Source organism: Brevundimonas variabilis (assembly GCF_014199945.1).
GTDB classification, from domain to species: domain Bacteria; phylum Pseudomonadota; class Alphaproteobacteria; order Caulobacterales; family Caulobacteraceae; genus Brevundimonas; species Brevundimonas variabilis.
On record NZ_JACHOR010000004.1, the window covers coordinates 223,880 to 278,287 of the forward strand.

General features: G+C 66.5%; 58 protein-coding genes, 1 other RNA gene and 2 riboswitches (2 of these 61 only partly in view). Of the genes, 29 read left to right on the top strand and 30 right to left on the bottom strand.

Going from position 1 to position 54,408, the window contains the following annotated elements:
• From fba to gap, 3 genes are all read right to left on the bottom strand, one after another.
• Positions 1-111, bottom strand: partial view of a class II fructose-bisphosphate aldolase gene (gene fba, locus GGR13_RS12425; protein WP_183213865.1) — the beginning only. Its footprint begins 975 nt before the window's first position; 111 of the gene's 1,086 nt are visible here — the first part of the coding sequence; it begins with the start codon at positions 109-111; its stop codon lies off the left edge, out of view.
• Positions 112-213: 102 nt separating this feature from the next.
• Positions 214-1,410, bottom strand: a complete 1,197-nt coding sequence (locus GGR13_RS12430; protein WP_183213866.1) for a phosphoglycerate kinase — start codon at positions 1,408-1,410, stop codon at positions 214-216.
• Positions 1,411-1,579: 169 nt separating this feature from the next.
• Positions 1,580-2,587 carry a type I glyceraldehyde-3-phosphate dehydrogenase gene (gene gap / locus GGR13_RS12435; RefSeq protein WP_183213867.1) on the bottom strand — a complete coding sequence of 336 codons (1,008 nt, stop codon included), beginning with the start codon at positions 2,585-2,587 and terminating at the stop codon, positions 1,580-1,582.
• Between the two features lie 157 nt (positions 2,588-2,744).
• Between gap and GGR13_RS12440 the strand changes: the two genes are divergently transcribed.
• Positions 2,745-4,031, top strand: coding sequence for a S41 family peptidase (locus tag GGR13_RS12440; RefSeq protein WP_183213868.1), 1,287 nt, complete (start codon positions 2,745-2,747; stop codon positions 4,029-4,031).
• On the opposite strand, the gene GGR13_RS12445 is transcribed toward GGR13_RS12440, so the two are convergent.
• From GGR13_RS12445 to tkt, 4 genes are read right to left on the bottom strand one after another with little or no spacing between them, the layout of a single operon-like run.
• Positions 4,028-4,690 (bottom strand): DsbA family oxidoreductase, encoded by a 663-nt coding sequence (locus tag GGR13_RS12445; protein ID WP_183213869.1) that lies wholly within the window; start codon positions 4,688-4,690, stop codon positions 4,028-4,030. The genes GGR13_RS12440 and GGR13_RS12445 overlap by 4 nt on opposite strands.
• Positions 4,691-4,742: 52 nt before the next feature.
• Positions 4,743-5,126: a VOC family protein gene (locus GGR13_RS12450; RefSeq protein ID WP_183213870.1), complete on the bottom strand. Its 384-nt coding sequence runs from the start codon at positions 5,124-5,126 to the stop codon at positions 4,743-4,745.
• Complete coding sequence (locus GGR13_RS12455) at positions 5,123-5,983, bottom strand: alpha/beta hydrolase (protein WP_183213871.1); 861 nt, start codon at positions 5,981-5,983, stop codon at positions 5,123-5,125. Before GGR13_RS12455 ends, GGR13_RS12450 begins: the two co-directional genes overlap by 4 nt.
• The gene (tkt, locus tag GGR13_RS12460) at positions 5,983-7,935 is read right to left on the bottom strand and encodes a transketolase (protein ID WP_221230708.1); all 1,953 of its coding nucleotides are present in this window, start codon (positions 7,933-7,935) and stop codon (positions 5,983-5,985) included. Before tkt ends, GGR13_RS12455 begins: the two co-directional genes overlap by 1 nt.
• 141 nt (positions 7,936-8,076) lie before the next feature.
• Between tkt and GGR13_RS12465 the strand changes: the two genes are divergently transcribed.
• From GGR13_RS12465 to GGR13_RS12490, 7 genes are all read left to right on the top strand, one after another.
• Entirely contained in the window at positions 8,077-8,331 is a 255-nt protein-coding gene (locus tag GGR13_RS12465) for a hypothetical protein (RefSeq protein ID WP_183213873.1), read from the top strand.
• Positions 8,331-8,645, top strand: a complete 315-nt coding sequence (locus GGR13_RS12470; RefSeq protein WP_183213874.1) for a cell division protein ZapA — start codon at positions 8,331-8,333, stop codon at positions 8,643-8,645. Before GGR13_RS12465 ends, GGR13_RS12470 begins: the two co-directional genes overlap by 1 nt.
• A 51-nt stretch (positions 8,646-8,696) precedes the next feature.
• A non-coding RNA gene (gene ssrS, locus GGR13_RS16935) (6S RNA) lies at positions 8,697-8,859 on the top strand.
• A 47-nt stretch (positions 8,860-8,906) separates the two neighbouring features.
• Positions 8,907-9,461 carry a 5-formyltetrahydrofolate cyclo-ligase gene (locus GGR13_RS12475; protein WP_183213875.1) on the top strand — a complete coding sequence of 185 codons (555 nt, stop codon included), beginning with the start codon at positions 8,907-8,909 and terminating at the stop codon, positions 9,459-9,461.
• 3 nt (positions 9,462-9,464) lie between these two features.
• Positions 9,465-10,289 (top strand): TIGR00282 family metallophosphoesterase, encoded by an 825-nt coding sequence (locus GGR13_RS12480; RefSeq protein WP_183213876.1) that lies wholly within the window; start codon positions 9,465-9,467, stop codon positions 10,287-10,289.
• Positions 10,290-10,358: 69 nt separating this feature from the next.
• Positions 10,359-10,817: a hypothetical protein gene (locus tag GGR13_RS12485; RefSeq protein ID WP_183213877.1), complete on the top strand. Its 459-nt coding sequence runs from the start codon at positions 10,359-10,361 to the stop codon at positions 10,815-10,817.
• 8 nt (positions 10,818-10,825) lie between these two features.
• Positions 10,826-11,158 (top strand): BlaI/MecI/CopY family transcriptional regulator, encoded by a 333-nt coding sequence (locus tag GGR13_RS12490; RefSeq protein ID WP_183213878.1) that lies wholly within the window; start codon positions 10,826-10,828, stop codon positions 11,156-11,158.
• Positions 11,159-11,168: 10 nt separating this feature from the next.
• Here GGR13_RS12490 and GGR13_RS12495 read toward each other — a convergent pair whose 3' ends face one another.
• From GGR13_RS12495 to GGR13_RS12520, 6 genes are all read right to left on the bottom strand, one after another.
• Positions 11,169-13,343, bottom strand: a complete 2,175-nt coding sequence (locus GGR13_RS12495) for a prolyl oligopeptidase family serine peptidase (RefSeq protein WP_183213879.1) — start codon at positions 13,341-13,343, stop codon at positions 11,169-11,171.
• A gap of 80 nt (positions 13,344-13,423) precedes the next feature.
• Positions 13,424-14,992 carry an alkaline phosphatase D family protein gene (locus tag GGR13_RS12500; RefSeq protein ID WP_183213880.1) on the bottom strand — a complete coding sequence of 523 codons (1,569 nt, stop codon included), beginning with the start codon at positions 14,990-14,992 and terminating at the stop codon, positions 13,424-13,426.
• A 55-nt stretch (positions 14,993-15,047) separates the two neighbouring features.
• Positions 15,048-16,460 (bottom strand): cytochrome P450, encoded by a 1,413-nt coding sequence (locus tag GGR13_RS12505; protein ID WP_183213881.1) that lies wholly within the window; start codon positions 16,458-16,460, stop codon positions 15,048-15,050.
• Between the two features lie 15 nt (positions 16,461-16,475).
• Complete coding sequence (locus GGR13_RS12510; RefSeq protein ID WP_183213882.1) at positions 16,476-16,916, bottom strand: DUF305 domain-containing protein; 441 nt, start codon at positions 16,914-16,916, stop codon at positions 16,476-16,478.
• A 14-nt stretch (positions 16,917-16,930) separates the two neighbouring features.
• Positions 16,931-19,129, bottom strand: coding sequence for a phosphoribosylformylglycinamidine synthase subunit PurL (gene purL / locus GGR13_RS12515; RefSeq protein WP_183213883.1), 2,199 nt, complete (start codon positions 19,127-19,129; stop codon positions 16,931-16,933).
• Between the two features lie 55 nt (positions 19,130-19,184).
• Positions 19,185-19,985, bottom strand: a complete 801-nt coding sequence (locus tag GGR13_RS12520; protein ID WP_183213884.1) for a hypothetical protein — start codon at positions 19,983-19,985, stop codon at positions 19,185-19,187.
• 156 nt (positions 19,986-20,141) lie between these two features.
• Between GGR13_RS12520 and GGR13_RS12525 the strand changes: the two genes are divergently transcribed.
• Entirely contained in the window at positions 20,142-20,336 is a 195-nt protein-coding gene (locus GGR13_RS12525) for a hypothetical protein (protein WP_183213885.1), read from the top strand.
• Between the two features lie 43 nt (positions 20,337-20,379).
• Positions 20,380-21,357: an aspartyl/asparaginyl beta-hydroxylase domain-containing protein gene (locus GGR13_RS12530; RefSeq protein ID WP_183213886.1), complete on the top strand. Its 978-nt coding sequence runs from the start codon at positions 20,380-20,382 to the stop codon at positions 21,355-21,357.
• On the opposite strand, the gene purQ is transcribed toward GGR13_RS12530, so the two are convergent.
• Genes purQ through purC form a run of 3 tightly spaced genes read right to left on the bottom strand, consistent with a single transcriptional unit; the run spans position 21,354 to position 23,062 of the window.
• A complete protein-coding gene (gene purQ / locus GGR13_RS12535) occupies positions 21,354-22,016 on the bottom strand; it encodes a phosphoribosylformylglycinamidine synthase subunit PurQ (RefSeq protein WP_183213887.1) in 663 nt (220 codons plus the stop codon). The genes GGR13_RS12530 and purQ overlap by 4 nt on opposite strands.
• A gap of 51 nt (positions 22,017-22,067) precedes the next feature.
• On the bottom strand, positions 22,068-22,304 hold the full coding sequence (gene purS / locus GGR13_RS12540) for a phosphoribosylformylglycinamidine synthase subunit PurS (protein WP_183213888.1): 237 nt from the start codon (positions 22,302-22,304) through the stop codon (positions 22,068-22,070).
• Positions 22,304-23,062: a phosphoribosylaminoimidazolesuccinocarboxamide synthase gene (purC, locus tag GGR13_RS12545; RefSeq protein WP_183213889.1), complete on the bottom strand. Its 759-nt coding sequence runs from the start codon at positions 23,060-23,062 to the stop codon at positions 22,304-22,306. The genes purS and purC overlap by 1 nt, the downstream gene beginning before the upstream one ends.
• Positions 23,063-23,333: 271 nt before the next feature.
• Here purC and GGR13_RS12550 point away from each other — a divergent pair, with 271 nt between their 5' ends.
• Positions 23,334-23,657 carry a DUF1476 domain-containing protein gene (locus GGR13_RS12550; protein WP_183213890.1) on the top strand — a complete coding sequence of 108 codons (324 nt, stop codon included), beginning with the start codon at positions 23,334-23,336 and terminating at the stop codon, positions 23,655-23,657.
• A gap of 55 nt (positions 23,658-23,712) precedes the next feature.
• On the opposite strand, the gene GGR13_RS12555 is transcribed toward GGR13_RS12550, so the two are convergent.
• The 6 genes from GGR13_RS12555 to GGR13_RS12580 form a co-directional block, all read right to left on the bottom strand.
• On the bottom strand, positions 23,713-24,291 hold the full coding sequence (locus tag GGR13_RS12555) for a fasciclin domain-containing protein (RefSeq protein ID WP_183213891.1): 579 nt from the start codon (positions 24,289-24,291) through the stop codon (positions 23,713-23,715).
• A gap of 134 nt (positions 24,292-24,425) precedes the next feature.
• A complete protein-coding gene (locus GGR13_RS12560) occupies positions 24,426-25,508 on the bottom strand; it encodes a glycerophosphodiester phosphodiesterase (RefSeq protein WP_183213892.1) in 1,083 nt (360 codons plus the stop codon).
• Positions 25,509-25,554: 46 nt separating this feature from the next.
• Positions 25,555-26,475 carry an alpha/beta hydrolase gene (locus GGR13_RS12565; protein WP_183213893.1) on the bottom strand — a complete coding sequence of 307 codons (921 nt, stop codon included), beginning with the start codon at positions 26,473-26,475 and terminating at the stop codon, positions 25,555-25,557.
• Between the two features lie 34 nt (positions 26,476-26,509).
• Positions 26,510-27,196 (bottom strand): SdpI family protein, encoded by a 687-nt coding sequence (locus tag GGR13_RS12570; protein ID WP_183213894.1) that lies wholly within the window; start codon positions 27,194-27,196, stop codon positions 26,510-26,512.
• Entirely contained in the window at positions 27,193-27,495 is a 303-nt protein-coding gene (locus GGR13_RS12575) for a metalloregulator ArsR/SmtB family transcription factor (RefSeq protein WP_183213895.1), read from the bottom strand. The genes GGR13_RS12570 and GGR13_RS12575 overlap by 4 nt, the downstream gene beginning before the upstream one ends.
• Before the next feature lie 108 nt (positions 27,496-27,603).
• Positions 27,604-27,921 carry a HesB/IscA family protein gene (locus tag GGR13_RS12580; RefSeq protein ID WP_425486098.1) on the bottom strand — a complete coding sequence of 106 codons (318 nt, stop codon included), beginning with the start codon at positions 27,919-27,921 and terminating at the stop codon, positions 27,604-27,606.
• Positions 27,922-28,042: 121 nt separating this feature from the next.
• Between GGR13_RS12580 and GGR13_RS12585 the strand changes: the two genes are divergently transcribed.
• From GGR13_RS12585 to GGR13_RS12610, 6 genes are all read left to right on the top strand, one after another.
• The gene (locus GGR13_RS12585) at positions 28,043-29,236 is read left to right on the top strand and encodes a deoxyguanosinetriphosphate triphosphohydrolase (protein ID WP_246347836.1); all 1,194 of its coding nucleotides are present in this window, start codon (positions 28,043-28,045) and stop codon (positions 29,234-29,236) included.
• Positions 29,237-29,313: 77 nt separating this feature from the next.
• Positions 29,314-30,066, top strand: coding sequence for an SPOR domain-containing protein (locus GGR13_RS12590; RefSeq protein ID WP_183213897.1), 753 nt, complete (start codon positions 29,314-29,316; stop codon positions 30,064-30,066).
• Between the two features lie 3 nt (positions 30,067-30,069).
• Positions 30,070-31,134, top strand: coding sequence for a beta-N-acetylhexosaminidase (gene nagZ, locus GGR13_RS12595; RefSeq protein ID WP_183213898.1), 1,065 nt, complete (start codon positions 30,070-30,072; stop codon positions 31,132-31,134).
• On the top strand, positions 31,131-31,949 hold the full coding sequence (locus GGR13_RS12600) for a segregation and condensation protein A (protein ID WP_183213899.1): 819 nt from the start codon (positions 31,131-31,133) through the stop codon (positions 31,947-31,949). Before nagZ ends, GGR13_RS12600 begins: the two co-directional genes overlap by 4 nt.
• The gene (gene scpB, locus GGR13_RS12605; protein ID WP_183213900.1) at positions 31,946-32,602 is read left to right on the top strand and encodes an SMC-Scp complex subunit ScpB; all 657 of its coding nucleotides are present in this window, start codon (positions 31,946-31,948) and stop codon (positions 32,600-32,602) included. Before GGR13_RS12600 ends, scpB begins: the two co-directional genes overlap by 4 nt.
• A gap of 68 nt (positions 32,603-32,670) precedes the next feature.
• Positions 32,671-32,949 (top strand): hypothetical protein, encoded by a 279-nt coding sequence (locus GGR13_RS12610; protein ID WP_183213901.1) that lies wholly within the window; start codon positions 32,671-32,673, stop codon positions 32,947-32,949.
• A 4-nt stretch (positions 32,950-32,953) separates the two neighbouring features.
• On the opposite strand, the gene ispH is transcribed toward GGR13_RS12610, so the two are convergent.
• Complete coding sequence (ispH, locus tag GGR13_RS12615; RefSeq protein WP_183213902.1) at positions 32,954-33,913, bottom strand: 4-hydroxy-3-methylbut-2-enyl diphosphate reductase; 960 nt, start codon at positions 33,911-33,913, stop codon at positions 32,954-32,956.
• A 155-nt stretch (positions 33,914-34,068) separates the two neighbouring features.
• On the opposite strand from ispH, the gene GGR13_RS12620 reads away from it, so the two are divergent.
• The 3 genes from GGR13_RS12620 to GGR13_RS12630 are packed head-to-tail and all read left to right on the top strand — an operon-like array spanning position 34,069 to position 37,550.
• Positions 34,069-34,734, top strand: a complete 666-nt coding sequence (locus GGR13_RS12620; protein ID WP_183213903.1) for a Tat pathway signal sequence domain protein — start codon at positions 34,069-34,071, stop codon at positions 34,732-34,734.
• Positions 34,731-36,533, top strand: coding sequence for an arginine--tRNA ligase (argS, locus tag GGR13_RS12625; protein ID WP_183213904.1), 1,803 nt, complete (start codon positions 34,731-34,733; stop codon positions 36,531-36,533). Before GGR13_RS12620 ends, argS begins: the two co-directional genes overlap by 4 nt.
• Positions 36,534-36,536: 3 nt before the next feature.
• Positions 36,537-37,550, top strand: coding sequence for an adenosine deaminase (locus GGR13_RS12630; RefSeq protein ID WP_183213905.1), 1,014 nt, complete (start codon positions 36,537-36,539; stop codon positions 37,548-37,550).
• Between the two features lie 53 nt (positions 37,551-37,603).
• Here the strand turns inward: GGR13_RS12630 and GGR13_RS12635 are convergent, their stop codons facing one another.
• Positions 37,604-38,638, bottom strand: coding sequence for an alpha/beta hydrolase (locus GGR13_RS12635; protein ID WP_183213906.1), 1,035 nt, complete (start codon positions 38,636-38,638; stop codon positions 37,604-37,606).
• 121 nt (positions 38,639-38,759) lie between these two features.
• Positions 38,760-38,870: riboswitch (glycine riboswitch) on the top strand.
• A gap of 4 nt (positions 38,871-38,874) precedes the next feature.
• Positions 38,875-38,973: riboswitch (glycine riboswitch) on the top strand.
• Positions 38,974-39,033: 60 nt separating this feature from the next.
• On the opposite strand from GGR13_RS12635, the gene gcvT reads away from it, so the two are divergent.
• The 7 genes from gcvT to GGR13_RS12670 all read left to right on the top strand — a co-directional run bounded on the left by gcvT (position 39,034) and on the right by GGR13_RS12670 (position 45,764).
• Positions 39,034-40,149, top strand: coding sequence for a glycine cleavage system aminomethyltransferase GcvT (gene gcvT / locus GGR13_RS12640; protein ID WP_183213907.1), 1,116 nt, complete (start codon positions 39,034-39,036; stop codon positions 40,147-40,149).
• Positions 40,150-40,158: 9 nt separating this feature from the next.
• Entirely contained in the window at positions 40,159-40,524 is a 366-nt protein-coding gene (gene gcvH / locus GGR13_RS12645) for a glycine cleavage system protein GcvH (protein WP_183213908.1), read from the top strand.
• Positions 40,525-40,635: 111 nt separating this feature from the next.
• A complete protein-coding gene (gcvPA, locus tag GGR13_RS12650) occupies positions 40,636-41,982 on the top strand; it encodes an aminomethyl-transferring glycine dehydrogenase subunit GcvPA (protein ID WP_183213909.1) in 1,347 nt (448 codons plus the stop codon).
• Positions 41,983-41,993: 11 nt separating this feature from the next.
• The gene (gene gcvPB, locus GGR13_RS12655) at positions 41,994-43,577 is read left to right on the top strand and encodes an aminomethyl-transferring glycine dehydrogenase subunit GcvPB (protein ID WP_183213910.1); all 1,584 of its coding nucleotides are present in this window, start codon (positions 41,994-41,996) and stop codon (positions 43,575-43,577) included.
• Positions 43,578-43,596: 19 nt separating this feature from the next.
• Positions 43,597-44,529: an SDR family oxidoreductase gene (locus GGR13_RS12660; RefSeq protein ID WP_221230660.1), complete on the top strand. Its 933-nt coding sequence runs from the start codon at positions 43,597-43,599 to the stop codon at positions 44,527-44,529.
• Between the two features lie 173 nt (positions 44,530-44,702).
• The gene (locus tag GGR13_RS12665) at positions 44,703-45,158 is read left to right on the top strand and encodes a PGPGW domain-containing protein (RefSeq protein WP_343060391.1); all 456 of its coding nucleotides are present in this window, start codon (positions 44,703-44,705) and stop codon (positions 45,156-45,158) included.
• 135 nt (positions 45,159-45,293) lie between these two features.
• Positions 45,294-45,764 carry a DUF6789 family protein gene (locus GGR13_RS12670; RefSeq protein ID WP_343060392.1) on the top strand — a complete coding sequence of 157 codons (471 nt, stop codon included), beginning with the start codon at positions 45,294-45,296 and terminating at the stop codon, positions 45,762-45,764.
• Positions 45,765-45,963: 199 nt separating this feature from the next.
• On the opposite strand, the gene GGR13_RS12675 is transcribed toward GGR13_RS12670, so the two are convergent.
• From GGR13_RS12675 to GGR13_RS12690, 4 genes are all read right to left on the bottom strand, one after another.
• Positions 45,964-46,560 (bottom strand): fasciclin domain-containing protein, encoded by a 597-nt coding sequence (locus tag GGR13_RS12675; RefSeq protein WP_183213913.1) that lies wholly within the window; start codon positions 46,558-46,560, stop codon positions 45,964-45,966.
• Between the two features lie 119 nt (positions 46,561-46,679).
• Complete coding sequence (locus GGR13_RS12680) at positions 46,680-47,174, bottom strand: DNA-deoxyinosine glycosylase (protein WP_183213914.1); 495 nt, start codon at positions 47,172-47,174, stop codon at positions 46,680-46,682.
• Positions 47,171-48,469: an adenylosuccinate lyase gene (gene purB, locus GGR13_RS12685; protein ID WP_183213915.1), complete on the bottom strand. Its 1,299-nt coding sequence runs from the start codon at positions 48,467-48,469 to the stop codon at positions 47,171-47,173. The genes GGR13_RS12680 and purB overlap by 4 nt, the downstream gene beginning before the upstream one ends.
• A 52-nt stretch (positions 48,470-48,521) precedes the next feature.
• Positions 48,522-49,898, bottom strand: a complete 1,377-nt coding sequence (locus GGR13_RS12690; protein ID WP_183213916.1) for a M28 family metallopeptidase — start codon at positions 49,896-49,898, stop codon at positions 48,522-48,524.
• Positions 49,899-50,089: 191 nt separating this feature from the next.
• On the opposite strand from GGR13_RS12690, the gene GGR13_RS12695 reads away from it, so the two are divergent.
• Positions 50,090-50,752, top strand: coding sequence for a glutathione S-transferase family protein (locus GGR13_RS12695; protein ID WP_183213917.1), 663 nt, complete (start codon positions 50,090-50,092; stop codon positions 50,750-50,752).
• An 8-nt stretch (positions 50,753-50,760) separates the two neighbouring features.
• Here GGR13_RS12695 and GGR13_RS12700 read toward each other — a convergent pair whose 3' ends face one another.
• Positions 50,761-51,288 (bottom strand): PAS domain-containing protein, encoded by a 528-nt coding sequence (locus GGR13_RS12700; RefSeq protein WP_183213918.1) that lies wholly within the window; start codon positions 51,286-51,288, stop codon positions 50,761-50,763.
• Between the two features lie 144 nt (positions 51,289-51,432).
• On the opposite strand from GGR13_RS12700, the gene GGR13_RS12705 reads away from it, so the two are divergent.
• A complete protein-coding gene (locus GGR13_RS12705; RefSeq protein ID WP_183213919.1) occupies positions 51,433-52,359 on the top strand; it encodes a hypothetical protein in 927 nt (308 codons plus the stop codon).
• A 200-nt stretch (positions 52,360-52,559) separates the two neighbouring features.
• Here GGR13_RS12705 and GGR13_RS12710 read toward each other — a convergent pair whose 3' ends face one another.
• A protein-coding gene (locus GGR13_RS12710; protein WP_183213920.1) for a M16 family metallopeptidase crosses the window boundary here: on the bottom strand, positions 52,560-54,408 show its 3' portion. It continues 1,037 nt past the right edge of the window; 1,849 of the gene's 2,886 nt are visible here — the last part of the coding sequence; the start codon falls outside the window, past its right edge — the gene reads right to left on this strand; the stop codon is at positions 52,560-52,562.

A 54,408-nucleotide genomic window follows, 5' to 3' on the forward strand; every position in this document is an offset into this window, starting at 1 on the left:
GGCCTCCATGATGGCCAGGCCCTGTTCCATATTATTGATGTTGTAGGCGGGCAGGCCGTAGCCTTCCTCGGCGGCGTGATCGAGCAGTTGGCGGAGTGTGATCCGGGCCATGCGTTGTATTCCTGAGCCAGTTTTATTTTGGCCGAGCTTTAGCCGTGTGCGCGTGCGAAGTCACGCAATGTAACAGCGCAAAAGCAATGGGCCCGGGCGCGCTCAGACGTTCAGGGCGACGACTCCCGGAAGCGGCTTGCCTTCCATCCACTCGAGGAAGGCCCCGCCGGCCGTCGAGACGAAGGTCATGTCGTCGGCGACTCCGGCATGGTTGAGCGCCGAGACGGTGTCGCCGCCGCCACCCACGGCCACGAGAACGCCGGCCTGCGCCAGCGCCGCCGCGTGGTGGGCCACGGCGACCGTGGCGGTGTCGAAGGGCGGGACCTCGAACACGCCGAGAGGGCCGTTCCAGATCAAGGTCTTCGACGCGGTCAGGGCCTCGACCAGGCGGGCGACAGTGGCGGGGCCGGCGTCGAGGATCTTGTCGTCGGCGGACAGGGGCTGGCCGGCCATGACAACGCGGCTGGCAGCACCGGGTTTGACCTCGGTGGCGACGACGAAGTCGACAGGGAGCAGGAGCTCGCAGCCTTTCGCCTTGGCCTCTCCGATGATTTCGAGCGCCGTGTCGGCCATGTCGCGCTCGGCCAGCGAGCCGCCGATGTCGATACCCTGGGCAAACAGGAAGGTGTTGGCCATGCCGCCGCCGATGGCGAGCCGGTCCAGCTGGCCGACCAGGTTCTTCAGCAGGTCCAGCTTGGTCGAGACCTTGGCCCCGCCGACGATGCCGATCACCGGCTTGCGCGGATTGCCGAGCGCGGCATCCAGGGCGTCGAGCTCGCGGCGCATCGATTCTCCGGCATAGGCCGGCAGGAGACGGGCCAGGCCCTCGGTCGAGGCGTGGGCGCGGTGCGCGGCGGAAAAGGCGTCGTTGACGTAGAGGTCGCCCAGATCGGCCAGTTGCCGGGCGAAGGCGGGGTCGTTGGCCTCCTCGCCGGCGTGGAAGCGGACGTTCTCGAGCAGGATGACACCGCCGGCGTCGATATCGCCGATCGCCGCCTTCGCCGCGTCGCCCACGCAGTCATCCGCGAACCGGACAGGGGCTCCCAGCAGGGTTTCCAGATCGTCCACGACCGGCTTCAGGCTCATGGAAGGCACGACCTTGCCCTTGGGCCTGTCGAAATGGGCCAGCAGGGCGACCCTGGCACCCGCGTCGCGGAGCGTCTGGATCGTCGGCAGGGCGACGCGCAGTCGGGTGTCGTCGGTGACCTTGCCGTCCTCCATGGGGACGTTGAAATCCACGCGGACGAGGGCGGTCTTGCCGACCAGTGAACCGGTGTCGTCGAGGGTGCGGAAGGTCATCAGTGGTTCCTGTCTCCTCCCTGTCGGCGCAGCCGATGGGGAGGTGGCGCGGCGCCTCTTCGCGCCGTGACGGAGGGGTTGTGTCCCCGGATCAGTGCGGCGGAAAGAGCCCCTCCACCGCTTCGCGGTCCCCCTCCCCATCGCCAAGCGGCGATGGGGAGGAGATCGGTTACATCAGCTTGCTCATCGCCAGGGCCGTGTCGGCCATGCGGGTCGCGAAGCCCCATTCGTTGTCGTACCAGGTCAGGACGCGGGCCAGTTTGCCGTCGACGACCTGGGTCTGGGGCAGGGCGGCCGTCGAGGAGGCGGCGATGTGGTTGAGGTCGGTGGAGACCAGCGGCTCGTCGGTCGTGGCCAGGACGCCCTTCATCGGACCGTCGGCGGCAGCCTGCAGCGCGGCATTGATTTCCTCGACCGTGACCTCGCGACCGGCGACGACCTTGAGGTCCACGACGGAGACGTTCGGTGTGGGCACGCGGATCGACGAGCCGTCCAGCTTGCCTTTCAGTTCCGGGAGCACGAGACCCAGGGCCTTGGCGGCGCCGGTCGAGGTCGGGATCATCGACAGGGCCGCCGCACGGCCGCGGTAGAGGTCCTTGTGCATCGTATCCAGCGTCGGCTGGTCACCGGTGTAGGAGTGGATGGTTGTCATGTAGCCGCGCTCGATGCCGAACAGGTCGTGCAGGACCTTCGCGACAGGGGCCAGGGCGTTGGTGGTGCACGAGCCGTTCGAGACGATGACGTCCTCGGCGGTCAGGCTGTCGTGGTTAACCTTGTAGACGATGGTCTTGTCCGCACCGTCGCAGGGGGCCGAGACCAGGACGCGTTTGGCACCCGCGGTCAGGTGGGCCGAGGCCTTTTCCTTGGTCGTGAAGATGCCGGTGCATTCAAAAGCGATGTCCACGTTCAGGTCCCGGTGGGGCAGGTTGGCCGGGTCGCGCTCGGCCGTGACCTTGATCTTGCCCAGACCCACGTCGATCCAGTCGTCGCCCGAGGTGATCGTGGCGGGGAAGCGGCCGTGGACGCTGTCGTACTTCAGCAGATGGGCATTGGTGGCCACCGGCCCCAGATCGTTGATCGCCACGACCTCGATGTCGCGACGGCCGTGTTCGACGATGGAACGCAGGACGAGGCGGCCGATGCGGCCAAAGCCATTGATGGCGACGCGGACGGTCATGGGGCAGGCTCCTGAAGGGGTTTGTTTTTGGTTGGCGCTTCAATGGAACCGTGACGCCTCGGGATCAACCCCAAGGCTGTCACAAGCCGTGATCGAAGGTAACGATCCGACGGGGGTCGCTTGAGTGCCGTGCCGCCAGTGGCTTAGGGTAGGGGGGATGTCCCGCCCCTTCTTTCGTTCGTTCGCGACCCGGTGTCTGAGCGCAGCGGCAGCCAGCCTTGTGCTGCTGCTGTCGGTCGCGCCCGCGCAGGCGGCCGGCCTTTCAGAGACGACGGCCGCAGAGACGACGGCCGGGACGGACAGGCTTGCGCTGAACCGGCGGGTGTTCGACGCCGTGTGGCGCGAGGTCCAGCGCAGCTACTATGACCCGAAACTGCATGGCGTCGACTGGCGCGCGGCCCGCGAGACCTGGCGCCCCGTGGCCCTGGCGGCCCCGGATGACCGGCAGCTGTACCGGGCGATGAACGCCATGCTCGACCTGCTGGATGACGACCATGCGGCGGCTTTGCCGGCGGCATCGGTGCGGCGTCGGGACAGTCAGCGTCAGCGACGACCCGTCATGGGCATGACCCTGTTTGACCAGCCGGATGGTTCCCAGCGGATCGAACGCATTCGGGATGGCTCGCCGGCCCAGGAGGCCGGGATTGCACCGGGCTGGCGTCTGGACGCAATCAATGGCGAGCGCTGGGGGCCTGAGCTCGAATTGCCCGAGGGTACGGCGGTGGCCCTCCAGCTGGTCGATCAGGCGGGTGTGACGCACCGGATGTCCCTGACGCCGCGTCTGATGGACCCCGTCCCCGCCTTCAGTGTCGACCGGTCGCGACCCGGGCTGCTGGTGCTGCGGATCGATGCCTTCGAGGCCGGACTCGGGCGCTGGCTTGGCGCGCAGCTGGCCGAGCTGGCGCCGGACACCGATGTCATTCTGGACCTTCGTGCCAATCCCGGCGGGTTGCTGATGGAGGCCGACGCGGCGCTGTCATGCTTCCTGCCCGATCGTCAGGTCTGGGCGACGCGCACGGCGCGCTCCGGACGCTCGACCACGCTGAGGGTGCGTCAGGGGTGTGGGGATCTGAATGCCCCCGTCAGCAATGACCTCGCGGTCCTGGTGGACGGAAGCAGCCGCAGCGCCGCCGAGCTGACACCCGCCGCCTTGCAGGAAGCCGGTCGTGCCATTGTTGTCGGAGAGCATACGGCGGGGGCTGTGCTGATTTCGCAGGACACGACCCTGCCCGATGGGGGACGCCTGACCCTTAGCCGGGCCGATTTCCGGACGTCGGGCGGCGTTCGGCTGGAGAAGCGCGGCGTCTCGCCGGACGTTGTGGTGGAGTCGTCTGCCGACGACCTTGGCGTCGGTCGTGATCCAATTCTGGACGTTGCGATCGCGGCACTGGGTGCGGACAGGCTGCAGGTCCGGGCGGGGGCAGTTGCCAGCATGCCGTTCTAGGCGGGCGGGGCGTCCGCCTCGGCAGCGATGGTGCGCAGGGCCTGTTCAAAGACGTCGGCGGGCTGGCCGCCGGAGATCAGGTAGCGGTCGTTGATGATGACGGCGGGTACGCTCGTGATGCCGCGCGCCTGCCAGGCCTGTTCCTCGGCCCGGACCTCGGTGGCGTAGCGACCGGAGGCCAGGACGTCGGCGGCAGCGTCGCGATCCAGCCCCGCCTTATGGGCTGTATCCGCCAGGACGGCGGGGTCGGACATGTTGAGGCCATCGGTGAAATGGGCGTCGAACATGGCGTGCTTCAGGGCGTGCTGGCGACCTTCAACTCCAGCCCAGAACAGCAGACGGTGGGCGTCGAAAGTGTTCCAGATGCGGCTGTCGGGGCCGGTGCGCATGTCGAACCCGACCTCGGCTGCGCGGGCGTGGATCATGAAGCGGTTGCTGGCCGACTGTTCGGGCGTCGCGCCGTATTTCTGGCCGATGTGTTCGACGATGTTCTGGCCTTCCGGCGGCATGGCCGGGTTAAGCTCGAACGGCTGGAACCGGATCTCGGCCTCGACCACGCCGTCGAGCCGCCGGAGCGCCTCTTCCAGCCCGCCCAGTCCGACGATGCACCAAGGGCACATGACGTCGGAGACGAAGTCGATCTTCAGCGTTCGGGCCATGGCAGCAACTCCGGATCGTCGGCGCATACAGGCTTGAGAAGCAGCAGGCCAGTCAGGCCGGTTCGATCAGATCCCACGCATTGCCATACAGGTCCTCGAAGACCACGACCTTGCCATAGCTTTCATGACGCGGGGCCTCCCGGAAATGGACGCCCTTGGCCGACCAGTCAGCGTGGTCGCGCATCAGGTCGTCGGTCTGGAGGAACAGCCAGACGCGGCCACCGGCCTGATCGCCGACCTGGGCCCGTTGGGCGTCGGTGCTGGCCAGGGCCAGCAGCAGCGATGTCTGTCCGCCCTTCGGCGTCACGCGAACCCAGCGTTTGCCACCCCCCAGGTCGGTGTCCTCGGTAAGGTCGAACCCCAGCTTGCCCACATAGAAGGCGATGGCCTCGTCATAGTCGCGGACCAGCAGGCTGAGCGCGGACAGATGGCTCATGGCGCGGTGGCGGGCTCAGTGGCCGGGACGGGAAACAGGGTGCGAAGGGCCTCCATCGCCGCGCCGTGATAGATGGTGGCGTGGGTCTGGTGCGGGCGGGGCTCATAGGTCCAGACCAGATCCGCCGGAGCCGCCGTCGTCAGGCCCGCGACCAGGGCGTCCATGGCGGTCTGCATCTCGCCGCCCTCGTCGGCGATGGTCAGGATCAGCTTGCGCGGCCCCGCCGGATGGGCGGCCAGCAATGTCGCAGCCTGGGTGGCCAATTCGCCGTCGTCCCACCAGAGGCTGGGGCTGATGGCGACATAGTCATCGAACAGGGCGGGCTGTTTCAGGAACGTCTCGACCACGAACAGGCCCGCCAGCGACTCGCCCATCAGCACGGCCTCGCCATCGGTGCGGAAGGTCGCCTCGACGAAGGGCAGGGCTTCCTCGGTCAGATGCCGACGGAAGCGCGCGGACTGACCCTGGGTCGGATAGGCGGCGATCAGTTCGGGATCTTCGGACCTCAGCGCCAGCTCGTTGCGGCGATCACGAGAGGTGATCCCGATCACGATGATGTCGCGCGTGGTTCCGGCGATGGTGCCCAGCTGGGCCAGGCCGCTGATGTGGTGGAAGTCCTGATCGATCCCGCCATCCAGAATGTACAGGACCGGATAGCGCTGTCCGCTGTCGGCATAGCCGGGCGGAAGCCAGACGTTGATCTCGCGCGGCTCGTCCATGATCGCGGATGGCAGTGTGTACGACTGGCCGATGACGATCGGGCGCGAGACCGGTGCATCAGGCACCTGCGCCAGGGCGGGTGACAGGCTGCCGATTGCCAGGGCCATGGCCGTGGCGATCAGGCCCGGACGAGGCATCACACCCGTGCCTTGACCGCTGCCACGACGGCCTCGGCCGTAATGCCGAATTCGCGGTACAGGACCTCGGCCGGGGCCGATGCGCCGAAGGAGGACATGCCGATGAAGGCCCCGTCCTCGCCGATGAACCGTTCCCAACCCTGTTTCACCGCGGCCTCGACGGCGACACGGATCGTGCCGCGGCCGAGGATTGAGGCCTGGTAGGCCGCGTCCTGCTGCTCGAACAGTTCGAAACAGGGAACGGAGATCACCCGCGTGGGCAGGCCTTCGGCGTCGAGGGTGGCCGCGGCGGCGAGGGCGATGGCGACCTCGGTGCCCGAGGCGAACAGGGTGACTCGGGCCTCGCCTTCGGTCAGGTATTTCAGCTCATAGGCGCCGCGGGCCGAGAAATTCTCGCACCCGGCCTCGGTCCGGACGGCGGGCGTCTTCTGCCGCGACAGCGCCATGGCGGAGGGCGTGTTCCTGTGCTCCAGCGCCAGTTGCCAGCATTCCATGGCCTCCACCGTATCGGCCGGGCGGAAGACCAGCAGGTTCGGGATGGCGCGCAGGGCGGCCAGATGCTCGATTGGCTGGTGCGTCGGGCCGTCCTCGCCGAGGCCGATGCTGTCGTGAGTCAGCACATGGATGACCCGGATGCCCATCAGGGCCGCCATCCGGATGGCCGGGCGGCTGTAGTCCGAGAAGACCATGAAGGTGCCGCCGTAGGGGATGACCCCGCCATGCAGCGCCATGCCGTTCATGGCCGTGCCCATGCCGAACTCGCGGATGCCGTAGTTGATGTAGCGGCCCGCATAGTCGGGGCCGTCGAGGATGGGCGTGTCCTTGACGAAGGTGTTGTTCGAGCCGGTCAGGTCGGCCGAGCCGCCGATCATGTCGGGGATGGCCCCGAACAGCTGATCCAGGGCGGCACCGGACGCCTGGCGCGTGGCCTGGGCGGGTTTCGTCTCGATCAGCTCGGCGATCTTTGCGTTCAGGCCATCAAAGGCGCCCTCGGGCAGGTCGCCGCGCATGGCGCGGGTGAACTCGGTGGCGTGAGGCGACCGCGCCAGACGCGCTTCCCAGGCCTTGCGAGCCTTGCCGCCGCGCTTGCCGACCTTGCGCCAGGCGGTCTCGATTTCCGTTGGCAGGTCGAAGGGCTCGTGATCCCAGCTCATGCCCAGGCGGGTCGCGGCAATCTCTGCGGCGCCGAGGGCGGCCCCGTGGGTCTTGTGGCTGCCTTCCATCGTGGCCGCGCCCTTGCCGATCTTGGTACGGCAGGCGATCAGCGTCGGCTTGTCCTGTTTCGTGGCCCAGGCCATGGCCTTGGAGATGGCCTTCATGTCGTGGCCGTCGACCGCCTTCACCGCCCAGCCAGCCGCCTTGAAGCGTCCGGCCTGGTCCGTCGCATCCGACAGGCTGACCGCGCCGTCGATGGTGATGGCATTGTCGTCCCAGAGGACGGTCAGGCGGTTCAGTTTATAGCGACCCGCCAGTGCGATCGCTTCCTGAGACACGCCCTCCATGAGGCAGCCGTCCCCGGCGATGACCCAGGTGCGGTGGTCGACAAGGTCCTCACCGAAACGGGCGGCGAGGTGTCGCTCGGCGAGCGCAAACCCCACGGCATTGGCGAGGCCCTGACCCAGCGGACCGGTCGTGGTCTCGACGCCCGGCATATGACCCCATTCCGGGTGGCCAGCGGTCTTGGATCCCCACTGGCGGAAGTTCGACAGTTCGTCCTTCGTAGCCGCCTTGTAGCCGGTCAGGTGCAGCAGGGCGTAGATCAGCATCGATCCGTGGCCCGCCGACAGGATGAACCGGTCCCGGTCGGCCCAGTCCGGACGCGAGGCGTCGAACTTCATATATTTCGAGAAAAGGACCGTCGCCACGTCGGCCATGCCCATCGGCATGCCGGGGTGACCGCTGTTCGCCTTTTCGACGCCATCCATGGCCAGCACACGGATGGCATTGGCCATGGCCTCGGGCGAGGCCTTGGCAGAAGAGGTTTCGGACTTGGCCACGGCGGTGTCTTTCGTCGGAAGGCGGAAAAAGGACGGCGCGGGCGCTTTACCCCGGCGCGGCAACGCGTTCTATAAGAAATCTGGAGGGAGAGACCGATGGCTGATGCCACGACCGCTGCGAAAGAGCGTATCGATCAGGCTCTCGCCGCGCTGGAGCGCAAGGTGCTGGAGCTGAAGGCCCGCCCTGCAAGCGCCCCGCCGATCACCGACGACGACCTGTTTGCCCCGCGTACGCCGAACCCTGCCGATGCGGCGCGCATTGCCGCGCTGGAGGCCGCGGGCCGCGAGGCGTCGGACATGCTCGCTGAAGCGGCGCAGGCCATGCGTGGCCTTCTGAACGAGCCCGCCTGATGGCGACGGTCACGGTCGACATCAACGGTCGCCCCTATGCCGTCGGATGCGCCGATGGTCAGGAGGAGCGGGTCAAGACGCTTGCCCGGCTTTTTGACCGGAACGTCAGGAGCGTGGCCAGCGACGTGGGCCATGTCGGTGACCTGCGGCTTTTCCTGATGGCGGCCCTGGTGCTCGCGGACGAACTGCACGAAGCGAGGCAGGCGTCCGAATTGGCGGTGCCGCCGATCCCCGCCGCCGATCCCGAAGCGGGTGTCGCAGAGGCGCTGAACGCCGTGGCCGCGCGGCTGGAGAAGCTGGCGCAGAGCATCTGAGCCAGGCCGCTTGTTCGCGGCCTAAGTAGCGCCTATCTTGCTCCTTGGCGGGTCTTGCTGTGGCTCTCGTCGAAGGCAACATATCCTCGCGGCCTTAATTCACTCGAAGGGATCTGTCCCTGTCCGACCTCGTGGGGTCGAGCACACGGAGCCCACCTGGCTACCCAGGCTCGAGAGGATTTAAACCGTCCTTCACGGCTCTTATGGCGCCGCCAACCCATTCCACCCGAGCGATCGCGCTCGCTGCGTAACGGCCTTGCGATGACGTCCAAGCCCCAGTTGCGCGCGACCATGAGGGCCCTCCGCAAGCAACTGGCGGATGCCTTGCCGGACGCCAGCCAGCAGGTCGCGGACTTCGCAAAGGAACTCCCCCAAGCCTCCATGGTGGCGCTTTATGCTGCTGTTGGTCCCGAACTGGATCCGGAGCCATTGGCGAGGGCCTTGCAACAGACCGGACGGCGGCTGTGCCTGCCGGTGGTGACAGAGCGGGGCCAAGCCCTGATCTTTCGTTGCTGGACGCCGGGCGATCCGCTCGAGACAGACCTAGGCGGATGTCCGGCACCGCTGCCTTTGGCTGACGAGGTCATACCGGACCTGATCCTGACACCATTGCTGGCGTTTGACCGAAACGGCGGACGGCTGGGGCAGGGCGGAGGCTATTACGACCGGACGTTTGCTGCCCTGCCGGCCGTTCCCCGGATCGGCCTCGCCTATTCCGGACAGGCGGTCGAGGCGCTACCGATGGACGCGCATGATCAGTGGCTGGATGGCGTTCTGACGGAGGTCGGCTATATCGCGACCCGAAAGGTCACCTGACACATGAGACTGGCATTCTTCGGCGACGTGATCGGCAAGTCCGGTCGTGATGGCCTGACCGACCACCTGCCTGCGCTGAAGCGCGACCTGAAGCTCGACTTCGTGGTGGTCAATGCCGAGAACGCGGCAGGCGGCTTCGGCATCACGGAAAACACGGCGCGCGAGCTGTTCATGGCCGGGGCTGACTGCCTGACCCTGGGCAACCACTCCTGGGACCAGCGGGAGGCCCTGACTTATATCGTGCGCGAACCGCGCCTGATCCGGCCGGCCAACTATCCGCGACTGATGGATGCGCCAGGCGCCGGGGCCAATCTGTTCGAGACGCCTTCGGGCAAGACGGTGCTGGTCATGAATGTGCTGGGCCGTATCCACATGGACCCCAACGACGACCCGTTCAGCGCCGTGGACCGCGAGCTGAACGCCTGTCCGCTGGGTGTCGCGGCCGACGCCGTGATCGTGGACATGCATGCCGAGGCGACGTCCGAGAAGATGGCGATGGGTCATTTCTGTGATGGCCGCGCCAGCCTCGTGATCGGCACCCACACCCATGTCCCAACGGCGGACGCCCAGATCCTGCCGGGCGGTACGGCCTATCAGACGGACGCCGGGGGCTGCTGCGACTATGACAGCGTCATCGGCAACGAGAAGGAAGAGCCGCTGCGGCGGTTCACGACCCGGATCTCGGGCGGTCGCTACGCTCCCGCGCACGGCCCGGCAACGATCTGTGGCGTCTATGTCGAGACCGACGACCGGACCGGCCTGGCCACGCGGATCGAGCCGATCCGGGTTGGCGGGCGGCTGAAACAGGCGATCCCAGAAGCGGCCTGAAGATCATCGATTGACGGAACTGATTACGCATGTAATCTGAGATTACAGATGTAATCAAACGAGGATGTCATGGCCGTTCTGCACCGTCTCTCTCCCGCCCTTCTGGGCGTGCTGGTCGCGACGCCCGCCCTGGCCCAGCCGCAGGCCGTCACCCTCGGGACTATCTTCGGCGATGCCGCGCCAACGATGAAGCTGCTGATGGTCCTGCTGATCGCCGGAATGCTGGCCTCGATGGTCATCGCGGTCCGCAAGATCATGGCGGGCCCGGCCCTGGTCGGCGGCTCGGCCTTTCTGTCGGCGCTGAGACTGGGCGGGCCACTGATCGGCCTGCTGGGAGCCGCGTTCAATGGCGTCATGATCCTGATCGGCCTTGCGAATGTCGGAGAGCCCGTTCCCTTCGCCGTCATCGCCCCCGGCCTGGCCGAGGGAGCCACGATCGCCATGCTGGGCCTGCTGGCCGGGGTCATTGCCGTGATCTGCAACTGGGCGGTCGAGGCCCGGATCGATCGCGCCATTCTGAGGCCCTGAGCCCGGTCATGGCTGTCACTCCCATCCATGTCACCGAAGCCGAGAGCGAGATCCTGGCGGCGCTCTGGCGACGGGGCCCGCTGACGCCGACGGGTCTGATCGAGGAGGTGCGACTGGCCCAGCCCTGGGGCGATGCCACGATCAAGACCCTGCTGGGCCGCCTGATGCGCAAGAAGGCCGTACGCCCGGACCGCGATGATGGCCGGCTGACCTACCGCGCCCTGATCGACCGCGAAACCTATCTGGACGCCGAGGTTCAGGCGCTCGCCGATCGGCTGTTCGAAGGCCGGCTCGAGCGTCTGGTCGCCCATGTCGGTCGCTCGAGAGAGCGTCCCGATTAGGAACGCGGCGTCAGGCCGGCTGGAAGCCGGCCTGACCGGTCTGCCACAGCAGGAAGCTGTAGATGTCGGCGTCCAGGGCATCCAGCTGGCTACGGGTTGAGCCGATGCCGTGGCCGGCCTCGAAATCCACCCGCAGCAGGATCGGCCCGCTGTCCGGTGCCGCCGCTGCCCGGAGGCGCGCGGTCATCTTTGCGGAGTGCCAGGGTTCGACGCGCGGGTCGGTCATGCCATGAGGCATCAGCACGGCCGGATAGCGGGTCCCGTCGACGACGTGATGCAGGGAATCCATGGCGTACAGGCCCCTGAACCCGTCCTCGGTGGTGACGGTGCCGAACTCATCGATATTGCCGGGACCGTTCTGCGAGAACTCCATGCGAAGGGCATTGAGACAGCCGACCTCGGGCACGACGACCGCAAACAGGTCCGGCCGCTCGGTCAGGGCCCGGCCCATGGTGATGCCGCCGGCGGAGCCGCCCGCGATCCCCAGTTTGGCCGATGAGGTCCAACCGGCCTTGATCAGATGTTCGCTGACGTCGATCAGGTCGCGCCAGGTGTTGGGCTTGGTCAGCTTCTGGCCCGCGCGCCACCAGCGTTTGCCGTATTCCCCGCCACCTCTCACATGCGCCGTGACCAGAACGCCGCCCAGCGCCAGGAACGGCACGGCCCGGGTCGCGAAACCGGGCGTCGACGAGATCTGATAGGCCCCATAGGCATTGACCAGCGTCGGAGCCGAACCGTCGCGCACCAGGCCCTTTCTGGCGATGATCGAGACCGGCACGCGCGTGCCATCCCGCGCGGTGGCGAAATCGCGGATGGCTTCGAAGGGCGAGGTGTCGATGTCGGGCCTGGGCGAAAGCCCGGTGTCGGTGACGGTCCCGTCTGCACCGACCCGCCACACGCCGACCGGCTCCAGCCAGCTGGTCAGCCGCAGATAGACCCCGGGCTCGGATGTGCTGGCGTTGGTCTGAAGGATGGACCCCTCGAAGGGCAGGGGCACAGGCGTCAGCGTCCCGGACGGATTCACCCTGGCCAGGCTCTGGTATCCGCCCTCCATGAAGCTGACGTAGAGGCCGTCCCGGGCGTGGGCGAGGCCCTCGATCACCCGATCGCCGTGGGGGATGACCACCTCGGCGGCCGACAGATCGGGCGAGGACATGCTGACCTTCAGGACCTTGCCGTTCTCGGCGTCCCGTGTGCTGAGAAGATAGAGATCATCGCCCTTCCACCCGACGGTGGTGATCTCGTCTTCCAGCGTCGCGACAGGCTTGAACCGGGGCGTGCCGGCCACAAGGTCGGACAGGAGGGTGGACCAGACGGGGTTCTCGCGACGAACGCCGCCAAAGACGGCCACCAGCACATGATCCGACGTCGGGTCGGTGATCAGGACCGGGAACTCGGACGGGGTCAGGGGTATGGCGTCATACTTGCCCCGTTTCAGAATTTCGATGTCGGCCTCGGCCTCGGTGCCGACCCGATGGAGCCAGGCCACGCTGTCCTTGTAATAGTCGACGCTGCCCTTGGCGGCGTTTCCGAACCGCAGATAGAAGAAACCGGTGCCGTCCGGTAGCCACGATGGCGAGGCGTACTGCGTGCGGTCGATCCGCTCGGGCAGGATGGTCTGGTCCGCCACCCGCATGATGTGCAGGACGGAGTCTTCCGAGCCTGACGGGGACAGGCCATAGACGACATGCGATCCGTCGGGAGACGGCACCCACCAGTCCAGCGAGACATGGCTGCCGCCCGCCTTGAGCGCGTCCGGATCGACCAGGACCCGATCGACCGTGCCTTCGCGCACGATCAGGGCCGAGGTGTCCTTGCCCTCGGCGCGCTTGGTGTAGAACAGCTTGCCGCCCGCCGGGACCGGTGCCGTGGCGGTGGCATTCGATCCGGTCAGGGCCGAGATCTGCTCCAGCATCGCAGCCCGGCCGGGGATGGCGGCCAGCGTCGCCTCTGCGTGGGCGGCGTTGCAGCGCATGAACGGCTCCCAGTCGGGGTCGGTGCGGGTTTCCATCCAGCGGTAGGGATCGGTCACCGACTGCCCGAAGAAGGTTTCGGTCACGGGCTCGACGCGGGCGACAGGTGGCACCGGGATCAAGGAGCCGCGTGCCGCGACCCTCTGACCGGAGCCGGCGACCAGCGCCAGCGCTGCGGCACCGATCAGGAGTTTACGCCGTTCGACAAGCATGACCCGCCCCCTCGTCAACGGTCAGATCAACTCATGCGACGTCGCGCTTGTCAAACGACGTAATCTTGACAGACGATGGATCAGGCGGCGGTCAGCCGGGCGTCCCCGGCCTCGACCGCCAGCGTCTCACGCGTCGTCAGGACGCCATTGCGATCCTGGATCTGGTCCAGAACCTTGAACTCGGTCTGCCAGCGTTCCGGCGTTACGTCGCAGATTACATAGCCGCGCTGGCTGTTGCGGAATTTCAGCTGCGGGTTGGCGCTCAGGAACTGCGCCTGGTCCGGACGCTGGTCCTGACCGTCGCCGCCGGAGCTGATCGAGGTCGAGACGAACTCGGTCGCGATCGGGGCACCCTCGGGATTGCGGCCGTCCAGATAGAGCTCGCCGGCATAGTTCTGGTGCTCGTCCCCGGTCAGGACGACAGTATTGGCGATGCGGCGGTCGCGGATGTGGCGCAGCAGGCGCTCGCGCGGGACCCGATAGCCTGCCCAGCTGTCGGTGTTGACCCCGTAGTCCTCACCCGGATTGCGGTCCAGATCCATGACCATGATCTGCTGGGCCAGCACTTTCCACGTCGCTTCCGACCGGTCCAGATTGTTTAGAAGCCACGCTTCCTGGGCCTCGCCCAGCACCTGGGCCGTGCGGTCGTTGATGCCGTCGCAGCCACTGTTGAACCGGTCCTGACAGGGCTGATCGGTGCGGAACTGGCGGGTATCCAGCAGGTTCAGGTCCAGCAGGTTGCCATACTGGGCCCGACGATAGAGCTGCATGGCCGATCCGCGCGGGAAGGACGATTTCCGCAGCGGCATGTGTTCGTAATAGGCCTGCATCGCCGCCGCCTGTCGCAGGGCGAAGATCTGGGGATCGGTGCCGTCCTGATCGAGGTCCGAAACCCAGTTGTTATCGATCTCGTGATCGTCCCAGACGGTGAACCACGCCGCCGAAGCGTGCGAAGCCTGGAGGTCGGTGTCCATCTTGTACTGGGCATAGCGCTGCCGGTAATCGGTGACCGTATAGACCTCGCCGCCGATGTGGGTGCGGAGATTTTCGCGGGGTTCAAGCCCCCCGTAAACGCGGTTGCCGCGCCCTTCGTAGATGTAGTCGCCGTAGCAATAGATGAAGTCGAGGTCCTCTCCGGCGATCTTGCGATGGGCCGTGTAGTGGCCTGACTCATAGGCCTGGCAGCCGAGGACGCCGAACTTCACGGCGGCGAGGGCGGAGCCGACCACGGGCGTGGTCTTGGCCCGGCCGGTGCCCGAGCGTTCGCGACCGGCGGTGAAGCGATAGAAATAGGGCCGGCCCGGCTCCAGGCCGCCGACCTCGACGTGGACCGCGTGGCCCAGTTCGGGGCGGGCGACGGTGTCGCCCTTCTGCACCACACTGTCGCCGAAGCCCTGCTCGGTCGCGACTTCCCAGCTGACGGCCACGGGTTGCGACGGCATGCCGTGATCGGGTTCCAGCGGGCGGGGGGCGAGGCGGGTCCAGATCACGAAGCCGTCGGGCAGGGGATCTCCGGCCGCGACGCCGAGCTGGAACGGATTGTCCTCGAACACCATCTGCGCCATCGCCTGGCGCCCGGCGACCAGGGTCGCACCGCCTGCTGCCACGGTCAGCAGCAGGCCTCGCCGCGAAAGATCGATGCCGGCCATATGTTCACTCCAGACTGGGTTGCCCAACAGACCTAATAGGCCTTTGTGACAGTCGCTATGCGGCCGGCCGTCCGTCGCGCGCTCTCAGCCTCAGACGCATGGTCTCGCGCGATCGCAGGGTGATCTGGTGCACGGGTCGCGGCTCGACCGGCGTGATCGCTTCGACCTCCGCGACCTTCAGGATGGTAGCGAGGGCGATCATCGCTTCCTGCAGGGCAAAGGTCGCCCCGATGCAGACCCGCGGCCCGGCGCTGAACGGGATCCAGGCGTAGCGGTCCACGGATTTGCGGTTCTCGGGCAGGAACCGCTCGGGCCGGAAGGCGGCCGGGTCGTCCCAGAGCTTCTCATGCCGGTGCAGGACCCAGGGCGAGATAATGACCATCGTCCCGGCCTTGATGGCCTGTGCCTCGACGCCCGGACCCTCGATCACGTCCGGACCGATGGCTGTGCGCTCCAGCGTCGGAGCCGGTGGGAAAAGCCGCATGGACTCCTCGATCACGGCGCGCGTCCAGGCGAGGTTTTCGGCCCATGCCGAATCGGAAATGTCGAATCTGTCGGCCTCGTCCTTCAGCCGCGCCGCCGTTTCCGGGGCCCGCGAGATCAGATGCAGGGCCCAGCCGAGCGTGCGGGCCGTGGTCTCGTGCCCGGCCAGGATGAAGGTCAGGATGTTGGCAGAGACCTCCCGGTCCGAGAGGGCCGAGCCATCGGCCTCGTCGCGGGCTGACAGCAGGGCGCTGAGCAGGTCCTGCGGGGCGGCATCGCCCGACTCGATCCGGGCTCGCCGTGCCGCCACCAGGGCCGCAACACGCTTCTCGAAGAAGACGGCCGACTGGTAGGACGCCAGCCGTCCCAGGCGGGGTATCCAGTTCGGCGCATCCAGCACATCCAGCGGATCGATCCGTGCGCCGATGGACAGATAGCGGTTCAGGGCCTTTTCGAAGCCCGCCGCCTCGCCGCCCAGCTCGTCACTGAACAGGGTGGCTGACAGGATCTCGAACGTCAGGGTCGACATCTGACTGTCGATGTCCATGACCTGCGGACCGAACTTCAGGTCCCAGCCGGACACGCGGGCGGCGCACACCTCGGCCATACGGGTCGTAAGGCCGCGCATCCGGGCAGGGGTGAAGAGCGGGGCGAGGATTCGACGGCCACGCCGCCAGACGTCACCTTCGGTGAGCAGAAGTCCTTCGGATAGCAGAGGCCCCAGGATGCGCCGCTGGAGGTCGCCCTTGCGGTAGTTGGCGGCATTGTCGGTCAGGACATGGCGCACGCCAGCCGGATGGCTGACGACGATGACGGAGCCCAGCGGGCCTTCCCCGTACAGCTGCGGTTCCTCGAAATGCCGCTTCGACCAGGTACCGAGCGGATCGCGCCAGCTGTGCCAGAGGAAGGGGACGAGCGGCAGCGGGCCTTCACGCCGCGGGGGGACGGCGGGGCGAAACACGGGGGGCGACAGGGTCTCGGTCATGTCGCCAGTCTAGCCTCAGTTCGCGGCGGCTTCCGGGCTCGCGGGTGTCGTCGTTGCCGCAGGCGCCGCCGGTGGTGTCGCGACGGGTGGTGCGGGCTGCCAGGCCTGCATTTCCGCGATTTCGGCCGTCTGGGTGTCCTTGACCATCTGGGCCATGCGCAGGATGCCGGGGTCCTGGGACTGGGCGAGGGCCACGTCCGCCATGGCCACGGCTCCGCGATGATGGGCGATCATCTTGGCGACATAGGACTCATCGACCGTGTCGCCGGTCGCTGCGGCCATCTCGGTATGCATCGCGGCCTCGGAGGCGGCGAAGGCGGCATCGCCGGCCCCGGCAGTCGCGCCGTCGTGCCCGGCTGCAGCGTGGTCGGCCGCCTTGTCTCCGGCCTTGTCGGTCGTTCCCTGTCCGCAGGCGGTCAGGGCCAGGGCCGAGGCGATGATCAGAAGGGCGCGCATCGTGGGGTCTCCGTTCACGTCTCGATCCAGTTCGGCATCCAGCTTTCGTGCATTTCGCGCAGATGCGCCAGCGGCAGCCGGAACAGGTCGCCGGACGCAAGATCACGGCCAGTTGCATGGCCAACGACCGAAGCGTGCAGGCCGGCCTCCTGGGCTGCAGCGATGATCTCGACGGGATTGGGCACGGCGACCAGATAGCGCGCCTGGTCTTCTCCGAACATGAAGATGTGGGCGTGTTCGGCGCTGGTGGGGTTCATCTCCACACCGCAGTCGCTGGCCAGGGCCATGTCCGCCACGGCGCCGATCAGACCGCCGTCAGACAGGTCGTGGACGCAGGTCAGGCGACCGGTCTCGATCAGGTCGCGCACGAAGTCGCCGGTCTTTCGCTCCAGCGCCAGATCCACCGGCGGCGGTGCCCCGTCCTCGCGACCCAGAACCTCGCGCAGATAGATGGAGGCCCCCAGTTCGCCGCGAGTCTCGCCGATCAGGATCAGGGTGTCGCCCTCGGCCATGGTCGAGAAGCCGGTCACCACATCATAGTTCTTGAGCAGTCCCACCGCTCCAACCGTCGGAGTGGGCGGAATGGCGACGCCATTGGTCTCGTTGTAGAGCGAGACGTTTCCGCTCACGACCGGGAAGTCCAGCGCGCGGCAGGCCTCGGCCATGCCATCGATGGCGCGGACGATCTGGCCCATGATCTCCGGGCGCTGGGGATTGCCGAAATTCAGATTGTCAGTGATGGCAATCGGCTGCGACCCAACCGCGGTCAGGTTGCGCCAGGCCTCGGCCACAGCCTGCTTGCCGCCCTCATAGGGGTCGTTCTGGACATAGCGGGGGGTGCAGTCGCTGGTGACCGCCAGGCCCTTGTCGGTTCCGTGCACGCGCACCACGCCGGCGTCGGCACCCGTGGCCGAATCCTGAAGCGTGTCGGCCATGACATGGCGGTCGTACTGTTCCCAGATCCAGCGCTTGGAGGCCATGTCCGGGCAGGTGAGGACGGTCAGGACGGCATCGACCCAGCTTTCCGGTGCGGGCACGCTGGCGGGGTCGAGTCGCGGGTGCAGCACCGGCTGGGTCCAGGGCCGGTCGTAGAGCGGGGCATCGTCGAACAGCGGGGCCAGCGGCACGTCGCAGACCACCTCGCCATGATGGTTCAGGATCAGCCGCCCGGTGTTGGTGGTCATGCCGATCACGGCAGCGTCCAGACCCCACTTTTTGAAGATGCGGTGGCCGTCTTCCTCGCGGCCGGGCTTCAGGACCGCCAGCATCCGCTCCTGGCTTTCCGAAAGCATCATCTCATAGGCCGTCATGCCCTCCTCGCGCTGGGGGACGGCGTCCATGTTCAGCTCGATGCCGACGCCGCCCTTGCCCGCCATCTCGACGGAAGACGACGTCATGCCGGCCGCACCCATGTCTTGGATCGCAGCGACGGCACCGGACGCCATCAGTTCCAAAGTCGCCTCGATCAGCAGCTTTTCGGCAAAGGGATCGCCGACCTGGACGGTGGGGCGTTTGCTGTCCGATTCATCGTCGAACTCTGCCGAGGACATGGTCGCCCCGTGGATGCCGTCGCGGCCGGTCTTGGAGCCGAAATAGACCACGGACATGCCCGCACCGGGGGCGGCCGAGTAGAAGATGCTGTCGGCCTTCGCCAGACCGACGCACATGGCATTGACGAGAATGTTGCCGTTGTAGCCTGAGTGGAAATTGGTCTCGCCCGCCACCGTCGGCACGCCGACACAGTTGCCATAGCCGCCGATGCCGCTGACGACGCCCCTGACGAGGCGGCGGGTCTTTTCGTGTCCGATGTCCCCGAAGCGCAGCGCGTTCAGGAGGGCGACCGGGCGGGCCCCCATGGTGAAGACATCGCGCATGATGCCGCCCACGCCGGTCGCCGCGCCCTGGTAGGGCTCGATGTAGGAGGGGTGGTTATGGGACTCCATCTTGAAGATGCAGGCGTCGCCATCGTCGATGTCGATGACGCCAGCGTTTTCCCCGGGGCCGCAGATCACGCGCGGGCCGGTGGTGGGGAATTTGCCGAGGTGGATCTTGGACGACTTGTACGAACAGTGCTCGGACCACATCACCGAGAACACGCCCAGTTCGACGTGGTTGGGTTCACGCCCGAGCCGGTCCAGGACGACCTGATATTCGGCAGGGGCCAGGCCATATTCGGCGGCCAGTTCGGCGGTGGTCTTCTGCGCTGCGCTCATGGACCGCGCTTCTAGCGGTGAACCCGCCCGATGTCAGTCCCTGACGGACGCAAGATCAGACGCGCGCGCGCTCCACACCCGGCTTGACGCGGAAGACGAGGACGATCGCCACGATCAGGAGCAGGGCAGCCTCGAAGGCGGTCACATAGGCCAGCACCGGATTGCGGGCCTGTTCCGCGACCACCACGCCGGCCAGACCCCAGACGATCGGCAGGGAATAGGCCAGCAGGCGGGTTCGCCAGGTGACCAGGACACCGATCAGGACCACGATCAGGACCGCCACCAGAGCCCAGGCCGTAGGGGACAGGAAGGTCGGAAGATCGCCGTTTCCGGTCGCCACTGTGACGATGTTGACGGGTGTCGCCACGGTCAGCCATCCCGCCAGCAGGGCCAGCGGCCAGGCGACCAGCCAGCGATCCCGATCGCCGCGTGACAGCGAGCGGATCAGGGCTCCATGCCTGAGCAGGGGGATCAGCAGCGCAAGCAAGGCCGTCGAGATGATGACAATGGTGGCGACTTCCTGATCGAAGGCCGCCGCGAAATTCCACAGGCCGATGAAGATCATGGCCACGATCGATGGCAGGGCGAAGCGCCGGATCATGTCGCTTTCGCCCGTGGCGGGCAGGACCTGCCGGATCGCATAGGCGGAAAGCCAGAGGTAGATCACACCCCAGATCGCAAAGGCGTATCCGACGACCCGCAGTGTCGCGTCACTGTCGGCGGCGAACTCGGCCGGGGTTTGACCAAAGCCGCCCATCTGCTGGATCTGGCCGGCGGCGATCGAGAACACAGTCGCAGCGAGGACGACGAGGCGCCGGGTCTGCTGAGGGCCCGTCGGGCGAACGATCGATGACATTTTGGCTCCTGCGCGGATCTGGCAAGCGCCAGCTTCAGCATTGAGCTGCACCATACGCGCGACGGAGCGAAAAGGTTCAAGGAACTGTTGCGCGCATGGCCCATGGCAACCGCCGGCCTGCGGGGACGTTTAGGGGCCAAGCAACAGGAGGCAATCATGGCTGATCCCAAAATCCATTTCGAAACCGATGAAGTGTCCGCGACGCGCGGCCGTGAACAGGGACTCGGCGTCGGGGCTCGCGAACTGGCGGCGCAGCGCGATGCGGGTGACGTTCAGTCTCGCGATGACGAGAACGTCCATGTCGAAGTCGATGACGAGGAAGAAGAAGGTACGTCGACCGACGAGACCTGATCCAAGGCTTGACGCCGGGCCGTCGGGTGGCTTCCATCGACCGATGTCATCTGACGGTTCCGGGGATCTGCGCGACCTGATTGCGCGAGGCGATGCGTTCATGGCGCGTGGGGACGGTCGGGGCGCGACGGCGTTCTACACCAGAGCCGTGCAGCTCGCCCGGCAGATGGGGCAAGTGTCGCCGGACCTCGTCGAGCCGCTGCAGCGCGCGGTTTCGGTGATTCATACGCAGACGGCAGCCTATGAAGCCCATCTCCAGTCACGCTTGAACGCTGCCGGCTTCAATCCTGATCAGTCCAGCGCCCGGTTTTCGCTGTCGCTCGATCTGATGGCGGGGCGCAAACGGCTCTTTTTCCAGGAGCCGCGCTTCTATCTATTTCCCGGGCTGCCACAGATCGAGTACGCGGATCGCGAAAGCCTGCCATGGCTGGATGCCGTTGAACGAGACGCGTCCCTAATTCGCGCAGAGCTTCAGGCGCTGCTGGCCGAACCGGAGCTCTTTCGACCGTATGTCGAGTCGCGTGAGGATCGGCCCAATGGCGACCAGGCCGGGATGCTCGACAACCCCGACTGGAGTGCGATCTTTCTCTGGAAGGATGGCGTTGAACAATCCGGGATCGCCGCCCGGTGTCCTGCGACCCTCAAGGCGCTTGCCGCGGTCCCGCTGTGCCGGATTCCGGGCCGGACGCCGTCGATCCTGTTCTCCAAACTGTCGGCCGGCGCGCGAATCCCGCCCCACAACGGCGTGATCAATACGCGGCTGATCTGTCATCTGCCGCTGATTACCCCGCCCGGGTGCCGCCTGAGAGTGGGCAACACGGTCCGGGAATGGCGGGACGGCGTGGCCTGGGCCTTTGACGACACGATCGAGCACGAGGCGCGCAACGACAGCGACCATGACCGGATCATCCTGATCTTCGATGTCTGGAAGGACGAGATCACGCCCGAGGAGCGGGGGTTGATCACCGCCATGTTCGGGGCCATCGACGCCTATGCGCCCAGCCAGGCTTGGGGCGTCTAGGCGGCGGCGTAGATGCTGCGAAACAGGGTGGCCCCGTCCGCCGAGCCCAGTTCGGCTTCAAACGCCCGGTCCGGGTGCGGCATCATCCCTAGAACATTGCCACGCGCATTCTGGATCCCGGCGATGTTGGCCGCCGATCCATTGGGGTTGTCGACATAGCGGAACACGACCTGGCCCTCGCCCTCGAGCCGGGCGAGTTCTTCCGGTTCGGCAAAGAAATTCCCGTCGCCATTCCCCTGGGTCATAATGACTTCGCGCTGCCCCTGATACCCGGCGGTGAAGCGCGTCTGGGCATTGGCGACGGTCAGGCTGATCGGCTTGCAGACGTATTTGAGCCCGGCGTTCCGCAAAAGGGCACCCGGCAGCATTCCGGCCTCGCACAGGATCTGAAAGCCGTTGCAGATGCCCAGCACGGCAACGCCGTCGTCTGCGGCCTGCTTGACGGCCTGCATCACCGGCGACTGGGCGGCCATGGCCCCGCATCGCAGGTAGTCGCCGTAGGAAAAGCCGCCCGGCAGCACGATCAGGTCCAATCCTTCGGGAAGGCTGGTTTCCTGATGCCAGACCATCTGGACGGGTTCACCGGTCGAGCGTTCGATCGCGACCTTGCAGTCACGATCGCAGTTGGAACCCGGAAAGACGATGACGGCTGCGCTCATGGTGCGGGCCTCTAGCAGGCTTGGTACGGACTGTCAGCGTATGGGCTGAGCTCAGGCGATTTCGATGCGGTAGCTTTCGATGACCGTATTGGCCAGAAGCTGCTCGCACATTGTCTTCGCCTCGGCGGCGGGATCGCCTTCGCCGTCGAAATCGAACTCGATCAGCTTGCCGACACGGGCATCGGACACGCCGCTCCAGCCCAGGCCCTGCAGCGCGCCTTCGACAGCCTTGCCCTGCACATCCAGCACGCCAGGCTTCAGGAAGACGTGGACCTTGATCCGGGCCATCAGTGCAGTCCCCCCTGAATCACGGTGGGCATGTCCTTCATGATGCCGAGACGACGCGCCACTTCGGCATAGCTTTCGATGACATTGCCGAGATCGCGGCGGAACCGGTCCTTGTCCATCTTCTCGCCCGTGGTGGCGTCCCAGAGGCGGCAGGAGTCGGGGCTGATCTCGTCGGCGAGGATCACGCGGGAGAAGTCGTTTTCCCACACCCGGCCGAACTCGATCTTGAAGTCCACCAGGGTGATGCCAACGGCGCCAAACATGCCGCACAGATAGTCGTTGACCCGCTGGGTCGTGGCCAGGATGTCGTCCAGCTCTGGTCCCGAGGCCCAGTTGAACGCCGTGATATGCTCCTCGGTCACCATCGGATCGTTGAGCTCGTCCTTCTTGTAATAGAACTCGATGATCGAGCGGGGCAGGGGGGTGCCCTCTTCCTGGCCGAGGCGGGTCGCCAGCGATCCGGCGATTACATTGCGGCACACGACCTCGAGCGGGATGATCTCGACCTCGCGGATCAGCTGTTCGCGCAGGTTCAGCCGCTTGATGAAATGGTTGGCCACGCCAATGCCGTTCAGACGGCTCATGATGAATTCGCTGATGCGATTGTTGATGACGCCCTTGCCCTCGAGCTGGGCCTTCTTTTCGCCGTTGAAGGCCGTGGCATCGTCCTTGAAATACTGGATCAAGGTGCCGGGCTCGGGGCCCTCGTAAAGGATCTTCGCCTTGCCTTCGTAGATCTTCTTGCGCTTGGTATTCATGCTCGGTCCCTGACGGGAAAAGGTAAGAGCCGGTCCAGAAACAAAAAACGCGCTCCCGGAGAAGCTCTCTGGGCGGCGCGGTCCGGCATCGGGCTGGCGGAAACGTGTGTCGGGCAATGCCATAGCGGAACCCGCGCTGTGACACAAACGCCAGCACGCCCGGCACGCGGCCTGCCGGGCGCTGATGCCGGTTGCGTTGGTCCGTGGTCGGGCTATAGACGGCCATTGCGAGGCCATGATTTCGGTCCGCGTCTGGAGCGTAAGACCCGCGATGACCACCTTCGACGATCGGGAAAAGGGCTTCGAAACCAAGTTCGCCCTCGATCAGCAGCAAGAGTTCACGGCCATGGCGCGTCGGAACAAGCTCCTGGGCTTGTGGGCGGCCGAGAAAATGGGTCTGTCGCCGGACTCTGCCGAAGAATACGCGCGCGCCGTCGTCCGGTCGGATTTCGAGCAACCGGGTGAAGAAGACGTGTTCCGCAAGATCGCCGGAGACTTCAAGGGTTCGGGCCTCAGTGTCTCCGAGGGCGAAATCCGTTCCAAGATGGACGAGTTTGCCTCCATGTCCCGCGATCAGGTCCGCGCGGGCGAATAATCCGGCAGGACGGACCCGCGACCAGCGGCCCCGTCCCCTTGCGTTCCCGGCGTGATCAGTGGCCGGGTGTCAGCACGCCGTCGATGACGTGGACCACCCCATTCGACGCATTGATATCCGTTGCCGTGATCCAGAACGACTCGCCCGTGCTGTCGATCAGCCGCAGACGACCACGACCGGCAGCCTCGGCGGTCAGGGTCCCGCCCTGGACCGTCTTCAGCGTCGCCTGACCGCCACCGACGCGGACCGCCGTGGAGAGGTCCGCCGCGCTGACCCGGCCCGCCACCACGTGATAGGTCAGGATACGCTGCAGCTGGCGGCGCTGGCCCGGCTGAACCAGCCGGTCGACGGTCCCGGCAGGCAGGCCGTCGAAGGCGGCATTGGTCGGGGCAAAGACGGTGAACGGGCCGTCGCCCGACAGGGTGTCCACCAGCCGCGCCGCCTGAACCGCGGCGACGAGGGTCGAGAAGTCCGGATTGCCCGCTGCCACGCCCACGATGGTGGAGGCGGCCACGGTCGACTGTCGCGCCGGCGTATTGCGCGTCCGCTCATGGGCGGAGGCAGGAAGGGCCGTCGCGGCAGTCAGGGCCAGGGCCGTCAGGGCAGGCACGATCAGGGCAAGGCGTCGGGTCATCGTTAGCTCCTGTCAAAGGCCGCCTCGGAGGAAGGTCTCGGGCGGTCCGGGGGGAGCTACGCAGTGCGGACGGGATGGATGGGCCTGTGTAGATTAAGAAATATCCATGTCCGGAAGCGCTGTTCGCTGACCGGTCAGGGCTCTCTCGCGCGGACCGCCTGCGCCGGGAAGTCGCTGAACACGGCATCCACCCCATAGGCGTAGAACCGCTTCAGCATGGCCGCCAGATCCCCATGGCCCGCTGGATCAGAGCCCCGCCGGTCGTTCAGCGGCAGGAAGACGTTCTCGGCCCGGAAGGTCCAGGCGATCACCTTGAGGCCATGGGTGCGGGCGTCGGCGACAAGTGTCGTGGGTGCCTGGATGGCCCCGTCCGCGCCACGCGGTTCGATCATGGTCGTTTCGACGCCGATGGCCGTGGCATAGGTCGCGACCTGGGCGAGGCCTTCAGCCGTTGCCATGGCGGCATAAGTGATTTCGGGCTGATCGGCAGGACCACCCGATGCGGCCATCAGCTGGATCCTGGGGATATCGATTTCCTGTTCCAGATGAACCAGGGTCGCGACCTCGAAACACTGGACCATGACCGGCACGGCGGCATCCTGGCCCGCAAGGCCCTGGTCGCGCAGGACCCGCACGAACGGTCCCGTCATCTCCAGGCCCCGACCGGCGAAATAGGTCGGATGTTTAAGCTCCGGGGCGACGCCGAACGTGCGGCCCGTTCTGGCGCTGCCAGCACGAGCAATGTCGATGACTTCCTCGAAGGTCAGGATAGGCTCGGTCCCGTCGAAGGCGCTGTTTCCAGGTCGCAGCTGCGGCAGACGCTCGCGGGCCCGCAGCGTCTTCAGTTCGGCCAGGGTAAAGTCCTCAGTAAACCAGCCGACGACCGCGCTGCCGTCGATCGTGCGGGTCGTGCGCCGATCAGCGAACTCCGCCCGCGCGGCGACGTCTGTGGTTTCACTGATCTCGTTCTCGTGGCGGACGACCAGGACACCGTCCTTGGACATCACGAGGTCCGGCTCGATCACGTCTGCGCCCTGATCGATCGCCAGATCGTAGGCGGCCCTTGTGTGTTCGGGCCGCTCGCCCGATGCGCCACGGTGCGCGATCACCATCGGGACAGCCGGGGCCGGGGCGGGTGTGACGATGGCAGGCGCGGACTGGGCCAGAACCGGGCTCCCGGCGAACAGAACAAGGGCGGCGAACATGATCCGGATCATGCCGCTGCGATAGCCCTCGCCTGTGACGCGCAGATGAAGCCGGATTTCAGTGGCCCAGGATGAAGGTCGCGACCGTCTCAACCACGCCCGGGGCCAGCGGAAGGGCGGGATCGGCATAGGTCGCGATGTTGGCGGCGCGGTCGGCGGGCGCGATCTTGAGAAGGTGATTGACGCCGTCCCACCGGGCCAGCGTCGCGTCGGGCCTTGCGGTGGCCAGGGCCTCGGCATCGGCCATCCCGACCTGGAGGTCGGTGGTGCCCTGGCCGATCAGCACCGGCCCCGGATAGGTGGCCAGCAACTCCGCCGGGTCCAGCGGCAGCCAGGAAATGAGATAGGGCTGGACCGAGGCCCGGAACAGCGCCGCCAGTGCGGGCGGGCCTTGAGTGGTCCGTCCGGCCTCCAGTTCCGACAGGGCAGCGAAGGCCTCGGTCTTCAGGGGTTCGGGCACACTGGCCAGCTGCTCGCGGATGACGACGCCTGCCGGTCGCCCGGCTCCGGCCAGCAGCACCAGGCCGCAGATGCCCTCGGCGTTCCGTGCGGCCACCTCAGCCACCAGGGCCCCCTCGCTGTGGCCAATCAGCCAGGCACATTCCCGGCCGGTCGTCGCAGCGGCCAGCCGGGCCCAGCCGGCGGCATCGTCGGCCATCTGCCCGAAGCGGAGATCCGCCTCGGCGGTCGCCGCCGCAGCGCTTCCGGCAATGCCGCGCTTGTCATAACGGACGGTCGCGATGCCCTGTTCGGCCAGGCCCTCGGCCAGCAGCCGGTAGGTGGCTGCGTTGACGCCGAGGGGGCTGTTGCCATCGCGGTCCGTGGGGCCGGAGCCCGCGATGATGACCGCGACCGCCCGGGTTTCGCCTTCCGGAGCCAGCATCGTCCCCTGAAGCGGAGCTGGCTCGGACGGCAGGGTCACGGGTGTCTCCACCGGCCCGGAGGCGAGGGTGGCGAGAAAAGCAAGTGTGGTCAGCATGGTCGATCTCCAGAGAGGTCAGAAAGGCATCAGGTCAGAAGGGCTGCCGATCGGGATCGGCCCGCCAGACGCGCCAGCTTTCAAAGATGGTAAGGGCTGCAATGACGAGGATCAGCACGATCAGGAGAGTCACGGACAGTGTCGTCGGCAGGATCGGAGTCAGGATCAGCCCGGCCAACCCGGTCCAGAACAGCAACCGGCCGCCCAGCCGGTTCGACCGGTCCCACGCCAGACGACTCTTGAACGTCCATGGGGTTCGCACACCGACAAACGGATTGGGCGATACCCGGCCAAGCACAGCCCCAACTATGACCAGAATGACGCTGATCGACACGGGCACGGCGGCTGTGCCGGCGCCTGTCCAGATCCCGATCCCGAGCGATGACTGCACGACCAGGAGACTGACAATGGCGACCGTGGCCAGGACAACGAACTGGCCAATGCGGTGCGAACGCCTGCGAGCCTGATCGCCTGCCTTTGCGGCAGCGAGACCAAACCCGCCCGCAAGAGCACCGCTGATCAAGGCCATCAGTCCGACCACGGCTGCGACTTCGGATCGCGGACCCCAGCGATCGGGCTGACCGTCGATGCCGAAATGGACCGGGATCGGTCCCGTCGGCCCCCGAAGGGCGATCCATACGGCGATCGCAGACAGCACGGCGGTCAGCACCAGTGTGGCGACGTCCAGAAGAGAAACATGTTGCCGAACGGTCTTGCTCACGATCGTGTCTCCTTCTTTTCCGGGAACGGCGCGGTCGCCGCTCCGGTCCCGACGATGTCCATGAGAAAAGCCATGGCCTCCTCGACGGCGGAGATCTCCAGGCGATAGCGGATGGTCTGCTTGTCGCGCTCCGGGCTGACGAGGCCGGCGTCCTTCAGGGCATTCAAATGACCCGTGACGGTTGGCCAGCTCATGTCGAAGGCCGCAGCGATGTCGCCCGACGACATGGGCGCGGCGCGAAGCATCTCGATGATGCGTCGGCGCACCGGGTGGGACAGGGCCTTGAACAACGTGTTCATAGCCAGATTCCTAATTAGGAAATATCCTAATTGCAAGCCGCGCCTTTGGAACGCTGCGCGACAGGTGGCAGGGCAGGCGAGACGGACCGGCGCCGCTTCGCGCCGAAATCAGATCGAGAAGCTGACCCCGCAGCCGCAGCTAGTCGCGGCGTTGGGATTGCGAATGACGAACTGTGCACCTGCGAGTTCGTCGATCCAGGCGATTTCCGACCCCTTCAGAAAGGGCACGGACACAGGGTCGATCAGGGCGGCCTGGCCATCCGTCTCGACCCTCAGGTCATCGGCCTCGGCGGTCTGCACCAGGTCCAGCTGGTACTGGAAGCCCGAACACCCGCCCCCCTCGACGGCAACCCTCAGCATCACGGGATGACCTTCGCTTTGCGACAGTCTGGCCAGTCGCTTCGCTGCGCTGGAGGCCAGCACGATGCCTTCCGGCGCGCGCGTCGCGATCTTGAGTTCCAGCGGGGGCGATTGGACGGTGCTCACGGTCACCTATATGGAGCGGAAGCGGGCTTTCGCAAAGGCCCGAACCCATCGGAACCCTGTCTTGAGCCTGTTGATTGCCCGCGCGCCCTTTGCCTCAGATCCCGAGGCCTCTCGCGGCAGGCTGGTGCCCGAGCCGGTCAGCCGCACGCGCAACGCCTTTGCCCGCGACCGGGACCGGATCATCCACTGCACGGCTTTTCGCCGCCTGAAGGGCAAGACCCAGGTCTTTGTCGCCCATGAAGGTGACCACTACCGCACCCGCCTGACGCACAGTCTGGAGGTGGCCCAGATCGCCCGCTCGCTGGCGCATGCGCTGAGGCTTGATACCGACCTGGCCGAGACGGTCGCTCTCGCTCATGACCTGGGCCACCCGCCCTTCGGCCATGCAGGGGAGGACGAGCTGCAGGCGCAGATGGAGCCATGGGGCGGGTTCGATCACAACGTCCAGACCTTCCGCGTCGTGAACCGGCTGGAGGAACGCTATCCGGCATTCGATGGCCTGAACCTGTCGTGGGAAACGCTGGAGGGGGTGGTCAAGCACAATGGCCCGGTCGCCCATCTGCTGGATCGTCCGTCATGGCGGGCCATTGCCGACCACGCCGCCGACACCAACCCGGCCTGGGATCTGGAACTGGCGGGGTTTGCCTCGCTGGAAGCGCAGTGCGCCGCGATCGCCGATGACATCGCCTACAACAATCACGACGTCGACGACGGGATCCAGGCGGGTCTGTTCACCCTCGCGGATCTGGCCGACGTGCCGCTGATTGGGCCGGTGCTGCATCAGGTCCGGGGCGACTGGCCGCATCTGAACCCGCGCATGACTCGAATGGAATCGGTGCGGCGGATGATCGGGGTCATGGTCGACGATGTCCTGGCCGAGACCGAGCGGCGACTGCTCGCCGGCAATATCGCCTCGCCCGACGATGTGCGGTCGGCCGGTCGGACGCTGGTGCAGTTTTCGGACGCCATGATGGCCGATCTGGGCGTGCTGCGCGCCTTCCTGTTCCAGCGCATGTATCGCCACTACCGTGTCAATCGCACGCGTTCCCACGCCCGGCGTATCCTGGCCGAAATGTTCCAGCTTTTCATGGCGGAGCCCGAGGTGATGCCGACCGAATGGGCCACCAAGGCGGCGACCGACGATCTGCACAGACGGGCGCGTGCGGTCTGCGATTATATCGCCGGCATGACGGACCGTTATGCGGTCCAGGAGCATCGCAAACTGTTCAGCCTCGACGTCGCGCTCGATCTGTGATTCGGAAACCCGGGGCGGCGGGGTAAACTGATCGCGACCGGACCGATTCGGTGTCGGTCGCTCAACGGAACGCGACCATGTCTCACGACGACAACAACCGCTCGAACGATCGCGGTGCCTACACGCCGCCTACGGATGACGATCTGCCGTTCAATCGCGGCGGCTTTGACGCTCGCCGGTCCGCGCCCAGGAACGCCCCGCCCGTGACGCTGATCGTCAGCGCCATCGTGCTGCTGGCTCTCATCGTGGCCGTGGTTCTGTATTACCGGTCAGGACTGCGCGCCTCGACAGACGCCCCGCCCGCCGTGGGCACGCCCGTCGGCGCTCTGACAGTCGAGGCCCCGATCGAGGCGCAACCGGTCGATCCCGAAGAGGGTGTCGGCCTCTATCGCGATGCGCCCGAGATCGTCGAGGCCGATCCGACCTTTGTGGCTCCGCCCGAAGCCGTCCTGCCGCGACCGGCTCCCCGCCCGATTGCCCCTGTCGAGACCGAGGTGGCCCCGCCGCCCGCTCGCGCAGTCGCCCCGCCCGCCGCCGTCCCGGCACCCGCGCCCGCGAAGGCCGCGCCGGCACCCTCGTCGGCCAGCGGAGGCACGAGCGGTGTCCAGATCGGGGCCTTTGCCTCCACCGCTGCCGCCGACCGCGAATATGCCGCCCTCGCAGGGCGTTATCCGCAGTTTGCTAGGGTCGCCGAGAAGCGCGTCCAGGAGGTCACCACCTCCAGCGGCACGACGGTCTATCGCACCACCTTCACCGGACTGAGCCGCGAGAGCGCTCAGGCCTTCTGTTCGGCCATCAAGGCTGGCGGCGGCGACTGTCTGGTGCGCTGACGAGTGACAGCTGCGGTCATCTTTGGCTGTTCGGGCCTGACGCTGACGGAGGCGGAGCGCGCCTTCTTCGCCGAGATCCGCCCCTGGGGCTTCATCCTGTTCCGCCGCAACGTCGACAGTCCGGAACAGGTCCGGGCGCTGACGCAGGCCCTGCGTGATGCCATCGACGATCCGCAGGCGCCGATCCTGATCGATCAGGAGGGCGGACGCGTCCAGCGGCTGGGTCCGCCGCACTGGCCGAAATATCCGCCCGGCTGCGCCTATCTGGAGGCGGCGGGGGATCCGGCGACGGCCCGGGAGCTGGTCCGGCTGGGTGCGCGGCTGATGGCCCATGATCTAAAGGCGCTGGGCATCACGGTCGACTGCCTGCCGGTGCTGGATGTGCCGGTGCCAGGGGCCCACGACATCGTCGGCGACCGCGCCTATGCGGGAGACCCCGCGACCGTCAGTCTGCTGGGCCGAGCCGCCGCCGAAGGCCTGCTGGCGGGGGGCGTCCTGCCGGTTATCAAGCACATGCCCGGTCACGGGCGAGCCTTCGCCGACAGTCACAAGGAACTGCCCGTCGTTCATGCCGATCTGGCGACGCTGGACGCGTGGGACTTCGCGCCGTTCAAGGCCCTGTCCGACATGCCGATCGCCATGACGGCGCATGTGGTCTTTGATGCCATCGACCGGAAGCGACCGGCCACGACCTCCAGGAAGGCGATCCGGATGATGCGCGAGCATCTGGGATTCAACGGCCTGATCCTGTCCGACGATCTTACCATGCAGGCCCTGTCCGGCAGCCTGACCGACCGCGCGCACGCTGCGCTCAAGGCGGGTTGCGACGTCGTCATCCACTGTAACGGCGACATGGAGGACATGCGCGCGGTGGCTGCAGGCGTCGGCCGGTTGAAGGGCGCGTCACGCCGTCGGGCCGATGCGGCCCTGGCCCGGATCGTCCATACGCCCGAACCGCTCGACACGGCCGCGGCCCGTGCGCGTCTGGATGGCGCAATACTCGGGCGTCTCGATGCCGCCAGGGGACCCGATGTGGGTGAGGCACAGGCCTCTGGCCCGGTCCCATGACCGAGGCCTTCCAGCCCAACCTGGACTTCAGCGCGGCCGAAACCGTCGATGCGCGCGAGGCCTTTGTGGTGGATCTGGAAGGCTACGAAGGCCCTCTGCATGTCCTGCTGGCGCTGGCCCGGACCCAGAAGGTCGACCTGCTGAAACTGTCAATCACGACGCTGGCGGAACAGTATCTGGCCTTCGTGCACGAGGCGCGCCGCCGAAACTTCTCGCTGGCCGCCGACTATCTCGTGATGGCGTCCTGGTTGGCCTATCTGAAATCGCGCCTGCTTCTGCCGCGTGCCGAAAAGGGCCGGGGCGACGAGGTGCCGGCCGAGGAAATGGCCGCAGCGCTCGCCTTCCGCCTGCAGAAGCTCGAGGCCATGCGGCGGGCATCGGAGGCGCTGCAGGCCCGGCCCCAGCTGAAGCGCGACGTCTTCACCCGCGGCGACCCCGAGGCCACGGTGATCGTGCCCTCAGACCGGATCGATGCCAGCCTTTATGACCTGATGAGCGCCTATGTGACCCAGCGTCGGCGTGAGCAGGCCCGGCACTACAATCCGACGCAGCGGGTCGAGGCCTATCCACTTGGGGATGCGCGCGACTGGCTGAGGGACATCCTGCCCCGCCTTGCCGACTGGACCCCGCTGGAACGCGTCGCGCCCGAAGCCGACGGGCACGGGCCGTCCCAGGCCAGCTATCTGGCGTCGACCCTTTCGGCCAGTCTGGAACTGGTCAAGGAAGGGGCAATGGCGGTGCGCCAGGACGCGGCCTTTGCCGAACTCTGGCTCAAGCGGCAGGGTACCGGCCTGCCGCTGGAACTCACTCCATGACCGATCTCCGCTTTGCCCCGGACGAGACGGAGATCGAACGGCGGGTCGAGGCCCTGCTGTTCGCAGCCGCCGGTCCGCTGTCAGCCGCCGAGATGGCCAGACGCCTGCCCGAGGGGGCGGATATCGGACAGGCGCTGGCCGGCCTTCGGGCGCGGTACGAGGGCCGGGGGGTCGAGCTCGAGTGCGTGGCGGATCGCTGGCGGTTCCGGACCTCGCCCGACCTGTCGTTCCTGATGACCGAAGAGCGCGAGGAGCCGCGTCGCTTGTCAAAGGCGGCGCTCGAGACCCTGGCCATCATCGCCTACCACCAGCCGGTCACCCGGGCCGAGATCGAGAGCGTGCGGGGGGTGTCCATCTCGCGCGGGACGCTCGACCTTCTGCTGGAGATGGGGTTCGTGCGCCTGAGAGGCCGTCGCCGGTCCCCCGGTCGTCCCGTCACCTATGCCACCGCCGACCGGTTCCTCGAACATTTCGGGCTCGCCAGCGTGCACGACCTGCCCGGCGTGGCCGATATGCGGGCGGCGGGCCTGCTGGACCTGTCGCTGCCGACCGGTTTCGAGGTGCCCGACCCGTCGCGCGGCATCCACGAGGACGAGGACCCGATCGAGGACGCCGACGCCCCCGAGTTCGCACAGGATTTTATCGGGACCTAGCCAAGGCAACCTCGCGGCACATGCGGCGTTGTCAAGGAACATTGATCGATCCCGTGGGAGATTTCCGCATGCGTCTGCTCGCTTCGTCTGCCGTCCTTGGTGCTGTTTCCCTGGCCATGGGGGCCTGTTCACCGGCCGCCGAGGAGCCGGCAGTTGCGCCGCCGCAGGAGGAAATCCAGTCCTCGACCGCGCCGTCCGTGGGCGGTGCTGCTGCGCTGCCTACCGACGGTGGCGTGACCCCGGCGCCTGAAGCGATCGAGGATGCGACGGCGGCAGACGTGGCCGCTGCAGTGTCGCCGGAGCGCGCTGCGGAACTGTCGGGCGGTCAGCAGACCCCCGCCAACTGATCGGTCAGTCGGCGAGCGCCCGGGGCAGTTTGAAGATCACGGTCTCGCGCTCGCCGGGATCGTCGGCCACGGCCACGTCGAACTTGCGACGCAGAGCCTCCACGACGCCCTGAACCAGCGGTTCGGGAGCAGAGGCACCCGCTGTCACGCCGACAACATCGACGCCATCGAACCACGACCAGTCGATTTGTGAGGCGTCATCGATCAGCTGGGCGTCAGCAGCCCCGGCGCGCAGGGCCACCTCGACCAGCCGGACCGAGTTGGACGAGTTCTTCGACCCGACGACGAGGACGAGGTCCGAGCCATTGGCCAGGCCCTTGACGGCCTCCTGCCGGTTTGTCGTCGCGTAGCAGATGTCTTCCTTGTGGGGGTCCGGCAGTTCGGGAAACCGGGCCTTGAGTGTCCGTACGATCTCGGCCGTGTCGTCCAGCGACAGGGTCGTCTGCGTGGCGTAGGCGAGGGGCTGATCGCCGGGTTGCTCGAAGGTTTCGGCATCCTCGACCGTCTCGACCAGGCTGATCGCGCCTTCGGGCAACTGACCGAGCGTGCCAACCACTTCCGGATGGCCCGCATGACCGATCAGGATGATGTGCTTTCCGTTCGCATGATGCCGCTCGGCTTCGATATGGACCTTGGAGACCAGCGGGCATGTCGCATCAAGGAACAGCAGTTCGCGCGCCCGTGCGGTGGCGGGCACCGACTTGGGCACCCCGTGGGCCGAGAAGACAACCGGGCGGTCGTCCGGGCATTCGTCCAGCTCCTTGACGAAGACGGCCCCCATCGACTTGAGCCGATCGACGACGTGGCGATTGTGCACGATCTCGTGGCGGACATAGACTGGGGCACCGAATTTCTCGATCGCGCGTTCCACGATCTGGATGGCCCGATCCACCCCGGCACAGAAGCCGCGCGGCGTGGCCATGCGGACGGTCAGGGCGCGTTTCGGGTTCGCATGAACGTTCATGCCCCCAATCTAGTCGCTCCAAGCGCCTGCGGCTACCGCATGTATCGCCGCGAGTGGTTTGCCGCGCCTCGCTTTAGCCGCTATCAGCAACCAGCGTTGACGGGTCGCAGACCGGCCGGGGATGCGCGTCTCTTTCGCAGTCGGATATTGCCTTGATGCGTCGCGTCCTCTCGTCCCTTATCGCCGTCTCCATGCTGGCAATCGCCTTGCCCGCTGCGGCCCAGATTCCCGGCCAGCAGCAACAGCCTGGCCAACGCGGCCAGCAGCGTCAGGACGACGATGCCCAGGAAGGCAACCGTAGCCGTGCCCCGCGCATCGCGCCCCTTCGCCAGCGGGCCAACGCCGGCCCGTGCCCCTATGTGAAGGTGCTTTACGACGCCGCACGCTATGTCGAACTGGCCGACAATCGCGCCGCGACGTCAAACGTCGGCTTTACGGGCGAGATCGAGGGGGTGACCGCGGGCTGCAGCTATCGCGACGACGACCCGATTACCGTTCAGATGGACGTCCTCTTCAATCTCGGCCGCGGCCCCCAGGCGTCGGGCGACCAGCGGACCTATCGCTACTGGATCGCCCTGACGGAGCGAAACAACGCTGTTCTTGCCAAGGAATACTTTGACCTGCCGGTGAATTTCGACGGCAGCCGCACCGCTTCGGTGACCGAGGAAAAGACCATCGTCATCCCGCGCAAGGGGCCTGAAGTTTCGGGTTCCAATTTCGAGATCCTGGTGGGCTTCGAGGTCACGTCCGAAATGGCCGAGTTCAACCGAACGGGTAGTCGGTTCCGCGTCAACGCCGGCTCGGCCCCCGCCCCACAATGACCGATCTGAAGACCGCGCTCGGCGAAGCGGTAGCCGCCGCCTTCGCTGCCGAAGGCGTGGACACGGCGCTTGCGCGCGTCACGCCCTCGGACCGGCCCGACCTGGCCGATTTCCAGTCGAGCGGTGCCCTCGCAGCGGCCAAGGCGCTCAAGGCCAATCCGCGCGAGCTGGCAGGACGGATCGCAGAGCGCCTGTCTTCCGACCCGCGTCTGGCCTCTGTCGAGGTCGCGGGACCGGGCTTTGTCAATTTCCGGCTCTCGGACGCCGCACTGGCCGGGCGGGCTGCCGAGGTAGCGTCGGATGCGGATCATGCGGGTGCATCGTCCGTCCTCAAGCCGCGCAAGGTCGTGATCGACTATGCCGGGCCCAATGTCGCCAAACCCATGCACGTGGGCCATCTGCGCTCCTCGATCATTGGCGAGAGCCTGAAGCGGCTGTTCCGTTTCCGGGGCGACACGGTCTGGGGCGACGCCCATTTCGGGGACTGGGGCTTCCAGATGGGGCTGCTGATCGTCGCGGTCGGCGACGAGGGTGGTGCGGATGCGTTCCTGGGCGAAGGCAGCGGGCCTTTTCCCGCCGACAGCCCGGTCACGCTCGAGGATCTCGAGCGGCTGTATCCGCTGGCCGCCGGGCGCGCCAAGGAAGACGTCGACTATCGCGACCGCGCCCGCAAGGCGACGGCGGCGCTGCAGGCGGGGCATGCCGGCTACCGCGCGCTGTGGGCGCATTTCGTGGCGGTCAGCCGCGTGGCGCTCGAGCGCGAATTCGGGGCGCTGGGTGTCACCTTCGATCTCTGGAACGGCGAGAGCGATGCCGATCCCCTGATCCCCGGCATGGTCGTGGACCTGAAGGCCAAGTCCCTGCTGGTCGAGGACGACGGGGCCCAGGTCATCCACGTCGCCCGCAACGGCGAGACCCGCAAGCGCAAGCTGGCCGACGGCTCGGTCATCGAGGCGCCCAGCCCGCCGCCCCTGCTGGTCATCAGCTCGGAAGGCTCGGCCATGTATGGCACGACCGACCTGGCCACGATCCTGGATCGCCGGAACCGGATCGATCCCGACCTGATCCTGTATGTCGTGGACGAGCGTCAGGCCGAGCATTTCGAACAGGTCTTCCGCGGGGCTTATCTGGCCCGTTATGCCGATGCCGGCACGCTGGAGCATCTCGGCTTCGGCACGATGAACGGCACGGACGGCAAACCCTTCAAGACCCGTGCAGGCGGTGTCCTGAAACTGCACGACCTGATCACCCAGGCGACCGACAAGGCGCGGGACCGGTTGCGCGAGGCCGAGCTCGGGACCGATCTGGACGAGGCGACCTTCGAGGCGACGGCGCACAAGGTGGCGATCGCGGCCCTGAAATTCGCCGACCTGTCGAACAGCCGGACCACGAGCTACGTCTTCGATCTCGATCGCTTCATGAGTTTCGAGGGAAAGACCGGCCCTTATCTGCTGTACCAGGCCGTGCGCATCAAATCCCTGCTTCGGCGCGCGTCCGAACAGGGTGCAGCGGCGGGCGGGGTCGTCATCGCTGAACCTGCCGAGCGCGATCTGGCCCTGACGCTGGATGCCTTCGATCAGGCCGTGTCCGAGGCCTATGACAAGCGTAGCCCGCATGTCGTGGCCGAGCACGCCTACCGGCTGGCGCAGAGCTTCTCGAAATTCTATGCCGCCTGCCCGGTGCTGGCGGCCCCCGACGTGGGGACACGAGGATCGCGCCTGACCCTGTCGAAAGCCGCGCTTGACCAACTCGAGATCGCGCTGGATCTCTTGGGCATCGCCACGCCGGAACGGATGTGACCTGTGACTGACGCCACGCTCGCCCCCTTCATTGCCGGCCTGCCCAAGGCGGAGCTGCACCTGCATATCGAGGGCAGTCTCGAGCCCGAACTGATGTTCGAACTGGCCCGGCGCAACCGGGTCGATATCCCGTTCGACAGCGTCGAGGCCGTGCGCGCGGCCTACAGCTTTTCCAACCTGCAGGACTTCCTCGACATCTATTATGCCGGGGCCAATGTCCTGCTGACCGAGCAGGATTTCCACGATCTGGCCCTGGCCTATTTCCGGCGATCGGCGGCGGACAGCGTCCGGCATGCGGAGATTTTCTTCGACCCCCAGACCCATACGGACCGGGGCGTGCCGTTCCAGGTCGTGGCCGACGGGCTGCTGTCGGGCATGGCGGCCGCCGAGGCAGAGCAGGGCGTCACCTCGCGTCTGATCCTGTGTTTCCTGCGGCATCTGGACGAGGACGCCGCCTTTGCCACGCTGAAAATGGCCGAGCCCTGGCTGGACCGGATCATCGGCGTCGGGCTGGATTCGTCGGAGGTCGGTCACCCCCCGTCCAAATTCCAGCGGGTGTTCGACGCGGCGGGATCACTGGGTCTGAAACGCGTCGCCCATGCGGGTGAGGAGGGGCCGCCGGACTATGTCTGGCAGGCGCTGGACCTGCTGAAGATCGACCGGATGGACCATGGCAACCGGTCGATGGAGGACCCGGCGCTGGTTGCACGACTGGCATCGGAGGGCATGACCCTGACCGTCTGTCCGCTGTCGAACCACAAGCTCTGCGTCGTCGATGATCTGGCGGACCATCCCCTGCCGTCCATGCTGGCAGAGGGTCTGCATGTCACTCTGAACTCCGACGATCCGGCCTATTTCGGGGGGTATGTGAACGCCAACTATCAGGCGCTGGCGGATCAGGCCGGCCTGACGCGCGACCAGATCGTGCAGGTTGCCGTAAACAGCTTCGAAGGGTCATTTCTCCCTGAAGCCGACAAGGCTGCGCGCATTGCCGAGGTTCAGGCCTACGCGGCATAGAAAAAGGGGACACCGTCGCCGGTGCCCCCTCTCTCGTCGTCAAAACGGGTGGTTCAGATCGGCAGGATGGCCGTGCCGAACGCCCGCTTCAACTCATGTGCGGCGAAGGTCTGGGCCACCATGGCATCGGGAACCACGGCAGCCATGCCGAAGAACTCGTGGGTTGATCCGTGGAAGGTCTTGTGACGCACGTCTGACCCGGCGCGTTCCAGCCGCTCGGCCAAGGTTTCCCCTTCCGACCGCAGGGGATCGATCTCGGCCAGAATCACGGTCGATGACGGCAGGCCGCTCAGGTCCGCATCGACGACATTGACCCGCGGATCGGATGTTTCCGTCTCGCTCGCGAAGGTCTGTTCAACGAACCACTCGATCATGGCCTTGTTCAGCGGCTTGGCGTTCGCGTTCTCGATATAGGACGGGGTGTTCAGGTCATTGCCGACGAGCGGATAGACCAGCACCTGATGGACCGGTGCCCGGAAGCCCTGGTCACGGGCGGCAATCGAGACGTTGATGGCCAGGTTTCCGCCGGCGCTTTCGCCCATCACAGCGACCTTCTGCGGGTCTCCGTTGAAGGTCTGGGCATTGTCGAGGACCCATTTGTAGGCTGCGACTGCATCGTCATGCGCTGCCGGGAACGGATGCTCCGGAGCCTGGTGATAGTGGACCGAGACAACGATCACGTCGGCCATTTTGGATACGCCCCGCGGCCCGCCGTCATAGACATCGAGGTCGGCGATCACGAACCCGCCGCCGTGGAAATAGACGACCACGGGATGGAGGCGGTCTTCCGAATGCTCATGCGGCTTGTAGATCCGGGCCTGGAGCGGACCTGCAGCACCGGGGATGGTGATGTCGGTGGTCTTCACGCCCATGTCGTCGTCCGGGTTCTTTCCGTCCTTGCGAAGCAGGGACTTGACCGCGTCCGTCGGGGTCGGCTGGCGCCGGGCCTCGGCAGCGTCCAGAGTCTCGATCGGCTTGCCACCGAGGGCTGCCAGTTCGTCGAGGACCTTCTGCATGGGGCCGTCGGCCTTGGCCGGAGTGTCGCGGTGCGCATGGTCCGTGCCGAACAGCTTGTCGATGATGGACATGAAAAATCCTCGCCTTGTCAGATGGTTATTGTTGAGGCACTGGAAACACCCCGGGGCCGCTCATGGTTCCAGTTCACGGGCTGAACGCTTGACTTCCGGCCAGAGTCAGGGCCTAGGTCCGCGCGATCTCGCGGGAGAGATCGGGCCGTCCAGCCTCCCCCTATCGGACGGACCCGAGGCCGAAGGCGCAACCGCCCCGGAAACGCTCAGGCAAACGGACCGCGAGGACATACGGACGCTGGAAAGCAGCCCGAAAGGGCTCGCCGAAGGAGCAAGACGCGCAGGGCCGGCAACGGCGCGTGGGCGTTGGAATCTCTCAGGCCACAAGGACAGCGGGGGCGCGAGACCGGCGGATCGATCCGTCTGAACACGCGACTCTGAAAGCCTTGTCCTGCATGACCGATACCCCGCTCAAGACCACACCCCTGAACGCTGCGCACCGGGCGCTGGGAGCCCGTATGGTCGGGTTCGGCGGCTATGACATGCCGGTCCAGTACGAGGGTGTTCTGGCCGAGCACCGCTGGACCCGCGAGCACGCCGGGCTGTTCGACGTCTCGCACATGGGGCAGGCCCGGATCGCCGGTGCCGATGCCATTGCCCAGTTCGAGCGGTTCGTGCCGGGTGACTATGCGGCGCTGAAGGCCGGCCGCCAGAAATACTCCCTGCTGCTGAATGCCGAAGGCGGCATTATGGACGATCTGATGGCGGGCAAGCCGGATCATGACGGCCTGTATGTTGTCGTGAACGCGGGCAACAAGGACGCTGACTTCGCCTATCTGGAAGCCAACCTGTCGGGCGATGCCCAGCTGGTCGTGCTGTCCGACCGTGCCCTGCTGGCGATCCAGGGGCCGGAAGCCGCCGAGGTCATGGCTGCCCATGAACCTGTGCTGGCAGAGATGGCCTTCATGGACTGCGCCCGGCTGATGCTGTTCGGCGTCGACTGCTTCATTTCCCGGTCGGGCTATACCGGCGAGGACGGCTACGAGATCTCCGTCCCCAATGCCGATGCCGAGCGCATCTGGAACACGCTGCTGGAGGACGCGCGGGTCAAGCCGATCGGTCTGGGGGCCCGCGACTCGCTGCGGCTCGAGGCCGGGCTGCCGCTGCATGGGCACGACATCGACGCGACGACGTCGCCGGTCGAGGGGGCGCTGACCTTTGCGCTCTCGAAGTCCCGCAAGGAGGCTGGCGACTTCAACGGCGCGGCCCGTATCGCGACAGAGACTGCCGATGGTCCGCCGCGCGTCCGGGTCGGCCTGATCGTCAAGGAAGGCGCGCCTGCCCGTGAAGGGGCCGGGATCGCCGACCTGGAGGGCACTGTCATCGGGACGGTGACGTCCGGTGGCCCGTCCCCGACCCTCGGCCGCAACATCGCCATGGGCTATGTGCCCCCCTCCCATGCTGCGCTCGGGACCGACCTCCAGGTCATCGTCCGGGGCAAGCCCGCCGCAGCCGAAGTGGTCGCCATGCCCTTCGTCGCCCAACGCTATCACCGCAAACCCAAGAGCTGAGACCAGACCATGCATTTCACCAAGGATCACGAGTGGGTTCGCCTCGACGGCGACGTTGCCACTGTCGGCATCACCAAGCACGCTGCAGACCAGCTGGGCGACGTCGTGTTCGTCGAGACCCCGGAAGCCGGCAAGACCGTCGCGGCCAAGGACAGCTTTGCCGTCGTCGAAAGCGTCAAAGCGGCGTCGGACGTCTATGCCCCCGTCTCGGGCGAAGTGATCGAAGGCAATGTCGCCCTGGCGACCTCACCGGAAACCGTCAATGCCGATCCCGAGGGTGAAGGCTGGTTCGCGAAGCTCAAGGTGTCCGATGCGTCGCAACTGGACACCCTGATGGACCGCGCCGCCTACGACGCCTTCCTCGCCACGCTTTAAGTCTTCTCCGCTCATCCCGTGAAAGCGGGATGAGCCGTTCGTCCTCCCCGGCGACATCTTTCGCCCACAGCCCTGGATCCCGGCTTCTGTCGGGATGAGCGGAATACAGACATGCGCTACCTGCCCCTGACCCCCGACGACCGCACGGCCATGCTGGCCGCGATCGGTGCGAACACCATCGACGACCTGTTCGTCGATGTGCCGCAACCGGCGCGTCGCGAGGGCTTCGTCGACCTACCGCGGGTGTCGGGCGAGCTGGAGGTGGAGCGGGCGCTGGTGGCGCTGGCGGCCAAGAATACGGCGGCGGGCACCGTGCCCTTCTTCTGCGGGGCCGGAGCCTATCGCCACCATGTCCCAGCGACCGTGGACCACATCATCCAGCGGTCCGAGTTCCTCACCAGCTATACGCCGTATCAGCCCGAGATCGCCCAGGGCACGCTGCAGTATCTGTACGAGTTCCAGACCCAAGTCGCGAACCTGACCGGCATGGATGTGGCCAATGCCTCGCTCTATGACGGCTCGACGGCCACGGCCGAGGGCGTGCTGATGGCGACCCGGGTGACGCGTCGGAACAAGGCGGTCTTCTCGGGCGGCGTACACCCTCACTATGTCCGCGCCTCCGAGACGGTCGTGCATGCGGTCGGCGTCGAGACTGTCAGCCTGCCCGCCGCCATCGATGCCGAGGCGGCCGTGATCGACGCCATCGACAAGGACACGGCCTGCGTCGTCGTCCAGACTCCGAACGTCTTCGGCACCGCCACAGACGTGACCAAGATCGCCGAGGCCGCCAAGGCCGCCGGTGCCCTGCTGATCGTGGTCGTCACCGAGGCCGTGTCGATGGGCCTGCTGAAGTCGCCCGGCGAGATGGGGGCCGACATCGTGGCCGCCGAGGGCCAGTCGATCGGCAATGCCCTGAACTATGGCGGGCCCTATGTCGGCCTGTTCGCCTGCCGGCAGGCGCTGATCCGCCAGATGCCGGGCCGCCTGTGCGGCGAGACCGTGGACGCCGATGGCGAGCGGGGCTTCGTCCTGACGCTGTCGACGCGCGAGCAGCACATCCGCCGCGACAAGGCGACGTCCAACATCTGCACCAACTCCGGCCTCTGCTGCCTGGCCTTCAGCATTCACATGAGCCTGCTGGGCGAGACGGGCCTGCGCAAGCTGGCGCTGCTGAACCACGACAAGGCGCTGGCGACCCGCGAAGCCCTGGCGGCCATCCCCGGTGTCGAGGTTCTGACGCCCCGCTTCTTCAACGAGTTTGCGATCCGCCTGCCGAAACCCGCCGCCGAAGTGGTCGACGCCCTCGCCGCGCATCGCATCCTCGCGGGCGTGCCCTACAGCCGCCTCGCACCGGGAACTGGCATGGACGACGTCCTGCTGGTGGCCGCCACCGAGACGACACTCGACGCCGACATCAAGATCCTCGCCGAAGCGCTGACGCGCGTTCTGGCCGCCTGAGGGAAATGACCATGAGCACGATGAACACTGTCGGCCGTCCGACCGCCCCGGTTCCGCACCAGCCGGAGCATGACTACAAGCATCCGACCCTGACCGGTGGACGCGGCCTGTTGCAGGACGAGCACCTGATCTTCGAGAGCGATGGCTGGTTCAAGACCGGCGTCGACCTGCCCGAACCCAGGGGCAACGGGTCCGATCTGGGGGCGCTGGTCCGGCATGACCCGATCGGCCTGCCCGGTCTGTCGGAGCCCCAGGCCATGCGCCACTATGTGCGTCTGAGCCAGAAGAACCACGCCATCGACCTGGCGCTCTATCCACTCGGCTCGTGCACGATGAAGCACAATCCGCGCCTGAACGAGAAGATGGCGCGCCTGCCCGGCTTCTCGGACATCCACCCGCTGCAGCCGATCTCGACGGTGCAGGGCGCGCTGGAGCTGATGGACCAGCTGGCCCACTGGCTGAAGACCCTGACCGGCATGCCCGCCGTCGCCATGTCGCCCAAGGCCGGTGCCCATGGCGAGCTGTGCGGCCTGATGGCCATTCGTGCTGCCCATGAGGCCTCGGGCGAGCATGCCCGGCGCCGCAAGGTACTGGTGCCGACCTCGGCCCATGGGACCAATCCGGCGACGGCGGCCTTCGTTGGCTATACGGTCGTGGAAGTGGCCCAGACGGCCGATGGCCGCGTCGACGTCGCGGACCTGGCTTCGAAGCTGGGAGATGACGTTGCAGCCATCATGGTGACCAACCCCAACACCTGCGGCCTGTTCGAGCGCGACATCCTCGAGATCAGCCGCCTGACGCACGAGGCCGGTGCCTACTTCTATTGTGACGGTGCGAACTTCAACGCGATCGTCGGACGGGTCCGCCCCGGCGACCTCGGCGTCGATGCGATGCACATTAACCTGCACAAGACCTTCTCGACCCCGCACGGCGGTGGCGGACCGGGCTCGGGACCGGTGGTGCTGTCGGCGGCGCTGGCCCCGTTTGCGCCGGCACCCTGGGTCGTCAACGACGGCGACAGCTTCCGTCTGGTGGAGCGCGAAGAGGACGAGGCCGCCCAGGCGTTCGGCCGGATGTGTGCCTTCAACGGCCAGATGGGCATGTTCGTCCGGGCCCTGTCCTACATGATGAGCCATGGCTCGGATGGGCTGCGCCAGGTCGCCGAGGATGCGGTCCTGAACGCCAACTACATCAAGGCCCGCCTGTCCGACGTCATGTCGGCGGCCTTCCCCGACGGGCCGTGCATGCACGAGGCCCTCTTCGATGACAGCTGGCTGGAAGGCACGGACATCACCACGCTCGATTTCGCCAAGGCGATGATCGACGAAGGCTTCCACCCGATGACGATGTATTTCCCCCTGGTCGTGCATGGGGCAATGCTGATCGAGCCGACCGAGACCGAGTCGAAACAGGAGCTGGACCGGTTCATCACCGCGCTGCGGGCACTCGCGGCTGCGGCCAAGGCCGGGGACGTCGAGCGGTTCAAGGGGGCCCCTTTCCACGCCCCGCTGCGTCGCCTCGACGAGACCCGTGCAGCGCGCGCTCCCAAACTGCGCTGGTCGGCTCCCGAAGGTCACAACATGGCGGCCGAATAGCAGATCCGGGAGTTCGGTGATGGTCTGGACTGCCAACGACATCCCGGATCTCACGGGTCGTCTGGTCATCGTGACCGGCTCCAACAGCGGGACGGGCTACGAGACGGCGCGCGTCCTGGCGGGGCGCGGAGCCGACGTCGTGATGGCCGCGCGCAATGCCGGGAAGGCTGAGGTGGCACGGCAGAGCATCCTTGCCGCACATCCCGGGGCCCTTGTCCGGTACGAGGCCCTGGACCTGGCAAGCCTGGCATCGGTGACTGACTTTGCCGATCGGTTCGCAAGGGCCGGTCGGCCGATCGATATCCTGGTGAACAACGCCGGGGTGATGGCTTTGCCCAGGCGTCAGGTCAGTGTCGATGGCTTCGAGCTGCAGATGGCGACCAATTATTTCGGGCATTTCGCCCTGACGGCGCGTCTGCTGCCGCTGCTGAGTGCCGGTGCGGCGCGGGTCGTGCAGGTGTCGTCGATCGTGCACCGGCAGGGCCAGATCCGGCTCGAGGACCTGAACCATGAGACGGGCTATCGGCCGTGGCCCGTCTATGCCCAGTCCAAGCTGGCGATGCTGATGTTCGCCCTTGAACTCGCCCGGCGAAATGACGCGAACGGGTGGGGTCTGACGAGCGTGGCAGCACACCCGGGCTATGCCCGGACGTCGCTGATCGAGAATGGGCCCATGGTCAGCAGTGCGCTGGCGCGGGCCGCGCTGAAGTATGTCTTCAGACCCTTCATCGAGCCGATGATCAGTCATTCGGCCGCTGAGGGGGCTTTGCCGATTCTCCTCGCTGCGACGTCGCCCGACGTGAAGAGCGGCGCATATTTCGGACCCCTTCAGATGTCAGAGATGAAGGGACCGCCCGGTGTCGCAGAAATCCGGTCGCACGCGTTGGATGCCGATGTGGCTGCGCGGCTCTGGTCCGCATCGGAGCGGCTGACAGGCGTCACGTTCGGCTAATCCTGCCGTCGTGAGCGTGACCGATTGGACACGCCACTCCGTTCCTCGCGGATCGTGACTGAAACGTCATGGGGCCGCCACGAACCGGCCACTCGAACAGTCTGTAAAGGGATCTGTGACACGATCGCCACGGCGAATGATTCTGCTGCCACGGCAGGCATCTATCCGTGGTCGTGTCCGTTCCTGATGTCAGACCCTCCAGACAAGGCCCCCTGTTCGTGACGTTCGTGCCCACCTTTCTGCAACCCGGCTTCAGGCCATCCGGCGACGCGGTCGCCCGGGTGCTGCGACGGGCTGCCTATATGGTGTCGGGTGTCATCGTCGTCATACTGGGTGTGCTGATCGCCCCTCTGCCGGGTCCGGGTGGGATCCCGGTCATCGCGCTGGGACTGGTCCTGATTCTTCGCAGCTCGTTCTGGGCCAAGCGTCAGTTTATCCGCGCTCAATACGCCCGACCCCGTTTCGTCTATCCTTTCCGGCGATTGCTGCGTCGTAAGCCCGAGATCGCGCCGGTGTTCTGGCAACAGGCTCTGCGGGCCGAGAAGCTGTTCCTTAAGTCTGCCCATCGGCGACTGGCGCGTGTGCGCCGCAGCAGTCGGCGTTTCTGGCGTCGGAATTTCCAACGCTAAATCTCCTCTGACCGGTGTTGCATTGCCGAAGCACGGTTTTGTGAACACAGGACGGTCACAATTCGCCTGAAAAAGGCGTAAGCTTTCCCAGCGTTATCGGAACGAAAACCGGCGTTGGGAGGCGCTCTCGTTATGATGTCACGCGTACAAAAGGGCATGGTTGCTGGCCTGGCGGCGACTGTTGCTGTGTCAATGCTGGAGCTGGGAAACCTCGCGATAGGATCGCCGGTCATGGCGTTCCCTGCTTTCATTGCCGAAACCCTGGGGCTGCATGACAACCTCATGGTGGGATGGCTCGTCCATCTTGCGATCGGCGTCCTGGTGCTGGGCGGAGGGTTCGGTTTTCTGTATGCCAAACTGCCAACCTCGACGGCTGCAACCCGCGGCATCGTCTATGCTGTCGGGGCCTTCACGGTCCTGCTGGTTGGAATCTTTATGGTCGGCGATCCAAGGATATTCGCAGGCTCGGACGGGTTTGGCACTGTGGGCTGGATGCTGATGACCCATGCGATCTTCGGCATCGTCCTGGGCAGTGTCTATGGAATACTGATGGCGCGCGAGAAGCGTGAGCTCAGAGCCATGGTCGGAGCCGCACCCGCGCACTGACCAGCCTGTAAACGCAAAGGCCATCAAGGCCTCCCCCACAGTCGCCTGAGCTGGCAAATCAAGACGAAAAAAAGGGCCGCATCTGGGGGGAGATGCGGCCCTTCATCATCGGGGAACCTTGGGGGGGAAGGCTCACCCGGTCTTCTGCGTTTGTGCGCCTCAGTGAAATGCACTGAGGCCCATGCAGTTCCGCAGAATCTTAGTTCGGCATCACGACGGTATCGATCGCGTGGATCACGCCGTTCGTAGCCGCGACATCGGCAGTTGCGACGGTGGAGGTGCCACCGTTTTCATCCGTCAGCGTGATGGTGCCATTGGCGGCGCGGGCCGTCAGCGTGCCACCTTCGACCGTCGTCAGGGTGGCGGTGCCACCACCGGCCTCGATCTGTGCCGTCAGGTCGGCGGCGGTCAGGCGACCGGGCACGACGTGGTAGGTCAGGATCTTGGTCAGATCAGCCTTGCCAGCCGGGGCCATCAGGCTTTCGCGCGTGGCGGCCGGAACCTTCTCAAAGGCGGCGTTGGTCGGGGCGAAGACCGTGAACGGGCCCGTGCCGCCGAGGGTGCCGGCCAAGTCGGCCGAAGTCACGGCGCTGACCAGGGTCGTGAAGTCGGGGTTGCCTTGGGCAACTTCGACGATCGTGCCCGAAGCGGCAGCGGCCGGTTCTGCGATCGGAGCCATCGGATCGGCAGCAGCCGTGGTGGCGTCGGTGGCGGGGGTTTCTGCGGCGGGGCTGCAGGCAGCCAGGCCCAGGAAGGCGGCCGAAGCAACGGTAACGGCGAGAATGCGGGTATTCATCGGGATATCTCCTGAGACAGCACGCGTCGATCGCGGCTTCGTGATCAAAGACGCCCCAGCCCGCGAAAGGATGCGTGAGCGATCACGCTTTCCGGCGCGACATGTGACCGCAGGGTGGATCAGGCGATCAGGAAGGATCTCAACCGGGACCAATGCGCGGCCTTTTCCAAAAGCGGTCGCGCGTGGGCAGGGCTGGACGAGGGAAGCGGGATCAGGGCGAGACGATGCCGGCAGGGCTCAAGGATGCGGGATCCCAGGCGCATGGCGGTTCCACCATTGAAGGCGACGGCCTGGAGCAGCGGCAACTGTGCCACGAGACTCCGGAGGTCTGCCGCTTCCGGTGATCGTATGGCGCTGTCGAGACTGCCGCTGCGTTCCGCTGACGCGATGACATCCCACAGCCCGACCCCGACGGACTGCAGACATTGCAGCCGGTCCTGATAGGCCATGGCCGAAAGGGTGCGGCCCGTGACCCCGTCCATCAGCGGCCAGAAGGCATTGCGGGGGTGGGCATAGTACTGGCCGGCCGCCAGCGAGGCCTCGCCCGGCAGGCTGCCCAGGATCAAAACACGGGTGCGCGCATCGACGACGGGGTCGAAGGCGCGCCGGATCAAGCGCCGAAGACGCGGGCGAAGACCGTGTCGATGTGTTTGGTGTGATAGCCGAGGTCGAACAGGGCCTCGAGCTGGTCATCGGCCAGCGTCACGCGGGCGTCGTTCTTGAGGAAGTCGAGGAACCGGCCTTCGCCGCGCCAGACCTTCATCGCGTTCTCCTGAACGGCGGCATAGGCATCCTCCCGGCTGACGCCCGCCTGGGTCAGGGCCAGCATGACGCGCTGCGAATGGACCAGGCCGCCGAGGCGATCGAGGTTGGCCTGCATATTGTCCGGATAGACCTGTAGGCGCTCCACGACGCCGGCCAGACGGTGCAGGGCAAAGTCCAGATGGATGGTCGCATCCGGACCGATGCCGCGCTCGACCGAAGAGTGGCTGATGTCGCGCTCATGCCAGAGGGCGACATTCTCCATGGCCGGGACGACAGCCGAACGGACGAGGCGGGCGAGGCCGGTCAGGTTTTCGGTCAGGATCGGATTGCGCTTGTGCGGCATGGCCGACGAGCCCTTCTGGCCCGGGTCGAACGGCTCTTCGGCTTCCAGCACCTCGGTGCGCTGAAGGTGACGGATCTCGACGGCAAGGCGCTCGACCGACGAGGCCACAACGCCGAGCGCCGCGAAAAAGGCGGCGTGGCGATCGCGTGGGATGACCTGGGTCGACACGGGCTCGACGGCCAGACCCATCTGTTCGGCGACATATTCCTCGACGCGCGGATCGACGTTGGCGAAGGTCCCGACGGCTCCGGAAATGGCGCAGGTCGCGATCTCTTCCTTCGCGGCCAGAAGGCGGCGGCGGGCGCGCTGGAACTCGGCATGATACCCGGCCAGCTTCAGGCCGAAGGTGACGGGTTCGGCATGGATGCCGTGGCTGCGGCCGACGCACGGCGTCAGCTTGTGTTCCAGCGCACGTTTCTCGAGCGCTGCGAGCACCCGGTCCACGCCCGTGACCAGCATGTCGGAGGCCCGGGCCAGCTGGACAGCGAAACAGGTGTCCAGCACGTCGGATGACGTCATCCCCTGGTGCAGGAAGCGGGCTTCCTCGCCGACGGTCTCGGAGACATGGGTCAGGAAGGCGATGACGTCGTGCTTGGTCGTTCGTTCGATCTCGTCGATGCGGTCCGCATCCCAGACCACATCCTTGCCCTTGGCCCAGATGGCTTCAGCCGCCTCGGTCGGGATGACGCCCAGCTCGGCCATCTTCGTTGCAGCGTGGGCCTCGATCTCGAACCAGATCGAGTATTTCGTCTCCTGAGACCACAGGGCGACGGCGTCGGGGCGGGAATAACGAATGATCATGGGGCGTGCGTGTCGGTCGCACGGCCCCCTGAGTCAAGCCTGTGTCCCGATCTCAATAGCCCCCGAAACTGCCCGCAGCGCCGGGGAAGACGACCGGGCTCTCGCTGCCGTCTGTGGCCACGGCCGAGACACCAAAGAAATAGTTGTCGATGATCGTATTCCTCAGCGTGAATTCGGTCACGTCGCCGACCCAGCGGCTGTGGGTCCACTGGGGTTCGGTGGTCAACCGCCAGTGGATGCGGAAGCCGGCGAGGTTCGGAGCCTGGACCGCGCTGGGTCGGGTCCATTTGAGGATGGTGTCGGGGCTGACGGCCCCGGAGATTGTGACGCCGGCCGGCGGCGGTGGGGCGAGTGACAGGGCAGCCAGGCTGACGACGTTCAGGGCCGTGACCTTGGCGGCATAGGGGAAGTCCATGGCCTCGATGACATCGCCATAGGCGATGCCATTCTCGGTGCGCAGGTCCTGATGCTGGCGGTCATAGTGTTCCAGCGTCTCGACGATGCGCACACCGGGGAAGCCGGCGTCGTTGAAGGCCCTGTGGTCGCCGCCGCGTCCGAAGCGGTCGAGGCGGTAGACCATCATGACATCCAGGTTGGGGATGTACTGGTCCGCAATCCGGTCGACATAGCGGGCGAGGTTGCGGTTCGGTCCGTCGACCTCGCCCCCGGTCGCGCGGCGCTGGCGGGCCTCGGCCTCGGTCTCGGTCTGGCGCAGGGCGTCGGAGAAGACCCGGACCGTGCCATTGTCGCTCTGGCCGCCGATGCCGCGGGTGTTGCCGATCATGTCGTTGTTCAGCACGCCGACGAGGCGCCAGTTCTCGTCTTTCGCCTTCTTCGCCACGATCTGGGCCCCGACGAGGCCCTGTTCCTCGCCCGCGAAGGCGACATAGACGATCGAGCCCGGGAACCGCTGCTGGCTCAGGATCCGGGCCGATTCGATCGTGCCGGCGACGCCCGAGGCGTCATCATTGGCCCCCGGTGCGTCTGCCGTGGCGTTGGCGACGTCGGACACCCGGCTGTCGAGATGCCCGCCGATCAGCACATAGCGGTTCGGATCGGTCGTGCCCCGCTGGATGGCCACCACGCTGACGACCTCGGTGGGGGTCGGGACCCGGGCCCCGGTGTAGGTGTCGCCGACGTACATGACTTCCAGACAACCCCCGCAGGCCGCCGAAATGCGCTCGAACTCGGCATGGACCCAGCGTCGGGCGGCACCGATACCCCGGGTCTCGCTGGTCGTGTCGGAAAGGGTGTGGCGGGTGCCGAAGCCAACCATGGTGCGGACGTCAGCCTCGATGCGCTGCGCTGACGGCAGGGTGGCAAGCTGGTGCAGCAAGACGTTTTCGCCGGGCGGGGCCGCAGCGGGGGCCTGGGCGAGGGCAGGGGCGGCCAGCAGGGCCAGGGCGGCAACAAGGGGGACTGAACGCATGAGCAATTTCCAATGTGACGGACCGACCTTAGACAGGGGAAGGCGGGCAAGTCGACCGTGTGTGCGTGAGGCGTGATCGGGCCGGGGCGGTTCGCGTCGCGCAATGCGGCGGGCCGTGAGGGCGGCTTGCGCTGGCAGGACTGGACGGCTGTTCAGCAACACGGCAGGAAACGATCCGGAGGAGATCGACCATGCAACTGATCATTGGCGACAAGGCCTATTCCACATGGTCGCTGCGGCCCTGGCTGGTGCTGAAGCGGTGCGGGGCCGAGTTCGAGGAGGTGGTCGTGCGGCTGAACCGACCCGACACGGCTGAGCGGATCGCTGAACACTCTCCTGCCGGCAAGGTCCCGGTTCTGCATGTCGAGGGCGTGACGATCTGGGACTCCATGGCCATCGCCGTCTGGGCCGCCGAGCGGTTTCCCGAGGTCCCGCTCTGGCCCGCCGATGCTCATGCGCGATGGCTGGCGCGGTCTGTCGCGTGCGAGATGCATTCATCGTTCATGGGCATGCGCGTCCAGTGCGCGATGGGGCCGCAGCATACCATGGTCGGGCCGGACCGTTCCGAGCCACCAGGCGATCCGCAGGTGGCCGCCGAGCTCAGGCGACTGGTCGACATCTTCCGCACCATGCGGGCGCAGTTCGGGGCCGGCGGGCCCTTCCTGTTCGGAGAGTGGTCGGTGCCCGACGCCTTCTTCACCCCGATCGCCGCAAGAATCCGCCACTACCAGCTTGATCTGGCGGCGCACGGCGATGTCGATGGCGCCGCGAGGGCGTATGTCGATACGCTGCTGGCGCAGCCGGACTTTCTGGAGTGGTCAGAAGGTGGACTGTCGGAACTGGCGAAGGCCTGAAGGACGTCTCAGGCCACCCGGCGTCCGTTGAGCGCCGCGAGAACCAGGGGGGCTCGGCCAACCGGGCCCACGCCGATCGCCATGCGCGCAGTCATCGGTCCGACGTCCTTGGCTGTGCGATCGGCAGATCGGGTCCACTGATAAAGGCCGATGATCCGGTCGGCCGTGCCATCCGGTCCGCGCAGGGGGGCAAGCACGATTTCATAGACTCCGCTCGAACGGGCCGCAGCGGCCGCAAGAACGACGGGGCGGGCTTCGCGGAAGGCCTGCACGACACTCGCACGGATAAGCGGCCGACTGTCGGGCTGCCACAGGCTGAGCCAGTCAGAGCCGCGAAGTGGTGCGCCATGCAGCGTCTCGATCCAGCCGCCTGCCAGCCGGACGGGGAGCGTTGCCTGGCCCCTGTTGATGATCATGGCCTGGGGCAGGGTGCGGCCCAGGGTCACCGGATCGAAATCGGCCCGCATCGGGATCCGCCCTGCGCCGGGCAGGCCAGACCACAGGTCGATCAGTCGTTGTGTACCGGAATGGAACATGATCCTCGCTTTCCGGAGGACCCGTCGCAAGACATACGCCGCTGCTGGCAACGGAAACCTAAGGCTTTCCTGTTCCGATGGGTCATCGGGAGCGGCACGCCTGTTGCATGGCGCTCTCCGGATTAGTTTTTCAGGAGCCAGCCCATGCGGGTGCGGATCAAGACCTGGGCATCGGCCGCCTTTGGCGCTGTAGCCCTTAGCGCCATCGCCGGTGCGGCAGCGGCACAGTGCGTTTCCGGCTGTCAGCCACCGCCACCGCCGCCGACCCATCCCTGCTGCACCCTTCCGCCGCCTCCGACATATCCGCCGGTCCATCCGGGCGGCGGCGGCAGTGACTACGGCGGGGATTACGGTGGTGGCGGGCGCGGCGGCGTCAATGTGAACGTCAACGTCCGCAACAATGTCAATTCGTCTTCGAACGCCAATGCCGAGGCGCGGTCCAGCCTGAATGCGCGTTCGACCGGCGCGGCGTCGGGTCGGTCATATGGCAACATCGGCGGTGGCGCGGGCGGATCGGCGTTCGTGTCGGTCGAGCAGCCCTATCCGACCGCCATCAATGGCCTGAACGTCGAGTCGGCTGCGGTCGCCCAGGTGATCCAGGTGCCCTATGAAGAATGGCGCCGGTTCGAGAAGCGGGTGGTCATCCAGGCCGTCTGCATCGACGACCGGAACATCCCTCACCCGGCCTCGCAGGTGCGGCCGGATCGCGAGGTCGATGGCGACTACGAGGGTGAACTTTATCGGTGTATTGCCGGTTCTCGCCTGCAGGTGACGATCGCGGAATACCTGGATCGCGTCAGCTTCGACGGCGGCGACATCCTGGCCTGCGAGAAGGGCCAGGCCCTGTGGCATGGCCGGGGCGGGTTCGTCGAATGCCGGACCCAGAAGCGCGAGCGTGACTGCAACGAGCGTTCGCTGCTGCGTCGCTATGGTGCCGGGATCAAGTTCCTGACCATCATCCGCGAAGAGAAGTTCACGGCCTATCGCGAGGAAGTCGTCCAGGCGGCCGGCGTGTCGGTGATCAATTCCTCGATCGTGCTCGACGGCGGCGTCGGCGGTCGAGTGTTCTGATTTCCCGTCTGGGAAGACACCAGCGCCGGATCTTCAAGGTCACCCACTTCGGCATTCGCCGGGTGTCGGGATGAATGGCCGAAAACGAAACGTTCAGGCCGGCGTCAACTCGGTCGACGTAGGTTGGGTCGTCGGCTCATCACCGGCGATCCTGAGATAGAGACTGGCCCCGGCGCGAGAGCACCGGGGCCATTTTTGTCCTATTGGGCAGGTGCTGCGTTCGCCGAGGTCACCCGGGCGCGCCAGGCGGCGTCGGGCTTCAGATAGGCCTGGGCCACACGCTGGATGTCGGCCGGGGTCACGGCTTCCAGATCGCTGATGGCGGTCCGGATGGCCTCGATCTCCTCGGGCTTGTCGTGCACGCCCGTGAGGTTGCCGAGCCAGTATCCGTTCTGGTTCTGGCTGCGACGCAGGCCTTCGACCGCCGAGAGACGGGCGCGGTTCAATTCGTCGGCCTCGATCGGTGTGTCGCGCAGTCCCGTGGCGACGCTGTCGACGGTCTCGAACAGACCCGTCAGCGCTTCCGGCGGGACCTCCGCCTGAACGAAGACATAGCCGTAGTCCGGGAAGACAGTCGACGACGTGGCCGAGGCGCCCGGCGAATAGGCAGCACCCTGCTTCTCGCGGATCTCATCGGTCACGCGCAGTTGGAGAACCCGCGCCAGAAGTCCGACGGTGCGGGCTTCCTTGCGATCGCCAATGGAGTCGAGCGTCGGCCAGGCCACATAGCCCAGCGCCTGTGTGGCGATGCCGTTGTGCTTGATCTCGACCGGCTCGGACGTTGGTGCCGGGAAGACCCGGCGCAGGCCCTCGGCCGACGGCGCTGGTGCCGCCGAACGGGCCGGCAGGGCCCCGAAGGTCTCGCCGACGGCCTTGATCGCGGCATCGACCGTCACATCGCCGACGATGATGATCTCGATCGGACCCTGGGAAACCGATGATGTCACGACCTGACGCAGGTCGGACAGTTCGGCAGCGGCGATCTCCTCATTGCTCGGCAGGCCGAAGCGGCGGTCACCGCTGGACAGCAGGCCTGCGCTCGCCAGAGCAAAGGCACCGCCGGGCGTGGCGCGGACCTGGTCAAGCTGGGTCGGCAGCGAAGACTTGACGAGGGCGAAGGGCTCGGGCCGCCAGGCGGGATCGGTGAAATAGGCGGCCAAGAGCTGCATCTGCAGGTCGAAGTCTTCCGGCCGGGTGGTGCCGCCGAGGGAATAGGTATCGGCGCCGACGCCGAAGCTGGCCCCCACGACGTCACCGGCGAGGACCTGTTCCAGCTGCGAGCGGGTCAGTTTGCCCAGACCGCCCTCGCTGTAGGCGCTCGACGCATAGGTCGGAACCGGACGGTCGGTTGGCAGGCCGAGCTGGCCATTGCCCGCGCGGACGGTCACGAGGATCTGTTCGTCGGTGAAGGTGGTCGGCTTGACGGTCAGCTTCACGCCGTTGGGGAAGGTGACCAGGGTCGTCCCGAGATCGGCGATTTCGGTCTGGCCCGACGGCTGGGTCGGGGTGCCGAAGCTGGTGTAGGGCCATTCCATCGTGGCGGCGACGACGGGAGCGGCGACGGGAACCTGACGCGAGGCTTCCAGCGCGGCGGTAATGGCCGCCTCGCCACCCTCGATCGGGACCGGCGTACTGACGAAGGCCAGCGGGCCATTGCCGGTGAAGGCATCCCGGACCGCCGCATTGACGGTCTCGACCGTCAGGCCGGCGACCGCGGCCTCGAAGATCTGCAGGTCGGTCGCCGGGGTGCTGAACACGTCGTTGGCGTTGGCTGCGTTCAGCAGGGCACCCGCCAGGGCCGGTGTCTGGCGCGTGGCGGCCGAGGCTACGGCTGCGGTAAGTCCAGTCCGGAGTTCGGTGATTTCGCGATCAAGCTCCGCCTGGGTTACGCCGTACTGGACCAGACGACGCTGCTCCTGCTCGGCGGTTTCGAGGGCGCGCTTCCACTCACCCGGATTGTAGACCACGGTCAGGTTTCCGCCTTCCAGCGAGTTGACCAGATCCTCGTAACCCCCACCGGCACCCAGGAAGGGCGGGTTCTCGGCGCGG

What these genes read in the sequence shown, in the direction of transcription:
- GGR13_RS12430 (WP_183213866.1), bottom strand. Translation starts at nt 1,410, where the DNA reads ATGACCTTCCGCACCCTCGACGACACCGGTTCACTGGTCGGCAAGACC.
- gap (WP_183213867.1), bottom strand. Translation starts at nt 2,587, where the DNA reads ATGACCGTCCGCGTCGCCATCAATGGCTTTGGCCGCATCGGCCGCCTC.
- GGR13_RS12440 (WP_183213868.1), top strand. Translation starts at nt 2,745, where the DNA reads ATGTCCCGCCCCTTCTTTCGTTCGTTCGCGACCCGGTGTCTGAGCGCA.
- GGR13_RS12445 (WP_183213869.1), bottom strand. Translation starts at nt 4,690, where the DNA reads ATGGCCCGAACGCTGAAGATCGACTTCGTCTCCGACGTCATGTGCCCT.
- GGR13_RS12450 (WP_183213870.1), bottom strand. Translation starts at nt 5,126, where the DNA reads ATGAGCCATCTGTCCGCGCTCAGCCTGCTGGTCCGCGACTATGACGAG.
- GGR13_RS12455 (WP_183213871.1), bottom strand. Translation starts at nt 5,983, where the DNA reads ATGCCTCGTCCGGGCCTGATCGCCACGGCCATGGCCCTGGCAATCGGC.
- tkt (WP_221230708.1), bottom strand. Translation starts at nt 7,935, where the DNA reads ATGGCCAATGCCATCCGTGTGCTGGCCATGGATGGCGTCGAAAAGGCG.
- GGR13_RS12465 (WP_183213873.1), top strand. Translation starts at nt 8,077, where the DNA reads ATGGCTGATGCCACGACCGCTGCGAAAGAGCGTATCGATCAGGCTCTC.
- GGR13_RS12470 (WP_183213874.1), top strand. Translation starts at nt 8,331, where the DNA reads ATGGCGACGGTCACGGTCGACATCAACGGTCGCCCCTATGCCGTCGGA.
- GGR13_RS12475 (WP_183213875.1), top strand. Translation starts at nt 8,907, where the DNA reads ATGACGTCCAAGCCCCAGTTGCGCGCGACCATGAGGGCCCTCCGCAAG.
- GGR13_RS12480 (WP_183213876.1), top strand. Translation starts at nt 9,465, where the DNA reads ATGAGACTGGCATTCTTCGGCGACGTGATCGGCAAGTCCGGTCGTGAT.
- GGR13_RS12485 (WP_183213877.1), top strand. Translation starts at nt 10,359, where the DNA reads ATGGCCGTTCTGCACCGTCTCTCTCCCGCCCTTCTGGGCGTGCTGGTC.
- GGR13_RS12490 (WP_183213878.1), top strand. Translation starts at nt 10,826, where the DNA reads ATGGCTGTCACTCCCATCCATGTCACCGAAGCCGAGAGCGAGATCCTG.
- GGR13_RS12495 (WP_183213879.1), bottom strand. Translation starts at nt 13,343, where the DNA reads ATGCTTGTCGAACGGCGTAAACTCCTGATCGGTGCCGCAGCGCTGGCG.
- GGR13_RS12500 (WP_183213880.1), bottom strand. Translation starts at nt 14,992, where the DNA reads ATGGCCGGCATCGATCTTTCGCGGCGAGGCCTGCTGCTGACCGTGGCA.
- GGR13_RS12505 (WP_183213881.1), bottom strand. Translation starts at nt 16,460, where the DNA reads ATGACCGAGACCCTGTCGCCCCCCGTGTTTCGCCCCGCCGTCCCCCCG.
- GGR13_RS12510 (WP_183213882.1), bottom strand. Translation starts at nt 16,916, where the DNA reads ATGCGCGCCCTTCTGATCATCGCCTCGGCCCTGGCCCTGACCGCCTGC.
- purL (WP_183213883.1), bottom strand. Translation starts at nt 19,129, where the DNA reads ATGAGCGCAGCGCAGAAGACCACCGCCGAACTGGCCGCCGAATATGGC.
- GGR13_RS12520 (WP_183213884.1), bottom strand. Translation starts at nt 19,985, where the DNA reads ATGTCATCGATCGTTCGCCCGACGGGCCCTCAGCAGACCCGGCGCCTC.
- GGR13_RS12525 (WP_183213885.1), top strand. Translation starts at nt 20,142, where the DNA reads ATGGCTGATCCCAAAATCCATTTCGAAACCGATGAAGTGTCCGCGACG.
- GGR13_RS12530 (WP_183213886.1), top strand. Translation starts at nt 20,380, where the DNA reads ATGTCATCTGACGGTTCCGGGGATCTGCGCGACCTGATTGCGCGAGGC.
- purQ (WP_183213887.1), bottom strand. Translation starts at nt 22,016, where the DNA reads ATGAGCGCAGCCGTCATCGTCTTTCCGGGTTCCAACTGCGATCGTGAC.
- purS (WP_183213888.1), bottom strand. Translation starts at nt 22,304, where the DNA reads ATGGCCCGGATCAAGGTCCACGTCTTCCTGAAGCCTGGCGTGCTGGAT.
- purC (WP_183213889.1), bottom strand. Translation starts at nt 23,062, where the DNA reads ATGAATACCAAGCGCAAGAAGATCTACGAAGGCAAGGCGAAGATCCTT.
- GGR13_RS12550 (WP_183213890.1), top strand. Translation starts at nt 23,334, where the DNA reads ATGACCACCTTCGACGATCGGGAAAAGGGCTTCGAAACCAAGTTCGCC.
- GGR13_RS12555 (WP_183213891.1), bottom strand. Translation starts at nt 24,291, where the DNA reads ATGACCCGACGCCTTGCCCTGATCGTGCCTGCCCTGACGGCCCTGGCC.
- GGR13_RS12560 (WP_183213892.1), bottom strand. Translation starts at nt 25,508, where the DNA reads ATGATCCGGATCATGTTCGCCGCCCTTGTTCTGTTCGCCGGGAGCCCG.
- GGR13_RS12565 (WP_183213893.1), bottom strand. Translation starts at nt 26,475, where the DNA reads ATGCTGACCACACTTGCTTTTCTCGCCACCCTCGCCTCCGGGCCGGTG.
- GGR13_RS12575 (WP_183213895.1), bottom strand. Translation starts at nt 27,495, where the DNA reads ATGAACACGTTGTTCAAGGCCCTGTCCCACCCGGTGCGCCGACGCATC.
- GGR13_RS12590 (WP_183213897.1), top strand. Translation starts at nt 29,314, where the DNA reads ATGTCTCACGACGACAACAACCGCTCGAACGATCGCGGTGCCTACACG.
- GGR13_RS12600 (WP_183213899.1), top strand. Translation starts at nt 31,131, where the DNA reads ATGACCGAGGCCTTCCAGCCCAACCTGGACTTCAGCGCGGCCGAAACC.
- scpB (WP_183213900.1), top strand. Translation starts at nt 31,946, where the DNA reads ATGACCGATCTCCGCTTTGCCCCGGACGAGACGGAGATCGAACGGCGG.
- GGR13_RS12610 (WP_183213901.1), top strand. Translation starts at nt 32,671, where the DNA reads ATGCGTCTGCTCGCTTCGTCTGCCGTCCTTGGTGCTGTTTCCCTGGCC.
- ispH (WP_183213902.1), bottom strand. Translation starts at nt 33,913, where the DNA reads ATGAACGTTCATGCGAACCCGAAACGCGCCCTGACCGTCCGCATGGCC.
- GGR13_RS12620 (WP_183213903.1), top strand. Translation starts at nt 34,069, where the DNA reads ATGCGTCGCGTCCTCTCGTCCCTTATCGCCGTCTCCATGCTGGCAATC.
- argS (WP_183213904.1), top strand. Translation starts at nt 34,731, where the DNA reads ATGACCGATCTGAAGACCGCGCTCGGCGAAGCGGTAGCCGCCGCCTTC.
- GGR13_RS12635 (WP_183213906.1), bottom strand. Translation starts at nt 38,638, where the DNA reads ATGTCCATCATCGACAAGCTGTTCGGCACGGACCATGCGCACCGCGAC.
- gcvT (WP_183213907.1), top strand. Translation starts at nt 39,034, where the DNA reads ATGACCGATACCCCGCTCAAGACCACACCCCTGAACGCTGCGCACCGG.
- gcvH (WP_183213908.1), top strand. Translation starts at nt 40,159, where the DNA reads ATGCATTTCACCAAGGATCACGAGTGGGTTCGCCTCGACGGCGACGTT.
- gcvPA (WP_183213909.1), top strand. Translation starts at nt 40,636, where the DNA reads ATGCGCTACCTGCCCCTGACCCCCGACGACCGCACGGCCATGCTGGCC.
- gcvPB (WP_183213910.1), top strand. Translation starts at nt 41,994, where the DNA reads ATGAGCACGATGAACACTGTCGGCCGTCCGACCGCCCCGGTTCCGCAC.
- GGR13_RS12660 (WP_221230660.1), top strand. Translation starts at nt 43,597, where the DNA reads ATGGTCTGGACTGCCAACGACATCCCGGATCTCACGGGTCGTCTGGTC.
- GGR13_RS12670 (WP_343060392.1), top strand. Translation starts at nt 45,294, where the DNA reads ATGTCACGCGTACAAAAGGGCATGGTTGCTGGCCTGGCGGCGACTGTT.
- GGR13_RS12675 (WP_183213913.1), bottom strand. Translation starts at nt 46,560, where the DNA reads ATGAATACCCGCATTCTCGCCGTTACCGTTGCTTCGGCCGCCTTCCTG.
- purB (WP_183213915.1), bottom strand. Translation starts at nt 48,469, where the DNA reads ATGATCATTCGTTATTCCCGCCCCGACGCCGTCGCCCTGTGGTCTCAG.
- GGR13_RS12690 (WP_183213916.1), bottom strand. Translation starts at nt 49,898, where the DNA reads ATGCGTTCAGTCCCCCTTGTTGCCGCCCTGGCCCTGCTGGCCGCCCCT.
- GGR13_RS12695 (WP_183213917.1), top strand. Translation starts at nt 50,090, where the DNA reads ATGCAACTGATCATTGGCGACAAGGCCTATTCCACATGGTCGCTGCGG.
- GGR13_RS12700 (WP_183213918.1), bottom strand. Translation starts at nt 51,288, where the DNA reads ATGTTCCATTCCGGTACACAACGACTGATCGACCTGTGGTCTGGCCTG.
- GGR13_RS12705 (WP_183213919.1), top strand. Translation starts at nt 51,433, where the DNA reads ATGCGGGTGCGGATCAAGACCTGGGCATCGGCCGCCTTTGGCGCTGTA.